The organism is Mycetocola reblochoni REB411 (assembly GCF_900163835.1).
GTDB classification, from domain to species: domain Bacteria; phylum Actinomycetota; class Actinomycetes; order Actinomycetales; family Microbacteriaceae; genus Mycetocola_B; species Mycetocola_B reblochoni.
The window spans coordinates 1-51,481 of the sequence record NZ_FUKR01000050.1 but is presented as its reverse complement, the minus strand read 5'-3'; the positions used below and the strand labels follow the sequence as shown (position 1 = coordinate 51,481).

The following is a 51,481-nucleotide window of genomic DNA, read 5'->3' as shown; positions in this document are numbered from 1 at the left end:
ACTCCCCTCCGAACTGGTCCCGCTGTCGTGGCTCGTCGGCGTCTGGGAGGGCACGGGCGTGGTCGACTACGCGATCGGCGACGACCGCGTCGGAACCGAGTTCGGCCAGCGGGTCACCTTCGCGCACGACGGGGGCGCGGTGCTCAGCTACCGCTCGGAGGTCTGGACGCTCGGAGAGGGCTCGGCCCCGCTCAGCAGTGAGATGGGCTACTGGCGGCTCGCCCGTCCGCGCGACGACTCGGACGCGGGCCCGGGGCTGCTCCCCCCGACGGCCGAGACCGAGCTGACCACGGCCGAGAGCGTCGAGGCGCTGCGCAACGACGACGGGGCCTTCGACATCGAGGTCAGCCTCGTTCACCCTCAGGGCGTCGCCGAGCTGTATCTCGGGCAGGTCAACGGCCCGCGAATCGATCTGGCCACGGACGCCGTCCTCCGCAGCGAGGGCGCCAAGGAGTACACGGCGGCGACCCGCCTGTACGGGCTGGTCGACGGCCACCTGCTCTGGGCGTGGGACATGGCGGCGCTCGGGCAGGAGCTGAAGAACCACGCCTCCGCCCGGCTCGCGAAGAGCGCATGAGCCGCTCGCCCTTCCTCGACAGGCAGGGCGCCGTCGCCTCGGACACGGCTACGGGGGCTCCGTTGCACTACGGCTCTCCACTGGCGGAGCAGCGCGCGCTCGAGGACGGCAGGGCGGTCGTCGACCGCTCCGACCTCGTCGTGGCGTCGATCGCCGGCGCCGACCGGCTGAGCTGGGTGAACTCGCTCAGCACGCAGCTGCTCACGGGGCTCGAACCGGAGGCGTCGACGGAGACGCTGTTCCTCGGGCCGACCGGGCGCATCGAGCACGCCGCACGGCTCGTCGACGACGGCGAGCGGCTCTGGCTCATCCTCGACGCCGGCGACGCGGAGGGGCTGCTCGCCTGGCTGCGCTCCATGGTGTTCATGCTCAGGGTCGAGGTCGAGGAGCGCCGTGACCTCGCCGTCATCGGCGCGTTCGACGGCCCGGCCGCGGCGGGGATCCGTCCCGTCGGCGGCTCGGGGACCGAGGTGCGCTGGCGTGACCCCTGGACCACCGTCGCCGTCGGAGGCCACCAGTACCACCAGGGGGAGCACCCCGCCGCCGAGTACGCGGCCGAGCTCGTCGTCGTCGACGCCGCCGAGCACGCGCGGCTGGCCGCCGACTCCCCGGTCGCCGGCCTGCTCGCCTGGGATGCGCTGCGGATCGCCGCCTGGCGCCCCGAGCACGGCCGCGACACGGACGAACGCAGTGTCCCGCACGAGCTGGACTGGCTGCGCAGCGCCGTTCACCTCACCAAGGGCTGCTATCGCGGCCAGGAGACGGTCGCCAAGGTCCACAACCTCGGGCATCCGCCGCGACGGCTGGTCTTCCTCGACCTGGACGGCTCCGACGGGGTGCTGCCCGCCCCCGGCTCCGACGTCGTCGTCGTCGACGAGGCGGGCGTCCGCAGCGTCATCGGCGCCGTCACCAGCTCGGCGCTGCACCACGACGCGGGGCCGGTCGCGCTCGCCGTGATCAAGCGGTCCGCGCCGGAGGGGGCCCCGCTCGTCGTCGCCGCCGAGGGCCTCGATCTCGCGGCCGCCCAGCGGGTCGTCGTGCCCGCAACCGCCGGTGCCACGGCGGACGTCCCCCGGCTGCCGAGGCTGGGTCGCCGCCGCTAAGCTGGGGGCATGTCAGAGCCCTACACCCTCATCCTGTTGCGTCACGGCAACAGCGACTGGAACCAGAAGAACCTGTTCACCGGATGGGTCGACGTCCGGCTCAGCGAGCAGGGCGTCGGCGAGGCCGCCAACGCCGGGACGCTCCTCGCCGAGTCGGGGCTCACCCCCGACATCCTCTACACCTCCCTGCTCAGCCGTGCCATCCAGACCGCGGACATCGCGCTCGACACGGCCGACCGGCTGTGGATCCCCGTCAAGCGGTCCTGGCGGCTCAACGAGCGCCACTACGGCGCCCTCCAGGGCAAGGACAAGGCCCAGACGCTGGCCGAGTACGGCCCCGAGCAGTTCCAGACCTGGCGCCGTTCCTTCGACGTCCCCCCGCCCCCCATCGCCCCCGACGACCAGTACGCGCAGACCGACGACCCGCGCTACGCCGACATCGACGGCGAGCTGCCCGCCACCGAGGCACTGAAGAACGTCATCGACAGGCTCCTGCCCTACTGGGAGTCCGAGATCGTCCCCGACCTCCGCTCCGGCAAGACGGTCCTCGTCACCGCCCACGGCAACTCGCTGCGCGCCCTGGTGAAGCACCTCGACGGTATCTCCGACGACGAGATCGCCGGGCTGAACATCCCGACCGGCATCCCGCTGGTGTACCGCCTCGACGAGAACCTCTCGCCGATCGCCCCCGCCGAGTACCTCGACCCGGAGGCCGCGGCCGCCGGTGCCGCCGCCGTCGCCGCGCAGGGCAAGAAGTAGCCTCACCCGCACCGGCAGTGACACGCCTCGGGCCGGGAGCTGATGCTCCCGGCCCGAGGCGTGTTTTTCGCGTCGGCCGGCGCCAGGGGCGCCGTCACCTCGCTCAGTCCGTGCTGCTGTCCTGTGCCCAGTCGCCCGTGGCCAGGTACTGCACCTTCTTGGCGATCGAGACCGCGTGGTCGGCGAAGCGCTCGTGGTAGCGCGAGGCGAGCGTCGCGTCCACCGTCGCGGCGGGCTCGCCCTTCCAGGTCTCACCGAGCACCTTGTCGAACACGCTGACGTGCAGCTCGTCGATCTTGTCGTCCTCGTTGCGGATCTGCTCGGCCAGCTCCACGTCCTGGGTGCGCAGCAGCTCGGTGAGCATGACCGCGATCTCAACGTCGAGCCGGCCCATCTCGGCGAAGGTGGAGCGCAGGCCCTTCGGCACGGCCTTCTCGGGGAAGCGGTAGCGGGCCAGCTGCGCGATGTGCTCGGCGATGTCGCCCATGCGCTCGAGGGACGCGCTGATCCGCAGCGCGCTGACGACGATGCGCAGGTCCCTGGCCACCGGCTGTTGGCGGGCGAGGATGTCGATCGCCCGCTCGTCCAGCGAGACGGCGAGCTCGTCGATCCGTCGGTCGTTGTCGATGACCTGCTCGGCCAGGCTCACGTTCGACTCGGTGAACGCGCGCGTCGCGGCCGTGATGGACGTCGCGACCAGATCGGCGATCTCGACCAGCTGGTCCTGAACCTCGCGCAGTTCCTGCTGGAATACTTCGCGCATGTCTTCGTCTCCGTTTCGTCTGTGCGGGCATCGCGGTGCCTCCCGGCGGTGCCAGGCCTGTTCAGCTTGACCGTGCCGGGTGAACATTCGGGGTCGCCCCGGTGAACGAGGGCCAAAATGCCCCGGTCACCCCCGGCGGCCGTCCGCCCGCAGTGTCTTCAGGTTCTAATGTATGACCTATGGACTCCGGTTGGATCATGCTGCTGGCGCTTGCCCTCGGGGCTGCCATCGGCAGCGGCGCAACCGTTCTCGTCGTCGTGGCCGAGCGGAGGGCGGCGCGCGCCGCCGCCGTCGTCACCCCGCACATCCCCGACGGGGTGGACCAGGTCCTCGACGCCATGGGCAGCGCGGCGGTCGTCGTCGACCCCTCGGGGAACGTGCTTCGGGCCTCGGATGAGGCGAAGGCCCTCGAGCTGGTCACGGACGGGCGTCTCACGCACAGGGCGCTCGACGACCTCGCCATCGAGGTGCGCCAGAGCGGTGAGCCGGTCGGCCGCGACTACCAGCTCAGCTGGGGGCGGTTCGGCGACACCACCCGCCCGATGTACGTCAGGGCTGCACCGCTCGGCACGCGCTTCATCGTGCTCATCGCCGAGGACCGTTCCGAGGCGGAGCGCCTCGAGGAGGTCAGGCGGGACTTCATCGCCAACATCTCCCACGAGCTGAAGACCCCGATCGGCGCGGTCAGCCTGCTCGCCGAGGCGCTCGAGCCGGCGGCGGACGAGCCGGACAGGGTCCGCCGCTTCGCCACGCGGCTGAGCACGGAGGCGGCCCGGCTCGCGCAGATCACCTCCGACATCATCAGCCTGTCCCGGCTGCAGGCCTCCGACGTGCTGAATGCGCCGAGCGAGGTGAGCATCAACCAGGTCGTCAGCAGGGCGATCGAGCAGAACCGCGTGACGGCCGAGGGCCGGGGGATCGACCTGGTGCTCGCCAGGGCGAAGCACGCCAAGGTGATGGGCGACGCGCAGACACTCGAGGTCGCCGTCCACAACCTCATCGCGAACGCGATCGCGTACTCGCCCGAGGGCACGCGCGTGGGTGTGGGCATCGACGTCGACGACGGCGTCGTGTCCATCGCGGTGACCGACCAGGGCATCGGCATCGCCCCGGAGGACCAGGACCGCGTCTTCGAGCGCTTCTTCCGTGTCGACCCGGCCAGGGCCCGCGCGACGGGTGGAACGGGCCTGGGGCTGTCGATCGTCAAGCATGCGGCACAGAACCACGGTGGGCAGGTGAGGCTGTGGTCGCAGCCTGGCCGCGGCTCCACCTTCACCATCCAGCTGCCGCAGGCAGCCACAGACGCCGGGTCCGCTGCGGACCGGACGAACGAAGGAGCGACATGACGCGCATTCTGCTGGTCGAGGACGAGGCGGCCCTCAGCGAGCCCCTGAGCTTCCTGCTCGAGCGCGAGGGGTACTCGGTCGAGGTCGTCGAGGACGGCCAGGCGGCCGTCACGGCGTTCCGCTCGGGCAGCGTCGACCTCATCCTGCTCGACCTCATGCTCCCGGGGATGTCCGGCACCGAGGTGTGCCGCACGATCAGGGCCGAGTCGACCGTGCCGATCATCATGCTGACGGCGAAGGACTCGGAGGTCGACATCGTTGTCGGGCTGGAGCTCGGTGCCGACGACTACGTAACCAAGCCCTACTCCAGCCGCGAGCTGCTCGCCCGGGTGCGGGCGGTGCTCCGGCGGCGCGCGGTCGAGGAGGAGGACGACAACGACGCGGTCGTGTCCGCCTCGGCCGTCACGATGGACATCGAGCGCCACACGGTGTCGGTGCGCGGCTCGGAGGTGACCATGCCGCTGAAGGAGTTCGAGCTGCTCGAGCTGCTGCTCCGCAACGCCGGGCGCGTCCTCACCCGGGGCCAGCTGATCGACCGGGTCTGGGGGAGCGACTACTTCGGCGACACCAAGACGCTCGACGTACACATCAAGCGCATCCGCTCACGCATCGAGCAGGACCCGTCGAAGCCGACGATGCTCGTCACCGTCCGGGGGCTCGGCTACCGCTTCGAGCAGTAGCGACACCGACGCGGGAGGGCCCCGGATGACATCATCCGGGGCCCTCCCGCGTCGGTGAGTGGGTCGTGCCTAGTGGCCCGAGTCCTCGTCGTCGTGCGCGTCCTCGGCGGCGGGGGTGGTCTCCTCCGCGCCGGCGGTCGGGGTCGGGGCGATCGTGGAGTACTCGTGCAGCGCACCATCGAGGACGGGGACCGTGGCCTCGTCGCTCGCCCCGGCGATGCTGAACGTGATCGTCGTGTTCGAGCCAGGCGCCGCGTGCAGACCGGGCAGCTCGATGGCGTCGTTCTGCTCCGTGCCGAAGGACTCCATCGCACCGGGGTCGAGGGTCGCGGTGACCGGGTCGAGGCTCGAGGAGTAGTCGATGGAGACCGTGCTGGCCTCCGCACCGTTGTTCACGCCGGTGAAGACCAGGCTCGCCTCCTCGCCGTTGCTGAGCACGATGATGTTGCGGAGCACGACGTCGTCGAGGTGGGCGCTGACGCCGTCGCTCGGGTCGTAGACCTTCTGCGTTGCCTGCGGGGCGGCCAGGTTGCAGGCCGAAAGACCCGCGACGACGGCGGCTGCGATGGCGACCGATGCCAGGGCGCGCGACTTCACTTGATTGCCTCCAAGAGGGTGTGGGATGCGCCGGGCGTGCACCGGGCGCTCAGACCTCCGTACAGCTTAGCGGCACCGCGGCGTCGGTCCGGCCCGGAGCCGCGCGAACCAGCCCCGGTGGAGTGTGGTCGCCGCCCCGAGCGCCGGTAGTCTGTCCTCTGTGGCACTAAGACTGTACGATTCCCGCGCCCAGCGCCTCGAGGACTTCACCCCGCTGATCCCCGGTGAGGCACGCGTGTACGTCTGTGGACCCACCGTCCAGTCGTCGCCCCACATCGGACACCTGCGCTCCGCGCTCGTCTACGACCAGCTGCGCCGCTGGCTCGGGGAGAGCGGGCTGCGGGTCGTGCTCGTGCGCAACGTCACCGACATCGACGACAAGGTGCTCGTCAACGCCGTGCCCCCCGAGCCGTGGTGGGCGCTCGCGTACCGGACCGAGCTCGAGTTCACCTCCGCCTACAACAGGCTCGGGATCCTGCCGCCCAGCTACGAGCCGCGGGCGACCGCGAGCATCCCGCAGATGCAGGAGCTCATCGTCCGGCTGATCGATCGGGGGCACGCCTACGTGGCCGAGGACGGCTCAGGCGATGTGTACTTCGAGGTCCGCAGCTGGCCGCAGTACGGCGCGCTGACGCATCAGAGCGTCGAGCAGATGGCCGACGCGGCGGACGGCGAGCCCCGTGCGAAGCGTGACCCGGCCGACTTCGCGCTCTGGAAGGGCCGCAAGCAGGGGGAGCCCGACTCTGCCGTGTGGGAGTCGCCCTGGGGCGAGGGCCGGCCCGGGTGGCACATCGAGTGCTCGGCAATGTCGCTGCGCTACCTCGGTGAGAGCTTCGACATCCACGGCGGCGGACTCGACCTGCGCTTCCCCCACCACGAGAACGAGCTCGCGCAGTCGACGGCGGCCGGGCTCGAGTTCGCCCGGCTGTGGATGCACAACGGTCTCGTCACGGTCGACGGCCAGAAGATGTCCAAGTCGCTCGGCAACTCGGTGTTCGCCGCCGACATGCTCGCCGCGGCGAGGCCGATCGTCGTCAGGTACCTGCTCGGGCAGGCGCACTACCGGTCCACCATCGACGTGCACGACGGCTCGCTGGACGAGGCCGCCGCGGCCGTCGAGCGCATCGAGAGCTTCCTGGACAGGGCCGCGCGCCGGCTCGACGGCACCCGCTTCGCCGCGGAGGCCGAGGAAGTCGCACTGCCCGACGCCTTCGTCGCGGCGATGGACGACGACCTCGCCGTCCCGCAGGCGCTCGGCGTGCTGCACGAGACGATCAGGGCCGGCAACGCGGCCGTGGACGCCGACGACCCGTCGGCCGTCGCCGTCGCGCTCGGCGCCGTGCGCAGGATGACCGGCGTGCTCGGCATCGACCCCGCCGCGGACACCTGGAGCGAGGCCGGGGCGGATCCCGCCCGTGCCGCCCTGGAGACGCTCGTCGAGTCGCTGCTCGCCGCGAGGGTGACGGCCAGGGCCGACCGCGACTTCACCACCGCAGACCGCATCCGCAACGACCTCGCCGCGGCGGGCGTTCGCATTGAAGACACCCCCTCAGGGGCGCATTGGAGTATCGATGGCCAGTAAGCACAACCGCCCCGGAGCGGTCAGGAAGAACAAGAAGACGCAGACCAAGGGCACCGGCGGCAACGGCCGCCAGGCGCTCGAGGGCAAGGGCCCGACGCCCAAGGCCGAGGACAGGACCTACCACGTCGCCGGCAAGCGCAAGCTCGCGCAGGAGCGGCTCGCCGCCGCCCGCGGTCGCCGGCCCGACGGCGCGCAGGGCCCTGGCGCGGGCAAGGGCCAGGGCTCCGGCCAGCGCCCCGCCCCCGCGCGCCGCATCAAGCAGGCGGACGACAGCGAGATCGTGACCGGCCGCAACTCCGTCCTCGAGGCGTTGCGCTCCCGCATCCCCGCCACCACGCTCTACGTGGCGACGCGCATCGAGATGGACGACAGGGTCAAGGAGATCCTCACACTGGCCAATCGCAGGGGTCTGGCCGTACTCGAGGTGACCAGGCCGGAGCTCGACCGGCTCGCCGGCATCGACTCCGTGCACCAGGGCGTCGCCATCAAGGTGCCGCCGTACGAGTACGCGCACCCGGAGGACCTCATCGAGCGTGCCGCCAAGGCCCAGGGCATCCCGCTCGTCGTGGCGCTCGACGGGATCACCGACCCGCGCAACCTCGGCGCGATCATCCGCTCCGCCGCCGCCTTCGGGGCGAACGGCGTCCTGCTGCCGCAGCGGCGCTCGGTCGGCCTCACCGCCTCGGCGTGGAAGACATCGGCCGGGGCCGCGGCGCGCGTGCCCGTGGCGATGGCGCCCAACCTCACCCGCTCGCTGCAGTCCTTCAAGGAGCAGGGGTACTTCGTCATCGGCCTCGACGGCGGAGGGGACACGCCGCTGCCCGGCCTCGCGCTCGCCGACCGACCGCTCGTCATCGTCGTCGGCAACGAGGGCAAGGGGCTGTCCCGGCTGGTGACGGAGACCTGCGACGCGATCGTGTCGATCCCGATCAGCGCCGCGACCGAGTCGCTCAACGCGGGGATCGCCACGAGCGTCGCCCTGTACGAGGTGGCCAAGCTGCGCGCAGAGGCCTGATCCGACGCGGCGGCCGCGTGCGGGCGAGACCTCGCCGGCACGCGGCCGACCCTGTCAGACCCTGTCGCGCCAGTCGGCCTCGTCCGGCAGCTCGATTCCGGTCGTGAACGAGCCGGTCGGCGGGTCGATCACCGTCGCCTCGTCGCGGCGGTGGCGGAGCTCGGAGTTGATGTAGGAGGTCAGCGCCTCCGCCAGCGGCACGTCCTTCCCGATCTCCTGGGCCAGGAACCAGCGGTGGTCGAGCAGCTGGTGGAAGACCTCGGCCGGCTCGAGCTTGCCGCGGAGCTCCCGGGGGATCGACCGCACGACCGGCTCGAACACGCGGGTGACCCATTCGTGCGCGGCGGCCTCCTCGTCCAGGTCGGGGCTCACCGTGGCCTTGTAGGAGTCGAGGTCGTTGAGCAGTCGTCTGGCCTGGTTCTCCTGCGCGTCCAGACCGGTGAGGCGCATGAGGCGCCGGGTGTGGTGCCCGGCATCGACGACCTTCGGCTGGATCTTGACGGTCGACCCCTCGTCGGTGGTCTTGATCGCCAGCTCCTCGATGTCGAAGCCGAGCTCGTTGAGGCGGTCGACCCGCTCGGTGATGCGCCAGCGCTCGGAAGAGGCGAAGGACTCGGAGCCGGTCAGCTCTGTCCACAGCGAGCGGTACGCCGCGACGATGCCGTTCGAGGTCTCGACGGGGTCGAGGTCCTCGGCGGCCCGGCCGCCGGCCTGCAGGTCCATCAGCTCGCCCGCGATGTTGACGCGTGCGACCTCGAGGTCGTTCTCCCTCTGGCCCCTGGACAGCCCGCCGTCGTAGAGCTTGCCGGTCTCGGCGTCGACGAGGTAGGCGGCGAACGCCCCCGCGTCGCGACGGAACAGCGTGTTCGACAGGGACACGTCGCCCCAGAAGAAACCGGCGATGTGCAGCCGGACCAGCAGCAGCGCGAGCGCGTCGACGAGCCGCGTCGCGGTGTCGGGCCGGAGCTGCTGGGAGAACAGCGCGCGGTAGGGGAGCGAGAACTTCAGATGCCGGGTGACGAGGACGCTGCGCAGCTCGTCGCCGTCCTCGTCGACGCGGTTGGTGATCACCGCGACCGGGTCGACGCAGGGGATGTCCATGCGCTGCAGCGTGCGCAGCATTTCGTACTCGCCGATCGCCATCTCGTCGGTGGTCTCCTTGATGGCGACCACGTAGCCGGACAGGTTGGCGAACCGGACGAGGTGGCGGGAGATGCCCTTCGGCAGCAGGGCGATGGTCTCCGTCGGCCAGTCCTCCAGCGGCAGCTGCCAGGGCAGGTCGAGCAGTGCGGGGTCCACCGTCGCCGCGGTGATGTTCATGGTGGCGCTCATCGGGGTCCTTCTCGTGCGGGTCGGATCGCAGACGCCCCCGGCCGGGCTCCGGTCGTGCCGGTGACCCGTCCGGGGGCGTCTGCGGGCGCGGGGGCCTCGGTCAGTCGACGACGACCGCGGCGTTCAGCCGCTCGCCGGTGGCGATGTCGAAGGCGTGGATGTGGTCGGTCTTGGCGACGAGCTTGACCGTCTCACCCGCGTTGGGGTGGCGGCGGCCGTCGACGCGGGCGACGAGGTCCGTGCGCAGGCCGTTGATCTCGGCGTGGCCGTACAGGTAGCCGTCGGCCCCGAGCTCCTCGACCAGGTCGACGACGACGTCGAGGCCCTCGCCGCCGGCCGGGGCCACGTCGATGTCCTCCGGGCGGACGCCGACCGTGATCTGCGGGCCGGTCGCCGAGGCGAGAACGTCCGCGGGGATCGGCAGCACCGCGTTGCCGAAGGCGATGCCGCCCTCGACGATGTCCGCCTGGAAGAGGTTCATCGCGGGGGAGCCGATGAAGCCGGCGACGAAGACGTTCTGCGGCGCCTCGTACAGGTCGCGCGGCGTGCCGACCTGCTGCAGGATGCCGTCTTTGAGGACCGCGATGCGGTCGCCCATGGTCAGCGCCTCGGTCTGGTCGTGGGTGACGTAGACGGTGGTGACGCCGAGGCGGCGCTGCAGCGATGCGATCTGGGTGCGGGTCTGCACACGGAGCTTGGCGTCGAGGTTGGACAGCGGCTCGTCCATGAGGAACACCTGCGGCTGGCGGACGATGGCGCGGCCCATGGCCACGCGCTGACGCTGACCGCCGGAGAGCGCCTTCGGCTTGCGGCTGAGGTAGTCCTCGAGGTCGAGCAGCTTGGCGGCCTCCTCGACACGTGCGGCCCGCTCCTCCTTGGAGACGCCGGCGATCTTGAGCGCGAAGCCCATGTTCTCGGCGACGGTCATGTGCGGGTAGAGGGCGTAATTCTGGAACACCATCGCGATGTCGCGGTCCTTCGGCGGAACGTCGGTGACGTCGCGGTCGCCGATGAGGATGCTGCCGTCGTTGACCTCCTCGAGGCCGGCGAGCATGCGAAGGGCGGTGGACTTGCCGCTTCCGGAGGGGCCGACGAGGACGAGGAACTCGCCGTCCTTGACCTCGAGGTTGAGCTTGTCGACGGCGGGCTTGGTGCCGCCGGGGTAGAAGCGCGTTGCATTGTCGTAGCTGACCGAGGCCATGGTGTTCTCCTTCACCGGCAGGTACGTGCCGGACGATCCGTTGTGATGGATGACGCTTGGTGTGCGAACCACACCGTCCGCCGTGAGCGGGAGCCCGCTCACGGTTCAGTATGGCACGGCGGGGGAGCCGTGGCGACCGTCCGGGCGGGCGCGGTCGCCGCCGTCGCCGCCCTCGGCCAGGAGCGCGCGACGGCCCGCTCGTCGTCGGCGACGGTGGGCGGATGCCACGGCTCACCGTGCCCCTCGTGGCGCGCTCCCAGCGAGCCTGGATAGCATGGGTCTCGGACGTCCGCCCGCCCCCGTGGACGTCATCCCGTCCGTCCCCGCGTCCGTCGTGACGATCGACGGATGTTCATCTTTTAACGTGACAAGCGAGGATCAATGAGCGACGAGCGGTCCGGCCAGCGCCCCACCAAGAACGAGCGGCGAACCGCCGCGCGGCAGAAGGCACAGGAGCTGCGTGAAAAGCAGAAGCGCCGCGACAAGCGCAACCGGCTGCTGCTGCAGGGCGGCATCGGCGTGGGGGTCATCGCCGTCATCGCCGTCATCGTCCTGGTGTTCACCTCGTTCAGTCGTCCGGCCGTCGCCAGCCCGGCCAACATGGCCAGTGATGGTGTCGTCGTCGGGGCGGGCCTGAAGGTCATTCCGACTCCGTCGCTGCCGGAGGGGGCGGAGCCGATCGCCACCCAGCCGGACGAGCAGAAGCCCAACGTGCGCATCTTCCTCGACTACCTGTGCCCGTACTGCGGCCAGTTCGAGCAGGCCAACGCCGAGATGCTCACGGGGCTGCTCGAGTCCGACGCGATCACGGTCGAGTACCACCCGCTCGCGCTGCTGAACAACCAGTCGCTCGGCACCAAGTACTCCCAGCGCGCGGCGAACGCGGCGGCATGCGTGGTCAATTTCGCGCCCGACAGCTTCTTCGACTTCAACACCTTGATGTTCCAGAACCAGCCCGCCGAGGGGACCGAGGGCCTCGACGATGAGCAGATCAAGGAGCTCGTGTCGCAGGCCGGGGCCGAACCGACCAGCCAGATCAACACCTGCATCGATGAGCAGACCTACGCGTCGTGGGTGAAGGCCGCCTCCGACCGGGCCATCGACGGCGGCATCCAGAACGCCTCGATCACCTCGCTCACGGGCACGCCAACGATCCTGGTGAACGGCGCGCAGTACACGGGGTCGCCGACCGACCCGGATGAGCTGCGTCAGTTCATCGTGACGACGGCGGCGGACGACTACGCGACCTCGTCGCCCAGCCCGAGCGCGGAGCCGGACGAGGGCGGCGAGTAGGAGCAGGTCCGGGGTCCGACGTCCGTTCAGCGGTCGTGACGGATCAGGGCTAAACCCACTCGACCGTTTCGGCGGTGAAGCGGAGCGGGGCCTGTGGTGTGCTGCGACCCCGTGCGGGCACCGGCAGGATCTCGTTCTGCAGGACGTGGTCGGCGCGGTCCTGGCTGGAGAAGCCGGGGAAGTTCTTTTGCAGTTCCGCCTGTGTCCACGCCTGGGAGAATAGTGGCGAGGCCGCGTCTGCGCGGTACAGCGCGACCACGGTTGCGGGGTCGCAGGTCGTGACCTCGGTGCCGACCCAGACCAGGTCGGTGTATCGCGCGACGGACTCGGCGAGGGCGGCCGCGAACGCGTCGAGTTTGAGGCTGTCGTCCTCAGCGGTCGTGCCGTGATCGTAGTCGTTCCACCACGGGGGTCGAGGCGCCTGTAGCAAGCCGTGTAGGTCATCACCTCAGCCGTAGCTGCGTCAGCGGTGCCGTACTCCCAGTCGCCCGCTTCTCGTAGACCGCGGGCTTCCAAACTGTGCGCCTGATGGTTTGTGCTTCTTCGCGAGGGGTTTCGTTGTTGAGCATGAACCAGCAGCCACCGATGTTCTAACGAGTACCTCTTCGAGGGTTCGCATCTCGATGACCTCGGATGCTCTCGCGAACGACGGGTCCCATGGCTACAGTAACGACGAAAGCCCCGATCGGAACGTGTTAAGAACGCGTTCTGATCGGGGCTTTAGCTGAGCCGGCTACGGGACTTGAACCCGTAACCTTCCGTTAGATCAGCGGGCTGACGGTGGATCTGGTCGAGACGAGGGGAGCCAAAATGGCCCGGTTTTACAGCGATCGCCGTGCGTCCCTGTTCCGTTGCGACTGTGACAACTCGGTGGACTCATCGGGTCATCGTGTCTGAATCGTGTCGGCGCTGTCCTCGTCTCCCTCCTCTCTCCTGCGGCGTTCCGCATACTCGGCGACTGCGATCGCGGCTATCTCTCCAAAGCGTTCCCAGCTCATGTGCTTACTCCAATCTGTCGACGAGGCGCGCCAGGGCCCCGTCATGGGGGGATGGTAGGCCAGGCAGGCGATAGCCTGTTGTGACACGCAGCTTTCACAAAGGGACCCCCATGCGCAAAATTGCCTCGACAGCAGCGTTAGTGCTTGTCGCATTCTCCTTGACTGGATGCGCACAGACGTCCACAGTCGCCGAGGACAGCCAGCCGAACGAGGGTGTGAACGTGCGTGCCTGCGACGGCTTTGCCAAGGCGTTCAATGCTTGGCGGGACACTGATCGCCAGTTCGCAGGTGCTACACCAGACGAACGCCTATCTTCGCGAGAAGCAGTATTTGGGCTTCTCGACGAGGCGTCACTGGAAGCATCTGGAGACGTCAAGGAGCGTATGAACGCTGTGCTTGACGCGTGGCCGGCTGATACGACGGACCTCGTTTTGGTTGCCTCAGACGCTCGAGATGAAGTCAACACGCCGCTGAAGCGAGTTGCTACGGCTTGTAGTGCGGCAGGCGCAAGCGTCGAGCTGACCCCGTTCAGTAAGTAGACGTTGATGCGTGTTGAGGTGACGGTCGCCCCGTCGGGCATCCGCGAGATCACCGTCGAGGCCGACAACTACGAGGCCGCGAAGGAACTCGCCGAAGCACAGATACCAGACGGGTGGCGCCCGCTGCAATGGATGGTCGAGCGCGACTGAACGTCAGCCGTCACCGGTAGCGTCACGGATCGTGGCGCAGCACTGGACCCCCATGAGCTTGCTGACGGAGTTCCCTCCCGGTCAGTGGCTCGTCGCCGACCGTGACCGGCGCATCGCGATCATCCGCACCGTGACCGTGCGGGACCGGAAGCTGTACCGTGCCGTGACCTACGCCGCCGAGTCCGAGGGGCGGTCCCTCATCGGCTACTTCCCAGACCTACGCATGGCCGCCGAGGTCACCTGGTCGACGTGGACGCGGCACCAACGACAAAACGCGGGGCACCCACCGAAGTGAGTGCCCCGCGAGGTCTAGCCATCTGCAAGCATCCAGAAAACGTAATCGGAGTCTTTGCTGACCGACCCGCCCGGTGCAAATCCCGCCTTCTCGAAAAGCCCCTTACTCGGGTCGTTGCTCTGGTGGATTCGCGCTACGAGCTCGTCTGCGTGGTTGTCGTCACGAAGCTTGTTGAAGAGCTCTACAGTCTTCTCGAGAGACTGGGCCCCGAGGCCCGTTCCCTGAAACTCACGATGGGTCGCTATCAAGAGGATCGCCAAAGTTCGTTCCTCACGCGAGAAGAACAGTTCCGAAACGTGGGCAAGCCTTCCATCGACATGCCCTAGCCGAATCAAGTCATTCGTGTCGCGTCCATGCGGGCGGATGTTCCGAATGGCTGACTGAACTTCTAGCGCCCACGGCTTCGGATGGTAATTGCCGCGGTACTTGTCGTGCAGCTTCTTCGGAGGAGTAGTACAGACGAACTGCTGTAGCTCGTGTGAGTGATGCGGCTTAGCCAAGCTCCAAGCTGCTTCTTGCTTAACGGGCCCCACGGTTAGCGCGGAAGGCTTTCATCAACCGCCGTTCTTCAGGGGTGATGCTCCTTCGTCCGGCTACGGCCCGGTACTTTGCGGCGTAGGCGTTACGCTCGCTGTCGGTGAGGCCGTCGTTGCCGACGTCCTCAAGAGTGCTTGCCCTAACGAGAGCGTTGAACTCACTGGTGGTAGCCATGGGCCGATTATGGCACATTTGACCAACTTGCACCTGTTTGGCGGAATGTGTACTCGCTGAGCGGAACCCTTACACAAAATGCCAACAGACGCACGTTGACGGCACCGCGGGGTGCTCGCCGAAGCGGGCGCCCCGCGAAGACGCCGCTACTCGCCGCGCGGCGCAGAGCCGAACGGGGTCCAACGTCGCAGCCAAGCGTCGACGCCGGGGATCGCCATGACCCGCGACACGACGGACGCCGTGGTCGTGATGAACGCGGCCGCGCCGAGCAGCCACAGCCGCAGGCCCTCAGGCACCTGATCGCCGTAGCCCTCGAGCACGGCCGTGATGACCTCGGGGAGGATGACGACCAGGCCCAGCAGTGCCGGGACGCCGACGGCCAGCGCTGTGCGCCAGGCACGCTGCGCGGGGAACCAGATCGTGTCGGAGGTGGTGGTGTGCTTTGCCATGATGTGTCCTTCGTGGTTGTGGGTCACCGACGGAGGTCGTCGGGCCAGGGCGGTGGGGGTGGCGGGTTGCCGTTCGAGATGTGCAGGCGCAGCTGCTCGATGTAGTCGTCTCGGGCGCGCTCACGCTTGAGCAGGCCGCCGATCTGCTGCGCCTGCGTGTTGGACTGTTCCTGCAGTTGCTCGATGAGGTTGTTCTCGCGGCGGCCGCTGTTGTTTGCGAGCGCGGCGCCGATGGTCGCCAACGCTCCGATCACTGCGACGGCTGCGGTTGCGAACCATCCGTAGGCTTCACTGGGCATCGTCCCTCCGTGCTGTTCGTGCGGAGAGCGCGGCGATGATCGCGGCGGGCCCGAGGTAGGTCAGGGCGGACAGCCACTCGCGGGAGCCGGGGCTGACGAGGAGCGAGAGGCCCCAGCCGAGTGCGTAGGCGGCACCCCATGCGGCCATGATGCCGACGAGTAGCCCCCAGGCGAGGGCGTCGTTCGGGGAGAAGGCGCGCAGCGCGCAGACGATGCCGATGCATAGCCAGATGCCGCCCCACACCTCGATCGAGAGCGCAGTGGCGAGGAGCTGCAGCCCGCCTGGTAGTTTCTCCGGGACGTCGCCGGCGATGGGCAGGTAGCCGAGCCCGCGGGTGAGGCAGTACACGGCGCCGGCGAGGAGGCCGGCTCCGCGGAGCCCGTTCAGGCGCGGCCGGCTGTTCATGCGTAGATCCGGTTCGCTGCGTTGATGCGCTTCTGCAGCGCCGTGACGGACTGCTTGCCCCACTTCCCGTCGACGGTCACGCGGAGGCGCTTCTGCCAGGCGCGGATCGTCTGCGGGCCGAACCGGCCATCCTGGGCGACGCCGAGGGACTTCTGCAGCGCCTTGATGGACTGCGAGCCCCAGGCACCGTCGACCTTCACCGCGAGGGTGCGTGCGAGGACCTTCTGAACAGCCGTGATGGTCTGCTTGCCCCACAGCCCGTCGACGACGACGCGGGACGCGGCGGCGCCGGCAGCCGACCCGGTGACGTGCTTGTACGTGCCGCGGTACTTCGTGAGGTTCCGCGGGTTGACCTTGCGCCCGCCGACAACGAGCTCGAAGTGAAGGTGCGGGCCGGTGGACGCGCCAGGCTGGCTGGTGTGCGCGATGATCGCGCCCTTCGGGGCCGAGCGAGGGGCGGACGGCACCGACGCCGGCGTGACGCCGTGATACCGGGTCTTGAACGGGCCGTGGTCGTACTCGAGCCAGTTGCCCCAGAGTGGGTGCGATCGGCCGGATGCGGACAGCTTGCCGTCTGCGGCGAGAGGCACGGGTGTGCCGAGGCCGACGCCGAAGTCCATGCCTTCGTGGTTGTTCCAGAAGCCGCCGTTGAGGCTGAGCCATCGGCGCCCGAACTCGGACGTGACCCGGGACAGGGAGAAGGGGAAAGCGGGGGTAGACATGATGCTCCTTTCGGGGGCATGAGAAAGGCCCCGCACAGTGGCGGGGCCGGTCAGGTGACGGGGTCAGGCGCGGATGTAGGTGCTGCCGAGCGAGACCTCCCAGCCGCGGGGGATCGTGGACCCGCCCGCGACCGCCGTGAGTAGTCCGCGCCCGCCCGGGTAGATCGCACCGGTAGTGACAGGGCCGGTGCCGATCGTGCTCATTGCGGCGGCACGCCACGGACGCCACCCGTCGGGGATGTTGAACATGTCCTCGTTCACGATGTTGCCGTGGGACGGAACGCTGATCGCGGCACCGGTGCGGGTGATCCAGAACGCCGCCTGGACGATGCCCATGTCGGCGTAGAGGGTTCCCTCGACAGACCATCCGGACACGGCGGCGGACGACGGCAGGGAGAACGTGGTCCGCAGCGACGCCCGGTAGGCGTCCATCATCTTCTTGAACCCTGCCGTGGTCGCGGCGCCGGCATTCGAGAGCCGGTTCGCGAACGCGAGCTCGTTGATACCGCCCATGATCGGGTTCGCCGGGCCGAGGTGCGTGCTGCCCACGTTGGTCTGTCCGGATGCGACGTTCACGTCTCGCAGGCGAACCTCCCAGATGCCGTTGAGCTCCTGGACGAGTGCCGGGGCGACCGGTGTCCCGGTGGTGGCGACGCCGGTCTTCACGGCGAGTTGCACGATGGGGGACAGGGCGCGGTTCAGTCGAAGCACGACGGTGTCGATGCGCTTGTTCCCGGTCGATGGTGCTGCGGCGATCGCGAGCGTCTCGGTGGCGTCTGAGATGCAGGCGTGCCCTCGGACGTAGGCGAGCCCGGCGGCGACTTGCACGGTCATGCCTGAGGCGTTCGCTGTGACGGTGAACCCGTTCGCGGGTCCGTTGTCGGTGATCGTCTCGAAGTAGCGCGACCACTGTTCCTCGGTGACGAGCTGGCCGGCCTTGGGGTATGCGGTGATGGTCATGCGGTGGGCTCCTGTCTGGGGGGCTCGATGGCGAGCGGCGCCGCTGGTTCTGGCGGTGCCGTGATCTCGGTGATGGCGGTGCGGCAGACGCCGCAGATGATGGAGTCGCCGTAGTCAGCCGGGATGATGAGGTCCAGGCCGGCGTTGCTGCAGGTCGCGGAGGTGCACCTGACGATGACGGCAGGGACGCGAAGCGTCTCCCCGTCGCGGTCGATCTCGATGAACATGTCAGCCTCTCTCCATTGCGATCCAGCGGACGCCCGTGTTGGTGGAACCCGAGCGCCTCAGCACGATCTGGAAGGACGTTGCGGACTCGTTCGACACGGACACCAGTACGTACTGCGGCACTCCCGTCGCGGGGCCCGCGACAGTCGACGGCGTGGTCGAGAATCGCCCCGCGGGGTACGCCACTGTGACGGTTGTCGGCGTGCCGGGGGCGACAAGCACGGTGCCCGCTGCCATCGCGAGCCGTGAGGACTCCGCAGCTTCCAGCGTCGATACGCGCACTTCGAGGTTGTTGAGTCGGGTCCCGGCGTTGGCCGTGGCAGACGCGGTGCGTTCCACAGCTGACGTCCGGGACTCAAGGTCCGCGAGCCGCGCCGCGACGACCTCGGCCTCGTCGTAGCCGACACTGTCGCCGACCGTCGCCGTGACGAGAACGCCCTCCGCCGCGATCATGAAGTTCACCTCAGTGATCTCGGCGACCATCTCCACGCCGGCGACGTCGACCGCGACAAGCGAACCGAGCCACCAGTCGATGCCGGCGCGTGCAGCAGCACCATCGGCCGGCACGACCTTCACCGATGTGACCGTGTCGCCGCCGTCGGCGAGCTCTTCGTCGCCCGCCTGCGCCATCTCCGTTGCGGTCTCTGACCCGCGCGCGTCGATGACTCTCACGCGGCGCCGCCCCCAACGCGTCGCAGCGGCCTCCGACGTCGCCGTGGTGCGGCGGATGACCGTGCGGCGCACCGTCGTCTCGTCCTCTGGCCCCAAGACCAGGACTTCCGTCGCGGCAGGCGCGGCCGAGGTGGCGGACGTGGAGTCCAGGTCGCCGTTGTACACCGACATGCGCACGTGCGCTGCCGCGTCAACGGGTGTATCAACGGCGAACACGAGCTGTCCGTCATCGTTCTGGAACACGTCGAACACGAGACCGGAGACCCGCCCGACGCCCTGTAGGAGCTCGAGGAGGCTCTGCCATTCCCCGGTGCCTTCGACCGTGCCGCCGCGCCCCTGGTCCAGGGTCAACGTCAGCCCGGTGAGGCGGCGTGCGGTGGGCGCGGTCGGGCCAATGTTGTCCGACACGAACGCGCGCATCAGCGTCTCCGCTGCACCCTTGCGGTAGTCCTTCGTCTTCGACTGCATGCCCGGGGCGGCGTTCGACGGGTCCGGGTAAGCGACGTCGTCCTCAAGGATGTGCATGTCCGTGCACCCGGTGAAGGTCCACGTGCCGCCGGGGTCGTCGGTGGACTCGTCCAGTGCTCGGGTTTCGACAGGGCCGGACACCGCCCGCCCTCCGGGGAGGACGGTGCGGATGCCGGCGCCGTCCTCCGCGAGCAGCTGGGCGGACCGGTTCAAGACCTCGTTGCCGTCGTCGTCGAGGACGCGCGCCGGCAGCACCGCTGTCCACACGCCGGTGGTGTTCTTCCGCGGGCTGATCGTTACCGAGTCAGCGCCGGCGAGGAGGCCGACCCGGTTGCGGTTGCGGTCGCGGATCTCCACGGCCGGGACCTCGTACGTCGGCGCGGTGGGCACCTCGTCACGGATACGCGCGACACTCGCTGACCGGCCCGGCTCGCCAAGCCATGAGCTCTGCCACATCGGCGAGGACGAGAAGTCACCCGCGAAGAACGGGGTAGCCTCCGACCCCTCCTCAAGCTGCACGGCGGCGATCTCGACTCGCCGAGGCCCGGCCTCGCTCGTGGGGTCAGCTTCCAAGTACGCGGCCATGGCCGACGAGGTGCCGATGCTGATCGTGACCACCAGTCGGGTCCACTCGCCTTGCGGCACGATGAACGGCGTCATCATCGTGTTCCCGCTGGCAGTGGTGGTGATGCGGATCTCGCACTCGATCGACGCGCGTACGTACAGCGAGAGCGTCACCGCCCCCACACCGGCCGGCAGCCATGCCGACAACGGCCCGCCGAACAGCGCGAGCCCGGTCATGTTGAACTGACCCATCGTCGCCAGCGAGGCGAAGCTCATCGTCCCGAACGGGCCGTTTCCGTCCTTCACCTGGCCGACGGTGCCTACCAGGACGGTGGGCTTCGGCTGGGGGACCGTCGAGTCGAACGACATCATCGGGTCCTTGTAGAAGTTCGTTCTCTGCATGAGTCCTTCCCTAGAACACGCTGCGATACGCCGGACGGAACCGGCCTGTAATGCGGGAGCCCGACGCCTGGCCCGTGACCGTGGCGCGCACCTGGCGGACACCCGCCGGCATCGATGGGAATCGTGGAGCCGGGCCGATCTTCGAGTACGCGTCCCCGCCGGACCCGTCCTGAACGGTGAACCCGCCCGCCTGCGACGCCCGGATGATGACAGCCTCAGCGCTCGTGAGCGCTCCGATGACGAACCGGTCGCCGCCCACCGTGATCTCGGCGCGAGTGAACGGGCCGACGGCCTCCCACTCGAGCGGCACCGCGACGTCGCCCGGGTTCGTCACGGTGAGCTCACCGGACGGTGCACCCGCAGTCAGCGGGATCGTCGCCAGGTTGGTGAGCAGCGGCACGCCCTCGAGCGGTGGCGTGATCGCGAAGTCACGCGTCTCCGTGTCCCGCCAGTACGGCTTCGGGGCCGTCGCGGTGAGGTCGAACACCGTCCACCGCTCGCCCGTCTCCGTGTACGTCTCCTCGAAACCGGAGGTCACGTAGAACGGAAGCTCGAGCACCCGCCCGGTCGCGTACGTGGCGCGCAGACGCGGATAAGGCAAGCCCGGTTGCGCATGCGTCGCAGCCTCGAGGCGGCGCTGCTTGTCAGCCATGTCGAAACGATCCACCGCGTCGATACCGACCGGCAGATTAAACGAACGCGCCTGCACCCGGAAGTTGCGCACGATCAGCCCACCGCCGGCGGAATCCCGCGCATTGACGTCGACGCCCGGCGCCCCGAACCCGACGACCCCCGTCATGAGACGGAAGTCGCCGGGATCGTTCACGCCGGACGCGAGAGGCACCACATCGCCGACAGGGGAGACGATGACGAACTCGATGCCGGCCACGCCCTACCTCCTCGTCCGCATGCGTGCCCGTGCCGCGTACGCGCGCCGTGTCAGCCGTGTGAGCTGCTGCTCATCGCTGATCGGCGCCGACGACGGAGCGGCGTGGTAGTTGACCTGCATCGTGTCTCCTTTGTTCGTGATGTTCGGCGCGGGCGACGACGTCAACGGTGAACCCATCCGACGGTTGACCTTCTCCATCAGGTCGATGTTCCGGGCTCGCATCGACGGCTTCCCCGAGATGTATGCCTCCCAGCCCGTCTCCGGTTCCGCCCAGAGGATGTTCTGACCGCCGGTAGCGATCTGAGACACCCGTGGGCCACCGTTCGCGAACGCCGTGATCATGCCGCCGTCTGCGAACGCCAGTCCCTTGCCGGAGTTCAGCGCCTTCGACATCGCCTTGATGAGCCGATCCGTTTCCTTGCCCATGCGGGCCTGGACAGCCTTCGCGTCCTTCTTCGCCTGGTCGGCAGCCCTCTGCGCGGTCTTCTGCTGCGCCTCGGCCTTCTTGATCAGCGAGGCGTAGTTCGCATCCGCAACGGTCTTCCCCGCCGCGTTCGACTGGGAGTTGATCGTCTTGTACGCCGAGTTGATGGCGTTGCGGTCCGCGGTCGACGCCTTCAGCAGGGCATCCGCGACGGGCTGCCCCTCCTCGACACCGAGCTCGGCAACCTCGGCGAGGAACCCCGGCTGGTAGCCCTTCTTCTGCAGTTTCTTCAACGTGTCGGCGAACTTCTTGATCGCCGCCGCGCTCTTCTGCATCCCGGACTTGATCGTCGATGCGGTCGGCTTCGTGGTCTTCTCGACCTCGCGCGTCTCGTAGTACGCGTTCCGGCCGGTGCCGACCTGGCGAGTCTCCTGCACCTTCTCGGTCTTCACCGCGCCGATCGTGCCGAGGTCGTAGAACCGGCGCACCGCTGACGCCACGGACGACGCCATCGACGCCGCCGCAGAGCGGAGATCCGCGAGCTTGTCCTTCGCCTTCGACAGTGCCGTCGTCGTTCGGGTCACGGCCTTCTCCGCCTTGTCCGACTGCTTCTCGAGCTTCAGGAACTGCTTCTCGGACGACAAGCCGGTGCGGCGCAGCGATGCCGCCGAGCGCTTGCCCGACGTCTCCGCGAGCCGGAACACCTCGTCAACGAGCGACAGCCCGTTGCCCTCGCGGCCGGCGGCACGGTTCTCCCCGCGCCGCTGCGCCTGGTTCCACGACGAGCGGATGCCAGACACCCCGGACAGGAGCCGCTTCTGGTCGTCGGTGAGCCCGCCCTTGGCGAACGCCGTCACGCCGCCCTGCCTGGCGCCGGTCAGCCCGCCGTTGGCGAACATCGCGACACCGCCAAGACGCGCGGCGGCTTCCTCGAGGATCTTCCGGTTCCGTGGCTCCTGACCTGGTCGGCCGGAGACGTACGCCTCCCAGCCCGTTTCCGGTTCAGCGAACTTGTGGATCGCACCCGGCCGGCCGGCGTAGATCCCGGTCGGGAAACCACCGTTCGCGAAGGCCTGCGCCTTGCCGCCGTCGAACAGATTCCCGTTCCGGGAACCCGGGCCCTGCAGGATCAGCGGCTTACCCGCGACAGGGTCCGTGTACGCCCGCTGAATCTCCTCGACTCGGGTGACGCGGATCGTCGCCGTGTAGCTGCGGTTCGCGACCTCGGCAATCTGGTTGCCCGCGGTCTGGGCTCCCGTCTGTGTGACCTCGATGCGCCCGTCAGGGAGCTCCTGCACCTTGAACCCGAGCGCCTCAAGTTCCGCCCGTGCGCCAGCCGACGGCGCGTCGATCTTCAGCGACTTGCCCTCGGGCAGGTTCAGGACATCGGCGCCAAGCCTCAGAACCTCAAGGCGAGCTGCGTCCACGGTCCCGTCACTCGAAACCGCGAACGCGACCTGCGAGGGGAGCAAACCGAGCTCCTGAGCAAGCGTCGCCAGCTTCTTGCGGACCTCCTCATCGCCCGTGAACGAGAGGATGAACGCCTTCTCCTCTGGCTGGCCAACCCACTGGTCAACGAGGCCCTGGATCTGCTCTTTCGAAAGCCCCGCCGCCTCGCCAGCGGATCGAATGGAGTCGACGTACCCCTGAACGGCGGACTCGGCGTCTGCCTTCGTCCATGCCTCGCCCGACTCATCTGCCGCGTTGACCATGGAGACAAGCGCGTTGTCGGCGTTGTCTCGCAGGTTTGCGAAGCTCTGGTAGAGCTGGTCTCCGGATTCCGTGGTGGTGTCGATCGCGCCGGCCGAATCGATCAAGGTTGAGGCGAGATTCTTGCCGTTCTTGTCCGTCTCGGACAGCGCCTCGGAGATGCTGCGCGCGCTCTGGTCAACTGCGCGCTGCGCTTCCGCAGCGGACATGGCACCACCGTTGAGGAGATCGAGCGCCTGCCGCATCGCGTTGATGCGCTCCGTCGCCGTGTTTGTGCTGTCCGAGGCGATCCCTACGGCGGTAGCCCAGTCCTCAGCAGCCCTGGCCGAGTCGGTCATCGCCGCCCGGGCAGCCCGGTGCTTCTCCGCATCAGCACGCATCTTGTCCTGCGACTCACCTAGCTGAGAGTCCACGGCGGAGAGGGCGTCGAGGAGTTTCTGCGCGGCCACCGCTTCTTCGGTCATCCCCTCGGTGAGGTAGACGCGACCGCCGGCCCCGGCCGAAACCTCCTTGGTCTGAGAGGCGATCTCCTTGAGGTTCGCAACGTACTCGTCGAAAGCTGGCCCTCCCTTGACGAGGGAGTCAGCGAGCACATCGGCGTCAGCCCCGAGGTCCTTCAGCACCTTCTCGACCTGCTCGCCGCTGATCGCGTCGAACTTCTCCTGCAGGTTGGTCGAGATCTGCTCAGCGGTGGACTCGGTAACCGCACCGGTTTCGGTGAGCGTGTCCTGCAGCGCGCGAATCTGCTCCTTCGACTTCTGAGCAGCCTCACCCGCCGACGTGAACGCGCCGACGACCAGGCCAGCCGCGATCGAGATGCCCGTCAACGCCAGACCGACGGGGTTCGAGAGGAACGCCCCCTTGAGCGCGTTCCCGAACCCCGTGACCTTCGTTCCAGCGACTGCGAAAGCTCCACCGGCCGCAGCAGCCTGACCGCTCATCGCGCCCAGAGCGGCTTGCACCTTCATCTGGTCGCGGAACGTCTGCAAGGCGGTGTTCGCAGTCTTCAGCCCCGCGCCGAGCATGCCGGAGTTGCGAGACAGCGCGAGGAACGCTGCCGCCCCCAACAGCACCGGCCCGGGGATCTTCGCGAGAACGTCAGCGACAGGCTTCGCGACCGAAGCAACAGCTTCGAGACCCGTCGCCACGATCGGCAGTGCAGCGTCGAGCGTGCCCGAGAGCGTCCCTGCAAGCTCGACCGCGGCCGGCAGCAGCGGCTCGAACGAGGAGAGCACATCACCGAGTGCCGAGCGCACCTCCGGCGACGCCAGAGCGATCGCAGCCAACGCGGTCGGGATCGGCGCCAAAGCGGGAACGAACTGCCTCAGCACCGGGATGCCCTTCAGGAAGCCGGTGTTCATCGCCAGCACAGCGCCAGCAACACCCGCGACAGCGGGCGCGTTGTCGCCGATCCCATCGAGGAACGACTCGATACGGCCCGGGTCGAACGACTTGACCGACACCTTCATCGCGTCGAGCTGCTTCGTGATACCCGCGAACGCGGTACCGCCGCGCTTCTCCACGACGGCCATGACCGCCGGGACCTGCTTCTCCACGGCACGGAACACGTCAGCGACCTGGTTTCCCCAGGCCACCGCCATGCCGCCGCCCTGCTTCGACACGAACGGTTCAGCGATCGCCGCACCGATGTCGCGCGTCGAGGCCTTGATGCGGTCGCGCATGCCGTCGTACGTGTTCTTCACGTTCGCGGCGGCACCGTCGAACTTCGTCTGCATCCCCGTCGTCAGAGCGGTGAGCGCCTCATCGGCGCCCAGCGTGCCCTTGGTGATGGACTCCCGGATCTCGGCGCCGGTCTTGCCCATCTGCGAGCCGATGATCGTCGCCGCGTCGATACCGCGACCACCGAGCATGTTCAGGTCCTCGGCGGTGATCTTGGCCGAAGACTGAATCTTGGCCATGATGTCGACGATTGCCGAGATGGTCTCGTTGTTGCCGCCGACCGCCGCGGTCGCGTCCTGCACCGCGCCGAGGATCGGGATGACGTTCTTCGCTTCCACGCCGAAGCCGATGAGCTGCTGCTGCGCCTGGATGAACGTGGCCTTCGAGAACGGGCTGTTCTTCGCGAACGCGTCGAGCTTGTCCATCTGCGCGTTCGCCTGCTTCGCGCCACCCATGAGGGTGTTCATCGCCGCACGCGAAGACTGCTGCAGCGCGTTGTACGCGGTACCCGTGGCGATGATCTTCGACGTCAGACCGACAGCGGTCGCCGCGGCCGCGCCGGTCGCGAGCGATGCACCCCGGAACGCCCCGGACACCGCCCTCCCCGCCGCATCCGCGGCACGCTGCGTGGCCGTGAACTTCTGGCCGGTGTGGTCCAGGCCACGCGCGACCGCGTCCTGCCCATCGAGTCGGATAGTGGCGACGAGCTCGCCAGCGTTGAACGCCATCGGCGGGCCTCCTCTACTGCTTGGTGAGGCCGTCGATCACCGCCCGCAACCGGGTCTCAGGGAGATCGAGAAGGCCGAGAATGCGGGTGATTGCCCACCGCCACGGGCGGTCGTTGCGGGCGAAGAGGTCGAGGTCGTCGATGCCGTAGACCTGGTGCAGGTCAAGCGCGGTCACCTCGGACCAGGTGCGAAACACCTCGACCCACACGTCACGGTCGGTGAGTGTGGGTCGAGGCGGTTCCGTGTTGTCGGCGGGTGCCGTCAGCCCTCGGAGGGCGTCGAGGTACCAGTCGGGATAGTCGTATCGGGGGTACCGTCCTGTGACGGGGTCAGGGACTCCAACGCCCCACTGAGCAATGTCCCCAGCGCTGCGGAAGCCTGAGAGAGGTCGTGCTCGTTCAGCAGGGCCTCTCGTGCTTTTGGGACCGTGACCCGGGGGTCGCCGGCGATGATGTCGCGGACGAGCTGCATGCCGCCGCCCTGCACGTTCCACATGACCGCGGCGTTGATGACGGTGTTCGACTCCTCCGCGCGGAGCTCCTGCAGGGCCTCCCACGCGGTCGGCCCCACGGCACGCCGGGCCATGGACTCGGCGTTGCGTCCGAGCTCCTCGATGCTGTCGGCCTCGCCGAACACCACACCGACGTACTCGGCGAGCAGCAGGGCGCCGTCGCGCACAGGCAGCGGCGGGACGGTGATGGTGACATGGTCGGGCTCGGCCTGGTCGCCGATCGTGAAGACGAGTGAGCGGCCACGCTCGAAAGCGGTGATGGACATGCGTGTTCCTCCTGAAACGGTGCGGATGAGTGGATGTGTGGTGCAGGACCGGGGCCATCCACGAACCCCGGCCCTGCAGTCAGCGGGTGCTACTCCCCGTCGGGGTCGATGGCGCCCTCGTTGGAGTCGCCACCGGGCGCCGTCGCGGGGTTCTGCACCTTCACCCGGTCGCCCTGGCCGGTGAGGGTGATCGAGTAGAACTCGATCTCGCCCTCGGGGCCCGTGTTCTGACGGGTGACCTCGACGGCCGCGGTGCCCTGGTACGCCAGCGACGCGACACGTGCGTGGTAGTACTGGAACCAGATGAGGTTCTCCGCACCGATACCGTCAGCGGCGGCGAGGAGCAGTTCGAGCTCGGGCTGCAGCGACCCGTCGTCCCCGATGATCGGGAGGACGTTGAACTGGGCCGTCCAGTCCTCACCGGTCTTGCGCTGGGCCGTGTTGCCCTTGTTCGCGTACGTGGTGACGTTCGCGAGCTTCGGCGGCGCCGCCGGCGCGAAGTCCTTGAAGTCGGGCACGTTGATGAACGAGGACGGCACGACACCGGTCGTGGCGTACTTCGCGATGTCGAGGATGTACTCGTGCGACGCGAGGGTGTCACCCGCGGTGGGCTTGATCTGATCGAAAGTGGTCATGCGGTTCGCTCCTTAACTGCGAAAGCCCCGCACGATGGCGGGGCTGGTGGGGTGTTCCGTTACGCGGGGTCGCGTACCGGTGGGAGTGGGCGCAGGCCCACGAACCCGAAGCTCGATACGAACTCGGGCCGGTCGTCGGTGTTGCCGAGGGGGCCCGCGGAGATCCTGCGGACGCTGGTGACCTGCACAGTGCCGAGCCGCAGATACAGGCGGCGGTGCAGCAGTGCGCGCAGCTGGTCCATGACAGCGAGGCCGGCGAACGGGTCTTCTCCGCACCGCCACCTGACCTGCAGTCGCGTCTCCGCGATCTGCGCATCGGTCGGGTCGGTGCTGCCGTAGTAGCTGATGCACATCGCGGTGCCCGTCTCTGGCATGGTCTGAAAGACGATGCCGAGCTCGTCATCGGCGTAGGGCGCGTCTGCCCGGTACGTGGCGATACCGGCCGCGCTGATGTGCTCGGCAAGGCCAGACATCAGCGCGGGCACGTAGCTATCCTCCGGTGGCACGGCGCACCTCCGTTGCAATGAGCTCCTGCAGCGTCCCGCGGTTCTCCTCGAGGGGACCCTCGAGGTACTTCGCCTGCCCCTCCGAGTGGTGAAAGTCGAGCCGTTCGTGCTGGATGACGGCGTAGGGAGTGTCGTACGACACCGTCGCTTCGAGATCGCTCACCGTGGCAGGCTGTACCGACGCTGAATCTTCCAGGTCTCCTCTGTCTACCGGCACCAGTGGGACGGACTGTCCGCGCAGGAACTCCGCCGCCTTCGTCAGCCCGGAAGCCGCACCCACCGCGGACAGCTTCGCGAACTCGTCCCCACGCCACCCTGAGGTCTGAGCCATTACTCCAACCTCCAAGCCAGGTACTCGCCGACCTGCGGATGCTGCATGTACTCCGTCGTGATGAGCTTCGCCGTGCGCTCTGCCGGCTTACCGGTGTGCACCGTCACGATCGACCCGGGGTCCGCGTGCGGGCCCGGCTCGAGGTACACCGTCGTGGAGGACACGACCTCACGGCCGTCCTTGTCTCGCACCAGGCGGGTCTTCTGCTCCACCTGTGACCGCTTCACCGGTACCGGGTCGGTGTAGATGGGGCCGCGTGGGCCTGTGCCGGTGAACGGCTTCACCGACGTGCCCCGGTGCGGCAGGAGGCGGCGGGGGATGCGGCGGGTCAATGGTCGACCCTGACGACAAGGCCAGCGACGCGCAGAGCCGTGACCGCGGCCGCGGGAGTGCGTCCGGTACTGCCGGACGCCCCCGTGCCACCGCCGAGCGACAGCGCCCCGAGAGACACCGCCCCGCCGGCAGCGGCCGCGCCGGAGATGTCACCGGCGTCGTCCCACCACTCAACGAAAGCGCACGTGGCGCGTGCGAGAGCGGAACGCACAGACGGGTCGGTGGGCTGCTCGTTCTCGTCGACCGCATACACGGCGCCGACGAGGAGGCTGTCGACCTCCCGGGATGCGCGCGCGAGCAGCGCATCGAGCAGGTCAGGGTCCGGTTCCGCTTCGCTGCCGAAGCTGTCCCAGTCATCCCGGGTGGCGTAGACGGGTTCGCTCATGGTCGCCTCCTGGCAGGCCAGGGGAGGGGCCGACGTGGTGTCGGCCCCTCCCAGGTGGTTACTCGGCGACGGGCGGCGTCTCACCCTCGGCGGGCTTGCCCTCGTCGGCCTTCGGGTCGGCCTTCTTGCGTGCCGGCTTCACCTCGACGGTGTAGCCCTGCCGCTCGAAGTACGACAGCGCGGCCTGCGGGATCTCGCCTTCAGCCTTACCGTCGGCGAACGTCACACCGGCCACAGAGCCGGTGAACCCGGCCACGGGCGCGGTCACGGTTGCCTTCGCCATGGTCACGCCACCTTGATGTTGCGGAACACGGCCGCGGCCTTCGTGGCCTTCAGCGCGACGGACACCGGGCCGAGCTCGACCTCGCCCTTCTTCACCGCACCAGCGGTGGAGAAGTCCGGCAGCCACGTCTGCGCGAGCTGCCCGCCCGCCGTGGACACACCGTGGAAGCCGTTGAGGCCGACACGGTAGGCGTACAGGTCCGTCAGACCCGTGACCTCTGCGCCGTCGACGGTGCGGGTGCCGAGCTTCACGATCGGGTCGTTCGATCCCGCCTTCGCGCCAGCGTCGGCGAACACGATGCCGCCGTACGTCTCGCGCTCGATCGGGCGACCGTTCGCACCGACCAGACCCTCGACGGGGTCCTTCGTGTACATGCCGGCACGGCGGGCAGCCGCACGAACCCGGGCGAGGGCCTTCGCGTTACCGACGATCACGGTCGGGGCGCCGTCGAGCAGCGACAGGAACTCGTCGATGACGTCGAGCGCCTTGTGCTCCGCACGAGCGTCGGTGTCGAAGTCGGACCAGTCCGTGACCTGGCCTGCACGGAACTCCGTGTCCGACCCGGTCAGGGCCTTGTCGAGACCGTCGAACCCGTTCGCGTCCACCGCGACGTCACCGTTGATGACGAGGTCGGCGAACTTCGCGTTCGTGGCCTTCACGAGCTGGCCGATGTTCAGCGAGATCGAGCCGGACGCGGCCGGGCCGATCTTCGCGAGCACACGGTCGACCTCGAACGCGCCACCGAGGACGCCGAGCTCGGTCGTGAAGTGCTTCGTCTGCACATTCTCAGGCGTGTACTCCTTGTTGAACTCACGAGTGTTCGCGTTGGCCTGCGTGACCAGGCGACGGTACCCGTAGGTGAGGGTGGCGCCGCCGCCGGCAGGGTTGACGGCGTCGTCGAAGATCAGCGAGTCGGCGATCGCACCGGACTTGCGGAACTCGTCGATGACCGACACATCGAGGTCGGTCTGAGCGTTGAGCTTGGACTCAGCGAGGGAGATAGGCATGGTGCCCCTTTCAGATTGTTAGCCGCCCAGCGCGCCGCGGACGGCGGCGTCGAGCGAGAGTGGTTGTGCTGCGGGTGTGCCGCCCTGGTGTGCTCCGCCGTTCCTCGACGGGATGACCGGGCCGGTCTTGAACGCGGCGTTGGCCTCCATCGCTTCGGTGATGAAGGCCTTCACGGCGTCCGGGTCGCTGGGATCTACCGCAGCGAGCTTGGATTCGAGAGCGCGGGAGTCGAGGATCGCGGCGGCGTTCGCGCCGAGGCCCTGCGATGCGAGGATGACGGCGTTCTGCCGGGCGAGGGTGTCGCGCTCGGCGGTGACGGCGTCGCGCGCGGTGGCGGCTTCGTCGCGCTCTTTCGTGAGTGTCTCGGCGGCGATGCGGCGCTGCTTGGCTTCGTCGCGGAGCTCCCGGATGTAGTCGTCGGCGTCGCCCTTCACCTTGACGGGCTCCGGCGTGGGCGCCGGGGCGGCCTGCTGCGGCGCCGGAGACGTCGGCTGCGGCTCGACGGGTGCAGGCGTCGACTCGACGGGGGGATCGCTTGGGGCGGGCGTGACTTCGGACATGTGAGCCTCCTGCTCTCGGTGGAACCCGACCGCCCTCGTGACAGCCGGGGAGAATGGGCCCGCCCCGCACGGAGAACGCATCTCGACATACGGGGCGGGCGGCTCGTTTCGTCCACGGCTGAGCTGGCCGACGGAAAGACGCATGACAGGGCGCCTCGGACGGATGGTCGGGGGTGACGCAGGGACGCCTCCGCGTTCGGAGAGGCCGCATCATGGGTCGCCCTTCACGCGTACTACGTGTTGACGTCGCCCCCGGGCATAGAAAAAGCCCCGGACCGTAAGGCCAGGGGCTTCAAATAGTGGAATGAAGGGACCCGGCTAAGGCTGCACGTTGGTACTGCCCGCCGGGTCCTGTTTCGTTCATGCCATGGGCGGGAACGAGGAACCCGGCTGAGGCTGTGCGTACAGCACTGCCCGCCGGGCTCGCCACCAGTTTAACTCCGGTGGACGTGAATAGGAACACCGTCCTTGCCGATGAAGATGAGCTCCGTCACCTTCGGGCCAGACCGAAGACGCCGGGTCGCCTCAGCCAATGCGTCAGCATCGGGAATCGGGCTGCGTGACATGTCGAGCACGAGACGAGAACTCTGACGACCAGCTCGACTGAATTGGTGGGCGATCGTGTTCTTCCCTGACCCAAGCGGGGCCTTGAACTCCCAGATCTCCCCATCCATCAGCACGTCCGGGTTCTTCACGCCCGGCTCGAACGACAACGGCCGGAACTCCACGTCATGCCCGTACCTGGCGAGAACATCCGCCGTGGCACGCTCATGGCCCTCGACGACAGCGCCGTCGGGCACGCGAACCGCGCCGGTCCTCGACGGCGCGGCGTTCGGCGCGGTCAGTCCCTGCCCATCTGAGAAGTGCAGCTGCTCCCGGTAGTTCCGCCGCGTCACACCCGTGCGCTTCACATGCTCCCGCACATCGGCCTGCGCCTCGAGCACCGCCGCGCGAGCCTCTGCCCGGGCGGCAGGCGTCGGCGCGGTGACCTCGTCACGCTTCGCCGACCGCACCTCCCGCTCGAGCGCACGCAGTTTGTCGCGCGCCTCAGCCTTCGCCGGATCAGCAGCACTGACCGGCGGTGCAGGCAGACCGGGCATGACGGGCAGCATCGTGTCCCGGCAGTTCGGGTGCTGCAGCCCTGCCGCACGCGCCTCCTCGAGGGTCGCATCCACGGCGACGGACACCATGCGATCCTCAAGGGCGTGCTGCACGAGGCGCACACCCGTGACACCGTCCGTCGACAGGGTCTTCCCCGCCCACGCCGAGCACCGTTCGCACGCATCCACCGCGACCGACGGGGTGACCAGGTTGATGCCCGACTGCTGCATCCGGTACACGCCAGCATCCGACCAGGCCCGGTTCACCGCTGTGCGGGTCGCCATCTCTGCGTAGGAGCCGATGCGCCACCGCCTGTCCGCCCTGTCGACGAACCCTGTGATGCCCTCCGACAGGAACTTCGACACGATCTGCGCCTGCGTCACCCGCAACGTGGACGTGCCGCCGAGAATGTCAGGGCTGATCGCGGCCACGATGCGCTGGTACTCATCCGACGGGTACCGCAGGATGCGCAGGTGCAGCGCTTCGAGCTTGTTCGCCAGATCCATGGTGAGCATGAGTCCGGCGTTCGCCGACGTGGTGGTGTACCCGACCGTGCGAGGCAGGTGCTTCGCGAGGTCGAGCCAGTCCGCCGCGGCCACAGTGCCCTGCGCTGTGGCGATGCTGATCACCGACGCAGCGAGCGTGCGGGCGTTCGTGCCGCCGAGCGCGGCACGGGCTTCCGCGTCGAGCTCCTTCATCACACGGGCCCGCTCCGTCAGGTCCGGGTACTGCTCCAAGCCCTTGCGGAGGCGACGGGCGAGCTCGGCCTGCAGCCGCGCCTCGATGCCCGTGTAGTGCGATGCCAGCGCGGCAGCGAGGTCTTCGATCAGCTGCGCCGGGTCAACATCCGGGTTGGGGAGGAACTGCGGCACGGTGGCCTCCTCCCAAACGTCAGAACGTCACACCGGCCGGGTCGACCATTCGTGAGGACTGCTTCACCGCCTCGATCGCTTCGACCTCCTGCGTGACCCGCGCCTCATCCCAGTCAGGATTCGCACGCGCCACGAGCGTCTGCGTGGACGCAGCCCCCGCCGCGGAGAGCAACTGCACCACACGCGCACCCTTCTCCGGGTCAATCTGCGACACCTCAGGGAACACGACCTGCGGCAAGTCGAACCGTCCGCCGCCCTTCCCCGGGAACAACAGCCCGTCGACCTCGAGCGCGGTCGCTGACTGCTCAGCGATCGCCGCCCGGTCGAACAGGGCCTTCTTGTCACGGGTCCGCTCCGACGCCTTGTTGCGGTCCTCGACCTCCGTCGCGGTGGCCTGCGACGACGAGTTGTACTCGCCCCACACCGAATGCGAGTAGCCCGCATGCCGCAGCAGCTCCTTGTACAGCCCGTACAGGGTGCGCTCGTGCTCCTCGACACGGATCTTGAACTGCACCACGTCGAGCTTGCCGGCACCGTTCGGGTCGCCGGGGGAGTTGATGCCGACCATGAACTCACGCGACTCGTCGAAGAACGCACCCTTACCGCGCCCGTTGGACTGCAGGTACGCGTCCGGGACGATGACCTTCCCGCCGGCGAGCTTCAGGTCACGCATCCACGACGACCACGTCTCGTCAATCGCATCGAACAGCTGCAGGGCGCCGGCGAAGTCAGACCGGCCCGCATGCGCAAGCTGGCCGCGCTTCCGCCACGCACGCGACGGCATGTTGATGTTGTACGACGCCGTCAACCGGTCGATGCCGGTGAGCATCCGAGAGTCTCCGTCGACGAGCAACGCCAGGTGCTCCGTCTCCGGGCGCTCCTGCAACGGCACACGCCGCCCCAGGTTGTCCGCCGTGCCGAGGTAGAGGGCGTGCTCGATGAACCCCGGCTGGTGGTCCTCCACATGCCGGTACACGCGCTGCCCATCCCGGTGCTCTGTCCACAGTGCGAGAGACGCGAGCTTCCCGGACCGGAACGTCGGGATGACAACGTCAGCGGCTGCACACTCCAACCAGGCGTGGTCCGCGATGTCCGTGTCCCACCGGGTGACGAGCGCGGTCGCACCGAAAACGGACTTGAGCTCACCCATGGTGTTGAACATGGCGTGTGCGTCGTCTGAGTTGCCGATGACGTCAAGCCTGGCCTGCGCCTTCTTGTCCTCCACGCTGAGGGTGACCTCGGGCGGTTCGGAGAAGATCAAGTCCGACGACAGCGTCGCCAGGTCAGACGGTGCCGGAATGTGCACACGAGTGCGGTGCTCGCCGGGCGGCACGGGGCGACCCCAGAACATGCGCGACACAGCACCGACGACACCGCCCGTGTGTAGTTCGCCCCGGTGCGTGTGCGTCGCCTGTCCCTGACGGCGGTAGATCGCCTGCAGGCGCTTCGTGTCGCCGAGGTACCAGGCTTCGTTCTCCGCGTACGTCGCATAGGCGTGGTCCCACGGCGACGGCGGCCAGGACGTGTTCTCACGAGGCAGCATGCGGCACCTCCTCGGCGTACGGCACAGTCTGAGACGGGCGGCGGTCGTGGGGGCACAGCATCATGGCCTTCGCGGACCACCAGGAACGTCCGCACTCGCACTCGAACCGGTCACTCATACGGCCCTCGCGGCGGCACGCAGTAGCCGCTTCAGTTCGCGGCGCTGCCGGCGGAAGTCCGCGGTCACCGTGCCGTCCGCGGCGGTGTCGATGCTGAGCTCGACCGTGCCGACGATGACGGGCTCGTCCTTGCCGGTGTCGATGAGCACACGCCACGGCTTGATGTTCAGTGCTGCGACCATCATGCGGCCTCCTTGTCGGTGTAGTTGATGTACGGGGCCCAGAGGTTCCGCGAGGACCGCACCGCATACCGCAGGGCATCCATGAAGTGGTCATCGCGCTTGATCACAGCGTCGACGCCCTTCTCAGCAGCCTTCGGGTCCCACTGGAACTCCGTGATCTCCTCGAGCACGCCCGCGCACCGGTCGGACACGATGAGGCGTCCCCGGTCCAGGAGCGCCCCGACGTCACCGATGCCGGCTGACACGTCGTTGTCTGCCGCCCACGTCGTCGTGCCGAGCTCGCGCATGCGGGTGCGTAGCGACGCGGCTGACGGGTCCAGGAACACGTACTCAGGGAGCGGGTTGCCCTCCGGGTGGTGCCTCTGGGGGAGCCAGTCGATGATGTTGCGGGCGAGGTAGTCATCCGAGACTGTGCGGCCGTGGTTGTCACGGGATGAGTACGACCACTCGTCCAGCAGCACCAGGCGGGGGATCTCCTCGGCAGTGAGGCCGAGCATCACTGCGGCGGTGGTGTTCGTGGTTCCGTAGTCGGTACCGACACTGAGGACACGTTCGATCGGTGGTAGATCGCCCCAGGGAACAACGTGCTTCTCTGCGTCCCACATCGAGTACACGGCGCCCTCAGCGTTCGTCCACAACCCGCGGATGAAGCGGTCGTAGAACACACCAGCGAACGCGGCCTTCTGCTCGGCAACGTACTCCGGCTCCAACGACGGGTTGTCGTCCATCGTGAAGTGAAAGTGGATGAGGCCCTTCTGCTCGGCCTTGAGAATCCACTTCTTCCGCAACCAGTGGTTCTGAGAACCGGGGTTCGTCGTCGCCATGACACGGGCGCCGGGGACACGGAGACGCGTGTACAGCATGTCCCAGAACCCCTCAGGCAGGATCGTGAGCTCGTCAACGTAGGCGAGGCCGATAGTCGATCCGCGGATCTTCGTCTCCGAGGTGCCGTCGTTCGCCCCGTACACGAGAACTTCACGGCCGAGGATCGTCGCCGTCTTCGCCCCCTGCGTGTAGGACACATGCTTGGCCAGGTCGCCGAAGATCGCAGGGTCAGTGAGGAGCTTGAACACGTTCGCGTACACCGTGTCGAGTGTTCGACCCACGATGACGATGTTGCCGCCACGGGGCGCACGAGGCACAGCCATGAGGAACGCCCACAGCGACGAGAACGTCTTCCCAGACGACACGGCCCCCGACCACAGTGCGACCTTCTTGTCGCGGCAGTGAACGATGGACCGCATCTGCGACAGCGACATTACGTCTGTGACCTGGCCGAACGCGTCACGCCCCATCAGGAGTGTCCGTGGTGCGGAGGATCGACTCGAACGCGGTCTCGAGCTTCTGCAGCGTCGACACCGGGCCGGACACGTCGGGGTCGCGCTCCACGATGCGGGACGCCTTGTCGAACGCGATACCAGCCGTCACGATAATCGAGCGTTTCACCTCGACCGGGGGAGACGCGAGGGTGTGCTCCTCGTACGTGTTGTCCTTCCCGCCGAAGTTGTACACCAGGTACGGGGAACCGATGCTGTCCAGCATGCCCTCAGCAGCGGTAGCCATCTTCCCCACCAGACGAAGACGAGCAGCAGCGAGATCCACCGTGTGAGCCTCAACCGCACGCTTCGTCCGCGACCGGTCGAACACGAGCCCCTCACGCTTCGCCCACCGGGACACGGCGGCGGGGGAGATCCCGATGCGCTTCGCGATCGCGTTGCAACCCAGCCCCTCGGCGTGAAGGCGACGCGCCTCCGCACGCATTTCGTCGGTGAATGTTGTTGCCACTGTTCACCTCCGGGCGGGGTCGGTGCCGGCGGTTACTGGGTGTCGGCGAGAGGAAGTGGGGTGCCGTGAGCTCTGGTGTGCGAGTCCCAGGCGTATGCGGTGTCGGGTACTGCGTGGTGACATTCGCTGCATGCGACGTATCCGGGGACGGGGGTGTCGTTGATGGTGAGGGCGTCAGGGTGGGGGATGGGTTCGCCGATGAGTTCGGTCGCTTCGTACTCGTCGGGCTTGGCGAGGCTGTAGTGCGTGGCGATCTTGGGAATGGTCATCGGGCTCTCCTGTCGGCGGCTGTGGGTAGCGTTGAGGCGTAGGCGAGTGTCTGCCTCGTCGGGTATCGGCGAGAAGCAAAAGGGGGAGCGTATGGCTCTTGAGCCTGAAGTGGTGAAGAAGGCAGTCAGTGGGCTTGGCTGCAGGGATTGCGGGGCGGCTATCTCGAAGGTGTCCGACAATCCGGAGCGTCTGGCTTTGCCAGTGCATCGGGTGGAGTGCCCGAGGTGTGGGGTGCGGAACGTTTCGCATGTTCCGGCGCCCGCATCGAATTCGCTGACGCTGATCTGATTCACTGCTGAAACGCCGAATGCCCCGGGACCGTTTCAGGTTCCGGGGCATTCAGAATTCGATACGTCTAGCGTACCACGGCAGAGTGACAATTGTGACCGTTTAACCGCCACTGGCCTGGGCTTTAACTCGACCCCGCCCGTGGTTCTGGCGTCCCGAGCGTTCGGCGTTGAGGACCTGATCGAGTCGTACCCGTGCCGCACGACCGGTGGCGACCTTCGTCACCTTGCCGGCCTTCACCCATCGGTGCACGATCGATGGCGTGACATTCGCCATCTTCGCAGCCTGCGCGACTGTGACCCACTGCGCTGTCATAGTGCCCTCCTGAGCCTGATGTCGTAGCCGCAGTCTTCGAGGATGCAGAGATCCTCGCTAGTGACGCGGCGTCTTGCCGCCATCTTGGTGAAGACGGCGACCTCGCGCGCGGTTGCGCCTGAGGCGACGACCATCCGGGCCGCATCGAGCTGGTCGGGTGTCGCCGCGAGTGCCCGCAAGGCGGCATCGTGGTCCTGATACGCGGCTTCGCGGGCGATGAAGCGGCGTTGCTCTGGTGTGATGCCTCGGAAGACTGCGGTTGCGAGGCCGCGGAGGTCTTTCGCCTTCATGGTGTTCCTTCCTCCCCGCCTAGAACAGGCCGGGTGTGGTGTCTTGTGGTTGTGCTGGTGTGAGGTCGAGGGTGGCGAGGGCGTGGCGGATGGCGGCTTGTTCGTCGGGTGCGATGCCGACTCGTTTGCCGCATGCCCAGTGCCACCCGTCTTGCCAGTGCTTGATCGACCCCATGACGGTCCACGGCACCCGTTCGTGTGGTGACGGACCTGCTGGGGCGTCAATAAGGGGGCGCACTTTCAGTACGCCCCCTCGGGTATCAACGAATGCTTGCGACATGTTCATGACGGCGGCACCACGGGTTCCCACGCGCCTGCCCGGCGACGACGCCAAATGGTTAGTGGTTCGTGTCCCAGCCGCGTCCGGCGTGCCTGTCTTGCGGATAGGGCTTCGAGGCTTGCAGAGAACGCGGTTAGGTGGTTCGGTCCTGGGTGCTTCTCGGAATCCGTGTACTCCCACTCACCCTCGTCGGGTGCAGCCCAGCCGTTGCCTTGGAGCCAGGCCAGAACGGCGTCCGTGAGTTTCATCCGCAACCCTGAGACATCGCGCCCCAGCACAACGTGCGGGACTGGATGATTCATGGAGTTGGACACGACGGCCCCGATCACGCGATCCAGGCTCTTCCGCTGGTCCTCGTCGGGTGCCTGCGCGTCCAGGCGGGCCTTCAACACGTCACGCTGCATCCATGCGAACACGGCACGGGCCAAATGCATGTCGAACCACCTCAGATGTTCCTCGCCGTTGCGTGGGTATTTCTCTCCGCACCGGCAGTAGCAGGCGTCTCGGCTAACAGATACGTGTATGAGCTTGTGCCGAGCGATCTCTTCGGCGAGCTTGTCCAGGTCCGGGTCAGTCATCGGGTCACCCCCTGCGCGTGCAGGGCCGAGTACGTGTCAGCGTCGAGCCAGCGGAGACCAAGCGCGCCCCGGTAGGGCACCGGGACGACGGGGCGAGCGTCACGGAGCACGAGGTGATGATGCTCGGGCTCGCCCCACTCGCTGCAACCGCCGCAGTCGTTGACGCTGTGCACGTCCACCAGGTCGACGACTCCGAGGATGACGCCACCCCGGATCGGTTCTCCGTCGAGCCATGCTGCGATGCCGCCGAGCTCGTCTGCATCTGCTGCGAGCAGGCGGGCCTCTTGCTCGTCCGTGATCTCCGCGGCTTTCCCCGCTGCGGCGTGGATAGCTACGGGGCCGCGGTATGTCCCGGCGATGTTCCGCACGCGGTTCTCGACGTCCTTGCCGCCGTGGATGATGGCCGACGCCCACGGCTGACGCACCGTGAGCACGCGCATCTGCCCGCTCATCGGGTCACCTCCGGGGCGTGCAGGACGATGAGGGAGCAACGACTTACGAGCAAGCGCGCGTGGACTTCGCTCGACTTGCTGTTCGCGTCTCTCCACCGGACGCCGAGGGGCTCAAGCACATGGGACTGCCACGCCACCCCCCAGACATCCAGCACCACGCTCCCTACCGGCAGCGCGCGTAGCTGTTCTGCGGTCCGCACGATGCGCGGTTCCGTCGCGGCTTCGAGAGCGTTGGCAGCCTCATTCATGAGGGGCTTTACGTCGGAGTACATGTCCCGAGGGCACCCGTACATACCGCGAGGCCAGGTCGGCTCAACCGCTCGCAGTTGGTCAATCAGCTTCTTGTAGTCAGTCATCGGGTCACCTCCGGGGTGTACAGGACCGTGGCGGGGAGGACCAGGCTCTCGCCGAACTCGTACACGTTCATCCCCCAAACGACCGCAACGACGCCCTGCCTGTCGACCACGACGCTCCCCTTGCGGAGCCCCAACAGCTCCGCCTTCGAGCGCACGACACGCCTTTCCTTCGCAGCTTCGAGGGCGTCGGCGAGGCGGGACAGCAGTCGCGGCGAGACCACGACCACGCCGTCCAGCGAGCGGAACTTCCCCCGTGCCTCTTCGATCAGCTTCTTGTTGTCAGTCATCGGTGTTCCCTTCGTTGGGTTTGTGGATTCCGGTAATGGCGATGGGCCGGGTTGGTGGGACGGTGGCGGCGAACGCACGAACAGCGCGTGCGAACCGTTCGAGCGAAACACCACCGGCGGCGCACGCGGCCGCAACCTGTTCGGCCCATGCCGGAGCCAAGCGCCGTTTGGGCTGACGTCGTCGTTTCCCGCGAACCTTCATGCGGGGGAAGAACTCAGGCGTACGGGGCCTAGTCATCGGTGTTCCCTTCGTTCAGTGCGGCAGGCATGAAAAACACGCCCGCGAGCTTTGCTTTGAGGTAATCCATGTCGGCGTCACTGATGAACTCAGCTACCGCGACGAACGTGTTTCCCTCCTGAATTCCGAGGTAGGGGTTATCCCGGCCCGGAACGTGGCGAGCCACTAGCTCAGCGTCATCACCAACGCCGACCCACCAGCCGCTCATGCTTCCTCCCCGAGTGACTTGCGCCGCTCCAATACCGCTTGCAGTTTCGGTTCCGGTACGGGCTTCATCGTTCCTGGGTCAACTCGGGCGTATCCGAGTAGTTCTCCGGTAACCCAGGCGGGCTCCTCGGTGCGGGAGTTGAAGAAATCCCAGACCGTGGTCTTACCTCGCGGCCGGTCGATGAGGATTTCACCGACTTCAATTCGCGCGGGGCACGGGTCGGACTTGCCAGTGACTTCGTAGTAGGCCACTCGCTGATTCGGCTTGTATCTCATGCTTCCTCCCCCAGAACCGCGCGGGCCAGGGCTGTAGACGAGTAGGTAACCAGTTCCATTTCGAAGAGCGATTCGACCCCCCTGCCCAGTTCGATGTCTGCCGCCAGGATCGCCAGTTGCGCGTCGATGGTGCGGTGCAAGGCCACGATCAGGTCCCCGTGAGCATCGGGGAGCCCATAGACCAAGGGCTCTCCCCGCTGGTCGAACAGGATCGACTCTGCGTAGTCCCCGTTCTGGTTCTGCCCGCCCCAGTGCTGGAAGTAGCCGATGCCTTGCCATCCGTTGCGGCTGGTCGCGTCTCGCAGTTCGGTCAGGTGCGCGTGTGCCCGCTCAAGCAGGGCCAACGTTTCGCTCATGCGTTTCTCCATCCTTCGATTCGGTGTTCATCGGCAATCTCGTAGCCGTTCATGATTCGCCGGTATTTGTCCACGTGCTCCGGTTGCACCTTCCAGCCCTCGATCAGCTCCTTGTCTGACCAGTCTCGGAACCGGTGACGTTCCTGCTCCCACTCGCACTCTCCGAAGTAATCCACGGCACCGCAGAAGATGGGGTCTCTGGCGCTCTGGCTTGCTCGGATCGCGGCCTGGCTTTCACCACACTGCAAGCAGTCCCGCTCGCTCATGACAGCCCCAGCGCCTTCCTAATGTCGGCTTTTGCGGCATCAAATCTCGGGTCATCGAGAATGTCCGAGTCCGCCTGGTACAGCGCGATGAGGTTGGCGATGCGCTGCTGCTCCACGAGAGCGAGGGTCGCGATAGCCTGTGCCTCACCCACGGACGCGAGCATCGTGGCATCAGTGATGCCCTCGTGCGCCTGCCAGTCGTGAACAGCCTCGAGAAGCCCGTCCACCTCTGCTTGGGGCGTGATGTTCTCGGTCATGACTCGACCGCCTTGATCGTCACGTCGAGGCGGTACCTCGCGACGAGGGAAGCGTCTGGCAGCCTGTACTGCTCAACGAACAGCCCGGCCTCGTCGCGCCCGTAGGCGAACTCCTCGGCGAGCTCGTTTGCGAGGCTCAGGTCCTCCTGCAGGTCGTCGAGGGTGAATGGCTTGTGGTCGATGTTCTCGGTCATGCTGGTTCTCCTTCGAGGTATGCGGCCACGGTGCTGTGGTCCGCGTCGGATGGTGCCCAGCCGCAGGCCAGGCACCGGTAGTTGGTCGGGAACCCCGGGATCGATGCCGGATAGGCGAGGACCGTGCGGCGTTCGCACGACAGGCACGGCATCGACACCTGGTACGGGTCGACCGCCCACGCCGCGTGCGGCCACCGGGCCAGAGCCCGCTCGACCGTCCACACTCCGTCATCGAGGAGCACACGGACCGTGTCGCCGGCACTGGCGCTGTTCAGCACCTCGGCGGCGTGGTCGGTGAGGTACGCACAGGCAGGCCCGACCTGGTCGTGCACCTCCACACCAGTCGCGCCGGCAGGGACACCAACAGACCAGCGGCCATACGTTCGTTCGTCGCCGTGCCACTCCGCCTGACCGATGATCGTGTTCACGATCTCGTTCACCGCGTCCACCGCAGACACATCCATCGGGGCCGGCGCGTCAGGTTTGGACGTCGACACACGTTCCCCGTACCGGACGGCCTTCGTCGGATCGATCACGGTGCGGAGGAACGTCACCAGGTCCGGTGCGACCTGCAGCACGCCCAGGTACCGGTTCCAGTCGTCTTGGCACACCATGACGCCGTGCGCGGCGGGCACCCGGAGGCACCCGTCGCACTCAGCCTTGCCGCCGAACACGCGATCGCGGAGGCACTGGTCGTAGTGCTGACCGGTGTAGACGCATCCCCTCACACAGGTGCGTTCGTTCATGCTGTGTCGCTCCAATCTCCGAAGAGGGACTGCTGGATCGGCTTCCCGAGCCGTTTGCGGATGAGAGGCAGGTGGTCGGCTTCGAGCTCGATCCCGACCGCGTTGAACCCCTCGACCAGGGCGGCCTCGAGAGTCGTCCCGGACCCGGCGAACGGGTCAAGCACCGTCCCGCCTGGCGGGGTGATGAGGCGCACGAGGTACCGCATCAGCGCCAGCGGCTTCACCGTGGCGTGCGCGACACCATCGACCACGGGACGCTCGTCCGCGCCGGCCTTCGCGACGTAGAAGAACCGGGACGCGCCGCCGATGTCGTCGTACTCGGCACCGGTCGCGGTCATGCCCCACCCGTCACCGTTCTTTCCGCTGCGGGGTTTGCCCTTCCGCGATGCGGTGACGCCGGTCTGCTTGTCGAGCTCGGCGGCTTGCGATTCGTCCAGGATCACGTTCGACGGGAACCGGCCCGCATCGTGCGGTGCGTACGGGGTGGTCTGGTTGAACTTCCCCAACGCCACCGACTCGTGTGCGTAGTCGAGCAGCTTGTCGCGCCCGTACTCGGTGCGGTCACCGTCACCCCGACCGATCCTGCTGGCGTCGATGTTCAGCGCCCCAGTCCCGTGCGCGAGGACGTTCGCGGCGACCGTCCCGGCGAGAGGCTTGCGGGCGACCACGACAGGCTCGAACGCAGGCTTGAGCGCCGTCCCCCAGCCGGCCCACTTCTCGCCGTTCTCGCTGAGCTTCAACTCGTGGCCGTTCAGCCCGGTGTCACGTCGACCAGCACCATCACGGTTGCCGAGCCGCCCCGAAGGCACGTAGGCGTCGCCCATAGCCGCGCGCCTGATCGCACCTGAGTTGGAACCGTGTCCACTCTCGTGGCCCGTGATCGCCTTGGCGACGTCCATCGACTTCGGGAACCCGGACCCGTACATCCACACGATGCTTTCGCGGATCTCGAACCCGGCATCTTCCACCGCAACGGCGAGGCGATGCCAGGTGCGTGTCGCGCCGAACGCGAGCAGGTGCCCGCCAGGCTTCAACACCCGGAGGGCTTGTGCCCACACCTCCGGGTCGTACGCGATGCCCGACGAATCCCACCCCTTGCCCATGAAGCCGAGCTCGTAGGGCGGGTCCGTGACGATCGCGTCGACCGAGGCATCCGGCATCTCAGCCATGACCGTGCGGCAGTCGCCGGCGTGCAACGTCAGCTGTTCCATGCGGCGACCACCTCCTCGAGCGTCGTCATTGTGTCGCTGCGTGGCCGCGGCGTCGGTTGTGGATGGTTCCGCGGGCATCGCACCGTGGAATAGCCCTGCGGGTTGTTCATGCAGACGCCGCATCGCACGGTGGGCATGTTCTCGGCGCGGAGCCGGGGCTGCGGTTCGGGCGCCCAGCCGACTGTCTGGGCGCCGACGAAACTTACCGACCTAGAAAGGTGTTTCATCGCCGAAGCTCCCGTTGTTCCATGCGTCCTGTGCTGCGCCCTGCGCCTGGCCGGGGCCGTGCTGCGCCCACGGCTCGCCCTGCGGGGCGTACGCGCCCCCGGACGACTGGTTGCCCGCCGGTGGGAAGTTCCCGCCGCCCTGGCCGTCCTGGCGGGGCGTGCGGGTGACCTGTGCGGTCGCGTAGCGGAGGCTCGGGCCGATCTCGTCGACCTCGAGCTCGATGACGGTGCGCTTCTCGCCCTCCTTCGTGTCGTAGGAGCGCTGACGCAGACGACCCTGCGCGATCACGCGGGCGCCCTTCGTCAGCGAGCTAGCGACGTTCTCCGCGAACTCCCGCCAGGCCGAGCAGCGCAAGAACAGCGGCTCGCCGTCCTTGTGCGTGCCGGCCTGCCGGTCGAAGACACGGGGCGTGGAAGCGATCGTGAAGTTCGCCACCGCAAGCCCTGACGACGTGTACCTGAGCTCCGGTGCATCTGTCAGGTTGCCAACGACTGTGATTACCGTTTCACCGGCCATGTGTGTGCTCCTTTCGAGCATGAAAAAAGACCCTCGCCGGCAGCCCGGTGGGGTCGTGAAATGGGTGTTGTTCTAGACGCGTGCTGCGAGGAGTCGCGCCTCCGCGACAGAACCTCGAGGCACACGGTGCGCCGGCAGCTTCATGCGTGCCCGCCTCGTCTTGACGTTGTCGAGGCTGAGCCCGAGCTCGTCAGCGATGATCCGGTCCGGGAGGCCTTGCCCGTGCAAGCGCACGAGGTGGGCGTCGATGATCGGTCCGTCGTCGGCGAGGCGTGCGACGTAGTCGGCGAGGAGCTCCGCGATGGTGGAACCCTTGCGCTCGGCACGGGCGGAGGCCCGCCAGAGCGTCTTCGGATCGACATGCACGGTGATCGGGATTACGGTCATGCTGCAGCTTCCTCAGCGCATCGGTCGCATGGCACCGGGTAGAACGGGTGCTGCTCGCACATGCCGACAGTCGAACGAGGCGGGATCGGTGTCGCCGGTTTCGGCGCTGCCGCTTCACGAGCTCGCGCGGCATCCCAACGGCGCCGCGCATCGCCACACGCACGGCACTTCTCGGTCGTCCCATGAGGATGTTTTCCACAGGTGGGGGAGAGGGCATCGCCCCCCTGTTGTTCTTTAGAGATGTTGTTCTTAGAGATGTTCTTCTTAGGGTGCGGATTTTCAGGCGACGGTTTTTCAGGGCGCGGTGAACCAGGCCCTGGGAATCCGTCACCGGTGGATTCGCCGGTGACGGATTTTCCGTCACCGGTGGGCGGGGCTTGAAGCACGTAATCAACACCGCCAAACTTGCCGCCTTCCGCGGTGACTTTCTCCTGCATCAGATACCCGTTAGCGGCGAGCTCTTGCAGCGCTTTCCGGATCGCGTCGCGGCCTTCGACTCCGCTATCCATCAGCGACCGAGTGTTCACAATCCAGCCCACGCGGTGGGTCATGATTTCGGCGAGCAGACCTCGTGCTCGCCGGCTCAGCCGTTTGTCCCTCAGCCAGGCATTCGGTATCTGCGTGTAGTGGTCTTCGAACTCAAGCCGGGCGCGGCGGACGGCCATCTGAATCCCCCTTCCTGCTGTTGCAGCTCAAGCACAGCGTCTGCAGGTTGTCGAGCTCGTCTGAACCGCCTCGGGACCACGCGACAACGTGGTCAACGGTGAGCTGCTCGTCATCTCCGCAGTAGCGGCACCGGTACGAGTCGCGGCGGAAGACGGTCATCCGCTCCTTGTGTGTGAACTTCTTGCGCTGCCGCCCGGGCACAGCGAGGTGCTCGACGGGCTCGGGCGGGAACGCTGCTTCGATTCGTTTAGCGATCATCGAAAGCACCCCGTCGTACGGGCGTTCACCGCCCCAGTGCTTGATCGCCTCCGTCTCGTCCATGAGCTGTTGAGCGATCCGGTCGACTGCTGCGATCGCCTCAGCTTCGGTCTGTCGCTCGTGTTCTCGACGCGCGTTGTACTGGTCTGCCATGTTGCGGTCCTTCCTCCTTCCGTGTTCCGTTGATGCGTGCCGCCGCCTCAAGCGAGCTGATCTCAACCCAGCCACCCTCGTCGTCGTACAAGCACCAGATGTGCCGGCCGTCCGCGGCGTAACGCCTCGCCGGCCATTGCGTCGGGTCCGCCCACCCCGGCACCCCATACCCCTGCAACACCGCGATGCCCGGGTTCTCGCCCTTCCACCCGTGACAGCCCGTCGTGCCCGACCCGCAGAGGCCCTGCAGGTTCGCCGGCGTCGTCCGGCCACCACGAGAACGCTCCTTGCGGTGGTCCCGGGTCATGCCCCAACGTCCGCACCGTTGGCACGTGTTCTTGTCGCGGTACGTGGCACGCTCGTACGCCGCCTTCTCCTGCGCCTTCGACAGCGTTGGGGCTTTCGGGGCGATCACTTCATCACCCCGGACGCGTTGTACAGCGACGCCACGACCCGGTTGATGTTCTGCATGCCGAACAGTCGAGCCTGCAGGGCCTTCTGTAGGGCCTCGGCGGCGTGCAACGTGGCCTTCGCATCGTCAAACGCACGCTTGAGGTCCATCGTCGCGAGGTCCGCCTCCTTCCGGCGCAACGCGACCGCGTCCTGCCGTGACCTCAGCATTTCCTTCGCGTGAGCCGCGATGAACTCCCGCTCGGTCGCGTAGCGGGCATCCCAGAGATCCCGCAGCACGGGCACCGACTGTTCAAGTCGGTGCCCGATCTCCGTGATGAGGTGCTCGAGCTCCTGCGGCGTGTGCGGCTGGAACTCGACGAGCTCACCCGTCTGCAGGTTCGTCACTTCCACTGGACGTCACCTCCTGCTTTCGGGCCGTCAACGCGGCGAACACGTGGTCGTTCATCCAGCCGTTCGATGTCGCGGCCGTGTAGATCTGCCCGAGCTCCTGCTGTGAGGTGGCGGCGCTGATGCGGTCTTGCCAATCCGCCGGCGGCTCCGGCGGCGCAGCCGGAGCCTGGACCGGAGGCGGCGCCGACGTCGCCCCTGCGCGCTGCGCTGACCCCGCATCATCGTCATCACCACCCGGAGCAACACCGGTCACAGCGCAGAGCGCGTAGCGGCGCGCATAGGTGATCGCGCCGCCCATGTCCTGAGGCCCGGTACGCGTCGGATCAGGCAACGGGTAGACGCCCGGGATGCTCTGCCCCGACTCGTGGAGCAGTTGATACTCGAGCATCCACCGGCCGTCGTCCGAGAACGTCGGGACGGTGACCCACGCCAGGCCCTCGGCGGCGAGCAACGGCAGGACCGCGGCAGTGACGTCAGACAGGTCGGCGTAGTCGTACTTGTACGACGCGCCGTTCTTCGATCGGACGTCGGCCGTCTGCCCCTTCGCGACGTTCGGGATCTTCATCTGGAACGCGGCCAACGCGGCCGCGAGCGTTTCGTGCTTGCCCATGGTCAGGCTCCCTTCACGGTCACGCGCAGCGTCGGCTGCGCGGCCTCGGTGGTCTTCATGTACTCGGCGGCGATCTCCGGGTGGTCCTTGCGGAATGCCGCCTGGTCGAACGTCTGCCGGGGCTTCGGCGTCGCGTAGCTGATCGACCCGAAGGGGGACTTCACCGCCACCTCGCGGTCGCCGGCGCGGTCCCGGATCGCAGCCTTCACCTCGTCGAGTGCCGCTTGCGCTTCGTCCGCTGCGGCTTGAGCGGCTGAGTACCGTCCGAGCAGGTCATCCCACTCTGACGGTGCGTCATCGTCGCGGGCGAGGTAGTCCTGGAACTGCAGTGCCGTCTCGATGAGAGCGTTGATGCGGTCTTCGGCGCGGGGAATCAGGAGTGTGCGGATTTCACCGGGGATGAAGTTCTCGTGCGGCTCCCACGCGAACACGGTCTCGGTCGCTGCGGTGACGAGCTGCGCCCAGTCGACCTGCGCAACGTAGTTCCTCGGGATCGCCGGGAGGGCGACCGCCCAGTCCTTCGTCGTGGTTTTGTACTCACCGTTGCGCCCTGCACCGAGTCCGTCCGGGGTCGCGAGCCACGGCTCTGCACCGTCGAACACTGCGACGCGGTCGTTCGGGTGAACGTCGTAGGCGAACTCCACGAACCCTGCGATGACAGGCTCGCGCTCTTTGCCCCACTCGGTGTACCGGTTTCCTCGGAAGGTGGAGCCGGCGCCGAGCTTCTCGGCCTTCACCGCCGCCCAGGTCGCGGGCCCGCCGCCGCTGAGTCTTGCGATGTCGGTCGCTGTGATCCCGGTGCGACGTTGAGCGTGCCACTCTGCCTCGTTGCTCCGGTCGAGAAGTGTGTAGCTCATTAGTCGGTGCCTCTCTCGAAATCGCCGCCTCCGAGCAGCAACGCTGCGAACGACGCGACGGTCATGCTGATGTACTGCTCCGCACCCACAGCGGAGCCACGCTTCTTGTGTGCGACGACACCGATCACGGCGTCATCGTTTCCTCGCTCCACCTCGGCTTCACGGACCCAAGCGGGGAGGTTGTCGCGGGCGGTGTCCTTGCACTCGATGACGACACGGCCGCCGCGTATCGTGCGAACACCGCCGATGTCGCCGCGGTCCTTCGACCCCGTCTTCGCGCGCCGCTCCACACGGTCGTCGTCGAGGAGTTCGGCGAGGGTCGCCGCGATGAGCGACTCGAACCGTGTGCCCGCCGCCTTCGCAGACGACCGCGACCGGGTCACGACCGGCCCCCACAGTCGGGGGAGAGCCAGGCGTCCCACGCCCACACGGCAGCGCACACCGTCGCGGTGAGCGCTCCGAGGAACTGGATACCGCCGAAGCCGAACACGCACGCCGACGCCGCGACGAGGATGCCACTGAACAGTGGCAGTGCGAGGACCGCCGGCGCCCGATAGTCGGATGCCGGCATCAGGTCCGGCAGCGGGTGACGGTCACGCGCCTCGACAGGCTCCGGCGCGCTCACGCTGCCACCGCCCAGACAGTCGCCGGCCGGTACCTGCCCGGGCCCTTCACGCCCGTGTCGACGATGCGGCCCGCCGAGTGCAACTCGGACACGCGCCGTGCGATGTTGTGCGGGTCGGCCAGCGCCGGCCACCCCATGCCCTCACGTGCCCTGTCGTAGGCGCTGGTGAGCTCGTGGGCAGTCATCGGCGTAGCGAGCAGCGTCAGAATCGCTTGCTTCAACGCGGACACCGCGTTCTCATCGAGCGCCGCCGCCGCATCATGCGAGGCCTGCGGGTCGTTCGTGTGTGCCCGCGGGTAATGTGTTGTTGTCATCAGTTCGTTTCCGTTTCTGTTGATGCGTGGGGCATCCCGGCCAGGGGATGCCTCACAGATTTGATTGCCGGTAATCTCGGCACGTGTCAGTCGACAACTGGATCTCCGTCGTTGCGGTCGTTGTCGCGCTCGGCGGAGTCCTGCTCGCCGCCCGCGCTAATCGCGCAGCGAAGAAGGCCAACGAGTTGGTAGCCGAGACGAACGCTCACGCCGCCGATGCCGTCCGTGAAGCCAAAGACGCGAACCGCATCGCGGAACACGCCAACGAGCTCAGCGAGCGAACTCACCTGGTCGTCGAGCGGGAGGCTGCCCAGCGAGCGGAGCAGCACATCGTTGAGTGGGGCATCCAATGGCATGAGCGCCTCTCGCAGTTCATCGTCGTGAACCACGGCACAGATGAAGCGCACCGAGTAGCGGTGGTGACCCGCAGCCCACACTTCCGCAAAACGAGTGAGTTCCCGTCGGTAAAGCCGGGCATTGAGAACGCTGTCGTTGTGCCTGTCCCCGAAGTCGCTCAGCGCCGGCATAAGGAACGAATGCCGCAGCGGGAAGCTGATGGGCGACTCGTCTTCGTTTCCACTCCCTACGCGGAGAGACTGTCGGTCCTCATCACCCACGAGACCGCGCTCAGGCAGAAGCGAGATCAGGTCTTTGAGCTCACTGCGAGCTAGTGAGTAGAGGTCATCGAGACGATCGATCACGACTCGCCGCCGATGTAGCGGGCGTAGATCTCGTCTGCACGCGACCCGCGGTTGCCCCGTGATACCGCGTCGAAGTGCCCTGCCGGGCGCATCCCGATGTAGGTTCCTGCCTTGATGTGACGAACCATGCTCGGTGACGCGTCTGTCGCGACGAGCGCCCACTCGCCGGGGCGGTTGCGGAGTTGGTCCGCGGTGTCCTTCCAGTCGTCCACGTGCTTCTTACGGCCGTGCGCGGGAGGTTCTTTGAACTCAAGCTGCGCCATGTCGTTCTCCGTTCGTTGATGCCTGCGGGCGTTACCTCTTCACCGCGTGCGCCTCTACGCACGACCGGTGAAGGTGTGGGCGCGCCGACCCGCAACCTGCGATGAGGAAGCCGGCGCCCCGTGAACCCGTACTGCTTGCGCCGCCACCACCGCGTATCTCACGGCCATGACGGCTGCCCACCACGTCGCCGCTGCATCTCGCTCACGGCCGGTCTGGGCGTTTTCCTTCCCGCGGTTGTCAGGCGCGGGGCATCCCCTTCTCCTCTTCGGTAGGGGGTAGTTCGCTGTGGAGTTGTCAAGGTGCTGGCCCGGTTTCGGGCGCGCCAATTACCGCCCCGCAACGGGCGTGGATTGGCGGAGAATGTGGGGCCGCGCTCAGAGGCGGCGTCGGGTCAAGCTGCGGTAGGGGTGTAGCGGTTGATGAAGTAGGACTGGCCCTTGCCGGTGACCTTCGGTGTCTTGTTCACGGTGACGTGACCATCGGAGTGCGTGATCGCGGTCTCCTTGATCTTGAACAGCTCCAACTCCATCGCCTTCTGCGTCGGCATGTTGTAGTCGGTGCCCTCACGCTTGATGAGGAACCCCTCGTCCCGGAGCTTCGCGAAGAGGCGGTTCTGACCGATCTCGATGCCGTTACCCCGCAGGATCTTCGCGAGCTCGCCGACAAGGATCGTGGCGTCCGATGTCGCGACGGAGTCCGCGAACAGTACCTTCGGGGCGTCGGCCTCCACTCGAGCTGCAAGCTGAGCCCGCTCAGCCTCTGACTCGAGCACCATTCGCGCCAGGTCTGACTTCGTGATCTCGGCGACGCGACCGTAGGTACCGGTCTTCCGGATCTGCGGGAGCACCTCCGAAGTGATCCACCGACGGAACGCAGCCGCTTCGGGTTTGTCCGAGCGGATCACGACTTCGTACATGCCAGCCTCAGACACGATGGTTGCGTTCTGGATGCGTCCAAGCCTGTCCGGGATGGGATGATTCTGAATCACCCCATCGTCGAGGCGGTCCGCGCGGTACTGACTCAACCCAAGAACGCGGGTGAGGTCGGCGAGGACGAACCACGGCTCGCCCTCGATAGCGACCACACGAACCTGGTGCTGGTCGAAGGTGAACGGTACGATGTTGTTGGACATTTGAATCTCCAAGTTCTTGTTGTCTTCGCCCGGTGTTCCAGCACCGGGCTTTTTCGTTGCGGGGGTCATCGGAGCGTGCGGTTCTGCTTGGTGGACTCGAGCCAGGCGTAGACATCTGTGTCGGCGTATCGCACGAGGTTGCTCATCTTGGAGTAGACGGGGCCGACGCCAGTTGTCCGCCAGTTACCGAGCGTGCTCACGGGGACTTCCAAATAGGCGGCAAGCGTCTTGGGAGAGGAGAAGGGCGGAAGCCGATCGTTCATGCTGCAACCTCAGCGGGATACGAGATGACTTCGATGCTCACGCCGAGGCCGATGGCGAGCTTGCGAAGGATGAGTGCAGACGGCTGCCGAGAGCCGTTCTCGAGTTTGGTCAGGTACCCGGGGTCGATGCCCGCTCGCTCTGAGAGGTCGCGGCTGCGGAGCCCGAGTGCTTCACGGAGGGCCCTGACGGTGGCTCCGTTGAGTCGTCGTGTCGTCATGGGTCCAGCGTAGGCAAGAATCCTGCCGAATCCAAAGCTTGTCAAGAAAAAAAACTTCGTATCCGCGCGGGCTAGCGGAAAATAGGGGTGTCGAGCTTGCCAGTTCTTGCCTAGAATCGGAACATGATCTCAGGACAGGCCTTCAAGCAAGCTCGCTACATTCGCGATCTCACTCAGCGGCAAGCGGCTGCGCTGATCGGCGTCTCAGAGCGGACAATCGGCAACTGGGAACGGGGACAATCGATCCCGCAGAAGTACTGGGATGTCATTCGCGAGGAACTCGATGTTCCTCACGAGCCGGGTACTGACCCGTCGCAGTTGGCCTCTCAGCAAATGCTTCAGCAGCTTCGCAACGACCGGCCCTCCTTTGAGTTCCGCGATCAGCTGCGCGGCGTTCCGGACGTTGCGCTTCTGGACGAGCTCTTGTGGCGGGCGCTTCGCGTTCGTGCGGCCGATGTCGGTGGCGGGCCTGAAGGTGAGAACGTTCACTTCCTGCACAGTCGCGACGCGTCGCCCGAGATCCCCAGCAGCGGCATCGCGGCGATGAAGGGGGAGAAGACAATGGACGAGCCCTGGGCGGAATGATCGGAGGTGTTGTGCGTGAGCTAGGGCGTGTCTCCTAATAGGGTCGCCCAGGTGAGGCAGGCGTGGAGGACGGCT

General features: G+C 67.3%; 75 protein-coding genes (1 of these 75 cut by a window edge). 13 read left to right on the top strand and 62 right to left on the bottom strand.

Going from position 1 to position 51,481, the window contains the following annotated elements; genetic code table 11:
- The 3 genes in view from FM119_RS08925 to FM119_RS08915 are tightly spaced (at most 9 nt apart) and all read left to right on the top strand, a layout consistent with a single transcriptional unit that may run on beyond the window.
- Window positions 1–577 carry the 3' portion of a heme-binding beta-barrel domain-containing protein gene (locus FM119_RS08925; RefSeq protein ID WP_087137324.1) on the top strand. It extends 23 nt beyond the left edge of the window, so 577 of the gene's 600 nt are visible here — the last part of the coding sequence; its start codon lies off the left edge, out of view; the stop codon is at window positions 575–577.
- Window positions 574–1,680, top strand: coding sequence for a CAF17-like 4Fe-4S cluster assembly/insertion protein YgfZ (ygfZ, locus tag FM119_RS08920; RefSeq protein ID WP_087137323.1), 1,107 nt, complete (start codon window positions 574–576; stop codon window positions 1,678–1,680). Before FM119_RS08925 ends, ygfZ begins: the two co-directional genes overlap by 4 nt.
- A 9-nt stretch (window positions 1,681–1,689) precedes the next feature.
- Window positions 1,690–2,439: a phosphoglyceromutase gene (locus FM119_RS08915; RefSeq protein WP_087137322.1), complete on the top strand. Its 750-nt coding sequence runs from the start codon at window positions 1,690–1,692 to the stop codon at window positions 2,437–2,439.
- 103 nt (window positions 2,440–2,542) lie between these two features.
- On the opposite strand, the gene phoU is transcribed toward FM119_RS08915, so the two are convergent.
- Window positions 2,543–3,202, bottom strand: coding sequence for a phosphate signaling complex protein PhoU (gene phoU / locus FM119_RS08910; protein ID WP_087137321.1), 660 nt, complete (start codon window positions 3,200–3,202; stop codon window positions 2,543–2,545).
- Between the two features lie 179 nt (window positions 3,203–3,381).
- Here phoU and FM119_RS08905 point away from each other — a divergent pair, with 179 nt between their 5' ends.
- A complete protein-coding gene (locus FM119_RS08905) occupies window positions 3,382–4,548 on the top strand; it encodes a sensor histidine kinase (protein WP_087137320.1) in 1,167 nt (388 codons plus the stop codon).
- Window positions 4,545–5,228, top strand: a complete 684-nt coding sequence (locus FM119_RS08900; RefSeq protein ID WP_087137319.1) for a response regulator transcription factor — start codon at window positions 4,545–4,547, stop codon at window positions 5,226–5,228. The genes FM119_RS08905 and FM119_RS08900 overlap by 4 nt, the downstream gene beginning before the upstream one ends.
- A 69-nt stretch (window positions 5,229–5,297) precedes the next feature.
- Here the strand turns inward: FM119_RS08900 and FM119_RS08895 are convergent, their stop codons facing one another.
- On the bottom strand, window positions 5,298–5,825 hold the full coding sequence (locus FM119_RS08895; RefSeq protein WP_087137318.1) for a hypothetical protein: 528 nt from the start codon (window positions 5,823–5,825) through the stop codon (window positions 5,298–5,300).
- Window positions 5,826–5,985: 160 nt separating this feature from the next.
- Here FM119_RS08895 and cysS point away from each other — a divergent pair, with 160 nt between their 5' ends.
- Window positions 5,986–7,407, top strand: coding sequence for a cysteine--tRNA ligase (gene cysS / locus FM119_RS08890; RefSeq protein WP_087137317.1), 1,422 nt, complete (start codon window positions 5,986–5,988; stop codon window positions 7,405–7,407).
- Window positions 7,397–8,422, top strand: coding sequence for a 23S rRNA (guanosine(2251)-2'-O)-methyltransferase RlmB (gene rlmB / locus FM119_RS08885; protein WP_087137316.1), 1,026 nt, complete (start codon window positions 7,397–7,399; stop codon window positions 8,420–8,422). Before cysS ends, rlmB begins: the two co-directional genes overlap by 11 nt.
- Window positions 8,423–8,476: 54 nt before the next feature.
- Here rlmB and FM119_RS08880 read toward each other — a convergent pair whose 3' ends face one another.
- Window positions 8,477–9,754, bottom strand: coding sequence for a DUF4032 domain-containing protein (locus tag FM119_RS08880; protein ID WP_087137315.1), 1,278 nt, complete (start codon window positions 9,752–9,754; stop codon window positions 8,477–8,479).
- 100 nt (window positions 9,755–9,854) lie between these two features.
- On the bottom strand, window positions 9,855–10,955 hold the full coding sequence (locus tag FM119_RS08875; protein WP_087137331.1) for an ABC transporter ATP-binding protein: 1,101 nt from the start codon (window positions 10,953–10,955) through the stop codon (window positions 9,855–9,857).
- A 381-nt stretch (window positions 10,956–11,336) separates the two neighbouring features.
- On the opposite strand from FM119_RS08875, the gene FM119_RS08870 reads away from it, so the two are divergent.
- Window positions 11,337–12,248 carry a DsbA family protein gene (locus FM119_RS08870; protein WP_087137314.1) on the top strand — a complete coding sequence of 304 codons (912 nt, stop codon included), beginning with the start codon at window positions 11,337–11,339 and terminating at the stop codon, window positions 12,246–12,248.
- A 49-nt stretch (window positions 12,249–12,297) separates the two neighbouring features.
- Here FM119_RS08870 and FM119_RS08865 read toward each other — a convergent pair whose 3' ends face one another.
- Window positions 12,298–12,678, bottom strand: coding sequence for a hypothetical protein (locus FM119_RS08865; protein WP_087137313.1), 381 nt, complete (start codon window positions 12,676–12,678; stop codon window positions 12,298–12,300).
- A gap of 678 nt (window positions 12,679–13,356) precedes the next feature.
- Between FM119_RS08865 and FM119_RS13660 the strand changes: the two genes are divergently transcribed.
- From FM119_RS13660 to FM119_RS08860, 3 genes are read left to right on the top strand one after another with little or no spacing between them, the layout of a single operon-like run.
- On the top strand, window positions 13,357–13,785 hold the full coding sequence (locus FM119_RS13660; protein WP_143822672.1) for a hypothetical protein: 429 nt from the start codon (window positions 13,357–13,359) through the stop codon (window positions 13,783–13,785).
- A gap of 6 nt (window positions 13,786–13,791) precedes the next feature.
- A complete protein-coding gene (locus FM119_RS13910) occupies window positions 13,792–13,935 on the top strand; it encodes a hypothetical protein (RefSeq protein ID WP_179205278.1) in 144 nt (47 codons plus the stop codon).
- A 52-nt stretch (window positions 13,936–13,987) separates the two neighbouring features.
- Window positions 13,988–14,230, top strand: a complete 243-nt coding sequence (locus FM119_RS08860) for a hypothetical protein (RefSeq protein ID WP_087137312.1) — start codon at window positions 13,988–13,990, stop codon at window positions 14,228–14,230.
- A 14-nt stretch (window positions 14,231–14,244) separates the two neighbouring features.
- On the opposite strand, the gene FM119_RS08855 is transcribed toward FM119_RS08860, so the two are convergent.
- From FM119_RS08855 to FM119_RS08630, 53 genes are all read right to left on the bottom strand, one after another.
- Window positions 14,245–14,730 (bottom strand): GNAT family N-acetyltransferase, encoded by a 486-nt coding sequence (locus FM119_RS08855; protein WP_179205277.1) that lies wholly within the window; start codon window positions 14,728–14,730, stop codon window positions 14,245–14,247.
- A gap of 19 nt (window positions 14,731–14,749) precedes the next feature.
- Window positions 14,750–14,941: a hypothetical protein gene (locus tag FM119_RS13655; RefSeq protein WP_143822671.1), complete on the bottom strand. Its 192-nt coding sequence runs from the start codon at window positions 14,939–14,941 to the stop codon at window positions 14,750–14,752.
- Between the two features lie 146 nt (window positions 14,942–15,087).
- Complete coding sequence (locus FM119_RS08850; protein ID WP_087137310.1) at window positions 15,088–15,390, bottom strand: hypothetical protein; 303 nt, start codon at window positions 15,388–15,390, stop codon at window positions 15,088–15,090.
- A 23-nt stretch (window positions 15,391–15,413) separates the two neighbouring features.
- Window positions 15,414–15,689 (bottom strand): hypothetical protein, encoded by a 276-nt coding sequence (locus tag FM119_RS08845; RefSeq protein WP_087137309.1) that lies wholly within the window; start codon window positions 15,687–15,689, stop codon window positions 15,414–15,416.
- Entirely contained in the window at window positions 15,679–16,095 is a 417-nt protein-coding gene (locus FM119_RS08840) for a hypothetical protein (RefSeq protein ID WP_087137308.1), read from the bottom strand. Before FM119_RS08840 ends, FM119_RS08845 begins: the two co-directional genes overlap by 11 nt.
- The gene (locus tag FM119_RS08835; protein WP_087137307.1) at window positions 16,092–16,817 is read right to left on the bottom strand and encodes a peptidoglycan DD-metalloendopeptidase family protein; all 726 of its coding nucleotides are present in this window, start codon (window positions 16,815–16,817) and stop codon (window positions 16,092–16,094) included. The genes FM119_RS08840 and FM119_RS08835 overlap by 4 nt, the downstream gene beginning before the upstream one ends.
- A gap of 63 nt (window positions 16,818–16,880) precedes the next feature.
- Complete coding sequence (locus FM119_RS08830; RefSeq protein ID WP_087137306.1) at window positions 16,881–17,777, bottom strand: hypothetical protein; 897 nt, start codon at window positions 17,775–17,777, stop codon at window positions 16,881–16,883.
- Window positions 17,774–18,004: a hypothetical protein gene (locus FM119_RS08825; protein WP_087137305.1), complete on the bottom strand. Its 231-nt coding sequence runs from the start codon at window positions 18,002–18,004 to the stop codon at window positions 17,774–17,776. Before FM119_RS08825 ends, FM119_RS08830 begins: the two co-directional genes overlap by 4 nt.
- Window position 18,005: 1 nt before the next feature.
- Window positions 18,006–20,108 (bottom strand): Gp37-like protein, encoded by a 2,103-nt coding sequence (locus FM119_RS08820; protein ID WP_087137304.1) that lies wholly within the window; start codon window positions 20,106–20,108, stop codon window positions 18,006–18,008.
- A gap of 10 nt (window positions 20,109–20,118) precedes the next feature.
- Window positions 20,119–20,997 carry a phage tail family protein gene (locus FM119_RS08815; RefSeq protein WP_087137303.1) on the bottom strand — a complete coding sequence of 293 codons (879 nt, stop codon included), beginning with the start codon at window positions 20,995–20,997 and terminating at the stop codon, window positions 20,119–20,121.
- A 3-nt stretch (window positions 20,998–21,000) separates the two neighbouring features.
- On the bottom strand, window positions 21,001–25,539 hold the full coding sequence (locus tag FM119_RS08810; protein WP_087137302.1) for a tape measure protein: 4,539 nt from the start codon (window positions 25,537–25,539) through the stop codon (window positions 21,001–21,003).
- A 13-nt stretch (window positions 25,540–25,552) separates the two neighbouring features.
- Window positions 25,553–25,714: a hypothetical protein gene (locus FM119_RS08805; protein ID WP_218778753.1), complete on the bottom strand. Its 162-nt coding sequence runs from the start codon at window positions 25,712–25,714 to the stop codon at window positions 25,553–25,555.
- 86 nt (window positions 25,715–25,800) lie between these two features.
- On the bottom strand, window positions 25,801–26,316 hold the full coding sequence (locus tag FM119_RS08800; protein ID WP_087137300.1) for a hypothetical protein: 516 nt from the start codon (window positions 26,314–26,316) through the stop codon (window positions 25,801–25,803).
- Between the two features lie 89 nt (window positions 26,317–26,405).
- On the bottom strand, window positions 26,406–26,951 hold the full coding sequence (locus tag FM119_RS08795) for a phage tail tube protein (protein ID WP_087137299.1): 546 nt from the start codon (window positions 26,949–26,951) through the stop codon (window positions 26,406–26,408).
- A 59-nt stretch (window positions 26,952–27,010) separates the two neighbouring features.
- Entirely contained in the window at window positions 27,011–27,457 is a 447-nt protein-coding gene (locus tag FM119_RS08790) for a phage tail terminator protein (protein ID WP_143822670.1), read from the bottom strand.
- Window positions 27,441–27,620, bottom strand: coding sequence for a hypothetical protein (locus FM119_RS14230; RefSeq protein ID WP_245827401.1), 180 nt, complete (start codon window positions 27,618–27,620; stop codon window positions 27,441–27,443). The genes FM119_RS08790 and FM119_RS14230 overlap by 17 nt, the downstream gene beginning before the upstream one ends.
- 167 nt (window positions 27,621–27,787) lie before the next feature.
- Entirely contained in the window at window positions 27,788–28,015 is a 228-nt protein-coding gene (locus FM119_RS08780; RefSeq protein WP_087137296.1) for a hypothetical protein, read from the bottom strand.
- A 101-nt stretch (window positions 28,016–28,116) separates the two neighbouring features.
- Window positions 28,117–28,506: a hypothetical protein gene (locus FM119_RS08775; RefSeq protein WP_087137295.1), complete on the bottom strand. Its 390-nt coding sequence runs from the start codon at window positions 28,504–28,506 to the stop codon at window positions 28,117–28,119.
- A 58-nt stretch (window positions 28,507–28,564) separates the two neighbouring features.
- Entirely contained in the window at window positions 28,565–28,789 is a 225-nt protein-coding gene (locus FM119_RS08770; protein WP_087137294.1) for a hypothetical protein, read from the bottom strand.
- Window positions 28,790–28,791: 2 nt separating this feature from the next.
- Window positions 28,792–29,796, bottom strand: coding sequence for a major capsid protein (locus tag FM119_RS08765; RefSeq protein WP_087137293.1), 1,005 nt, complete (start codon window positions 29,794–29,796; stop codon window positions 28,792–28,794).
- Window positions 29,797–29,814: 18 nt separating this feature from the next.
- Complete coding sequence (locus FM119_RS08760) at window positions 29,815–30,357, bottom strand: hypothetical protein (RefSeq protein WP_087137292.1); 543 nt, start codon at window positions 30,355–30,357, stop codon at window positions 29,815–29,817.
- Window positions 30,358–30,791: 434 nt separating this feature from the next.
- Entirely contained in the window at window positions 30,792–32,330 is a 1,539-nt protein-coding gene (locus FM119_RS08755) for a phage minor capsid protein (protein WP_087137291.1), read from the bottom strand.
- Window positions 32,331–32,349: 19 nt separating this feature from the next.
- Entirely contained in the window at window positions 32,350–33,873 is a 1,524-nt protein-coding gene (locus FM119_RS08750) for a hypothetical protein (RefSeq protein ID WP_087137290.1), read from the bottom strand.
- Window positions 33,874–33,987: 114 nt separating this feature from the next.
- Window positions 33,988–34,176, bottom strand: a complete 189-nt coding sequence (locus FM119_RS08745) for a hypothetical protein (RefSeq protein WP_143822669.1) — start codon at window positions 34,174–34,176, stop codon at window positions 33,988–33,990.
- Window positions 34,173–35,468: a PBSX family phage terminase large subunit gene (locus FM119_RS08740; RefSeq protein ID WP_087137288.1), complete on the bottom strand. Its 1,296-nt coding sequence runs from the start codon at window positions 35,466–35,468 to the stop codon at window positions 34,173–34,175. Before FM119_RS08740 ends, FM119_RS08745 begins: the two co-directional genes overlap by 4 nt.
- Window positions 35,458–35,958, bottom strand: coding sequence for a helix-turn-helix domain-containing protein (locus FM119_RS08735; protein WP_143822668.1), 501 nt, complete (start codon window positions 35,956–35,958; stop codon window positions 35,458–35,460). Before FM119_RS08735 ends, FM119_RS08740 begins: the two co-directional genes overlap by 11 nt.
- A gap of 32 nt (window positions 35,959–35,990) precedes the next feature.
- Window positions 35,991–36,227, bottom strand: a complete 237-nt coding sequence (locus FM119_RS08730; protein WP_087137286.1) for a hypothetical protein — start codon at window positions 36,225–36,227, stop codon at window positions 35,991–35,993.
- A gap of 391 nt (window positions 36,228–36,618) precedes the next feature.
- Entirely contained in the window at window positions 36,619–36,831 is a 213-nt protein-coding gene (locus FM119_RS13650) for a helix-turn-helix domain-containing protein (RefSeq protein ID WP_143822667.1), read from the bottom strand.
- Window positions 36,828–37,121: a hypothetical protein gene (locus FM119_RS08725; protein WP_087137285.1), complete on the bottom strand. Its 294-nt coding sequence runs from the start codon at window positions 37,119–37,121 to the stop codon at window positions 36,828–36,830. The genes FM119_RS13650 and FM119_RS08725 overlap by 4 nt, the downstream gene beginning before the upstream one ends.
- 19 nt (window positions 37,122–37,140) lie before the next feature.
- The gene (locus tag FM119_RS13905; protein WP_179205276.1) at window positions 37,141–37,296 is read right to left on the bottom strand and encodes a hypothetical protein; all 156 of its coding nucleotides are present in this window, start codon (window positions 37,294–37,296) and stop codon (window positions 37,141–37,143) included.
- 107 nt (window positions 37,297–37,403) lie between these two features.
- Window positions 37,404–37,979, bottom strand: a complete 576-nt coding sequence (locus tag FM119_RS13645) for a hypothetical protein (protein WP_143822666.1) — start codon at window positions 37,977–37,979, stop codon at window positions 37,404–37,406.
- Window positions 37,976–38,431: an ASCH domain-containing protein gene (locus FM119_RS08720; RefSeq protein WP_218778752.1), complete on the bottom strand. Its 456-nt coding sequence runs from the start codon at window positions 38,429–38,431 to the stop codon at window positions 37,976–37,978. The genes FM119_RS13645 and FM119_RS08720 overlap by 4 nt, the downstream gene beginning before the upstream one ends.
- Complete coding sequence (locus FM119_RS08715; RefSeq protein WP_087137283.1) at window positions 38,428–38,787, bottom strand: hypothetical protein; 360 nt, start codon at window positions 38,785–38,787, stop codon at window positions 38,428–38,430. The genes FM119_RS08720 and FM119_RS08715 overlap by 4 nt, the downstream gene beginning before the upstream one ends.
- Window positions 38,784–39,074 (bottom strand): hypothetical protein, encoded by a 291-nt coding sequence (locus FM119_RS08710; protein WP_087137282.1) that lies wholly within the window; start codon window positions 39,072–39,074, stop codon window positions 38,784–38,786. Before FM119_RS08710 ends, FM119_RS08715 begins: the two co-directional genes overlap by 4 nt.
- A 230-nt stretch (window positions 39,075–39,304) precedes the next feature.
- On the bottom strand, window positions 39,305–39,520 hold the full coding sequence (locus tag FM119_RS08705) for a hypothetical protein (protein ID WP_087137281.1): 216 nt from the start codon (window positions 39,518–39,520) through the stop codon (window positions 39,305–39,307).
- Window positions 39,517–39,795 carry a hypothetical protein gene (locus tag FM119_RS13640; protein WP_143822665.1) on the bottom strand — a complete coding sequence of 93 codons (279 nt, stop codon included), beginning with the start codon at window positions 39,793–39,795 and terminating at the stop codon, window positions 39,517–39,519. Before FM119_RS13640 ends, FM119_RS08705 begins: the two co-directional genes overlap by 4 nt.
- Window positions 39,792–40,151: a hypothetical protein gene (locus tag FM119_RS08700; RefSeq protein WP_087137280.1), complete on the bottom strand. Its 360-nt coding sequence runs from the start codon at window positions 40,149–40,151 to the stop codon at window positions 39,792–39,794. The genes FM119_RS13640 and FM119_RS08700 overlap by 4 nt, the downstream gene beginning before the upstream one ends.
- Window positions 40,148–40,417, bottom strand: a complete 270-nt coding sequence (locus FM119_RS08695) for a hypothetical protein (protein WP_087137279.1) — start codon at window positions 40,415–40,417, stop codon at window positions 40,148–40,150. The genes FM119_RS08700 and FM119_RS08695 overlap by 4 nt, the downstream gene beginning before the upstream one ends.
- Complete coding sequence (locus FM119_RS08690) at window positions 40,414–40,674, bottom strand: hypothetical protein (protein WP_087137278.1); 261 nt, start codon at window positions 40,672–40,674, stop codon at window positions 40,414–40,416. Before FM119_RS08690 ends, FM119_RS08695 begins: the two co-directional genes overlap by 4 nt.
- Window positions 40,671–40,868 (bottom strand): hypothetical protein, encoded by a 198-nt coding sequence (locus FM119_RS08685; protein ID WP_087137277.1) that lies wholly within the window; start codon window positions 40,866–40,868, stop codon window positions 40,671–40,673. Before FM119_RS08685 ends, FM119_RS08690 begins: the two co-directional genes overlap by 4 nt.
- Window positions 40,865–41,614: a hypothetical protein gene (locus tag FM119_RS08680; protein ID WP_143822664.1), complete on the bottom strand. Its 750-nt coding sequence runs from the start codon at window positions 41,612–41,614 to the stop codon at window positions 40,865–40,867. Before FM119_RS08680 ends, FM119_RS08685 begins: the two co-directional genes overlap by 4 nt.
- The gene (locus FM119_RS08675) at window positions 41,611–42,825 is read right to left on the bottom strand and encodes a DNA-methyltransferase (RefSeq protein ID WP_087137275.1); all 1,215 of its coding nucleotides are present in this window, start codon (window positions 42,823–42,825) and stop codon (window positions 41,611–41,613) included. Before FM119_RS08675 ends, FM119_RS08680 begins: the two co-directional genes overlap by 4 nt.
- Window positions 42,826–43,035: 210 nt before the next feature.
- Complete coding sequence (locus tag FM119_RS08670) at window positions 43,036–43,569, bottom strand: single-stranded DNA-binding protein (RefSeq protein WP_087137274.1); 534 nt, start codon at window positions 43,567–43,569, stop codon at window positions 43,036–43,038.
- Window positions 43,570–43,641: 72 nt separating this feature from the next.
- Window positions 43,642–43,956 carry a hypothetical protein gene (locus FM119_RS08665; protein ID WP_087137273.1) on the bottom strand — a complete coding sequence of 105 codons (315 nt, stop codon included), beginning with the start codon at window positions 43,954–43,956 and terminating at the stop codon, window positions 43,642–43,644.
- Complete coding sequence (locus tag FM119_RS13635; protein WP_143822663.1) at window positions 43,953–44,621, bottom strand: helix-turn-helix domain-containing protein; 669 nt, start codon at window positions 44,619–44,621, stop codon at window positions 43,953–43,955. Before FM119_RS13635 ends, FM119_RS08665 begins: the two co-directional genes overlap by 4 nt.
- Entirely contained in the window at window positions 44,596–45,033 is a 438-nt protein-coding gene (locus FM119_RS08660; RefSeq protein ID WP_218778750.1) for an HNH endonuclease, read from the bottom strand. The genes FM119_RS13635 and FM119_RS08660 overlap by 26 nt, the downstream gene beginning before the upstream one ends.
- Entirely contained in the window at window positions 44,981–45,448 is a 468-nt protein-coding gene (locus tag FM119_RS14410; RefSeq protein WP_143822662.1) for an HNH endonuclease, read from the bottom strand. The genes FM119_RS08660 and FM119_RS14410 overlap by 53 nt, the downstream gene beginning before the upstream one ends.
- Window positions 45,445–45,831, bottom strand: coding sequence for a hypothetical protein (locus FM119_RS08655; RefSeq protein WP_087137272.1), 387 nt, complete (start codon window positions 45,829–45,831; stop codon window positions 45,445–45,447). The genes FM119_RS14410 and FM119_RS08655 overlap by 4 nt, the downstream gene beginning before the upstream one ends.
- Window positions 45,809–46,447, bottom strand: a complete 639-nt coding sequence (locus FM119_RS08650) for an ERF family protein (protein ID WP_087137271.1) — start codon at window positions 46,445–46,447, stop codon at window positions 45,809–45,811. Before FM119_RS08650 ends, FM119_RS08655 begins: the two co-directional genes overlap by 23 nt.
- A gap of 2 nt (window positions 46,448–46,449) precedes the next feature.
- Complete coding sequence (locus FM119_RS08645) at window positions 46,450–47,304, bottom strand: YqaJ viral recombinase family protein (protein ID WP_087137270.1); 855 nt, start codon at window positions 47,302–47,304, stop codon at window positions 46,450–46,452.
- Entirely contained in the window at window positions 47,304–47,687 is a 384-nt protein-coding gene (locus FM119_RS08640; protein ID WP_087137269.1) for a hypothetical protein, read from the bottom strand. The genes FM119_RS08645 and FM119_RS08640 overlap by 1 nt, the downstream gene beginning before the upstream one ends.
- Window positions 47,684–47,929 carry a hypothetical protein gene (locus FM119_RS08635; RefSeq protein WP_087137268.1) on the bottom strand — a complete coding sequence of 82 codons (246 nt, stop codon included), beginning with the start codon at window positions 47,927–47,929 and terminating at the stop codon, window positions 47,684–47,686. The genes FM119_RS08640 and FM119_RS08635 overlap by 4 nt, the downstream gene beginning before the upstream one ends.
- Window positions 47,926–48,243, bottom strand: coding sequence for a hypothetical protein (locus FM119_RS08630; RefSeq protein WP_087137267.1), 318 nt, complete (start codon window positions 48,241–48,243; stop codon window positions 47,926–47,928). The genes FM119_RS08635 and FM119_RS08630 overlap by 4 nt, the downstream gene beginning before the upstream one ends.
- 83 nt (window positions 48,244–48,326) lie before the next feature.
- Here FM119_RS08630 and FM119_RS13625 point away from each other — a divergent pair, with 83 nt between their 5' ends.
- Window positions 48,327–48,914, top strand: coding sequence for a hypothetical protein (locus FM119_RS13625; RefSeq protein ID WP_143822661.1), 588 nt, complete (start codon window positions 48,327–48,329; stop codon window positions 48,912–48,914).
- Window positions 48,915–48,940: 26 nt separating this feature from the next.
- Here FM119_RS13625 and FM119_RS08620 read toward each other — a convergent pair whose 3' ends face one another.
- The 4 genes from FM119_RS08620 to FM119_RS08605 all read right to left on the bottom strand — a co-directional run bounded on the left by FM119_RS08620 (window position 48,941) and on the right by FM119_RS08605 (window position 50,821).
- Window positions 48,941–49,207, bottom strand: a complete 267-nt coding sequence (locus FM119_RS08620; RefSeq protein WP_087137265.1) for a hypothetical protein — start codon at window positions 49,205–49,207, stop codon at window positions 48,941–48,943.
- Window positions 49,208–49,599: 392 nt separating this feature from the next.
- Window positions 49,600–50,409: a phage antirepressor gene (locus FM119_RS08615; RefSeq protein WP_218778749.1), complete on the bottom strand. Its 810-nt coding sequence runs from the start codon at window positions 50,407–50,409 to the stop codon at window positions 49,600–49,602.
- Window positions 50,406–50,603, bottom strand: a complete 198-nt coding sequence (locus FM119_RS08610) for a helix-turn-helix transcriptional regulator (RefSeq protein WP_087137263.1) — start codon at window positions 50,601–50,603, stop codon at window positions 50,406–50,408. The genes FM119_RS08615 and FM119_RS08610 overlap by 4 nt, the downstream gene beginning before the upstream one ends.
- Complete coding sequence (locus tag FM119_RS08605; RefSeq protein ID WP_087137262.1) at window positions 50,600–50,821, bottom strand: helix-turn-helix domain-containing protein; 222 nt, start codon at window positions 50,819–50,821, stop codon at window positions 50,600–50,602. The genes FM119_RS08610 and FM119_RS08605 overlap by 4 nt, the downstream gene beginning before the upstream one ends.
- A gap of 123 nt (window positions 50,822–50,944) precedes the next feature.
- On the opposite strand from FM119_RS08605, the gene FM119_RS08600 reads away from it, so the two are divergent.
- Entirely contained in the window at window positions 50,945–51,406 is a 462-nt protein-coding gene (locus FM119_RS08600) for a helix-turn-helix transcriptional regulator (protein ID WP_087137261.1), read from the top strand.
- The last annotated feature ends 75 nt before the right edge of the window (window positions 51,407–51,481 follow it).

What these genes read in the sequence shown, in the direction of transcription:
- FM119_RS08745 (WP_143822669.1), bottom strand. Translation starts at nt 34,176, where the DNA reads ATGATGGTCGCAGCACTGAACATCAAGCCGTGGCGTGTGCTCATCGAC.
- FM119_RS08665 (WP_087137273.1), bottom strand. Translation starts at nt 43,956, where the DNA reads ATGACCGTAATCCCGATCACCGTGCATGTCGATCCGAAGACGCTCTGG.
- FM119_RS08905 (WP_087137320.1), top strand. Translation starts at nt 3,382, where the DNA reads ATGGACTCCGGTTGGATCATGCTGCTGGCGCTTGCCCTCGGGGCTGCC.
- phoU (WP_087137321.1), bottom strand. Translation starts at nt 3,202, where the DNA reads ATGCGCGAAGTATTCCAGCAGGAACTGCGCGAGGTTCAGGACCAGCTG.
- FM119_RS08810 (WP_087137302.1), bottom strand. Translation starts at nt 25,539, where the DNA reads ATGGCGTTCAACGCTGGCGAGCTCGTCGCCACTATCCGACTCGATGGG.
- FM119_RS08835 (WP_087137307.1), bottom strand. Translation starts at nt 16,817, where the DNA reads ATGTCTACCCCCGCTTTCCCCTTCTCCCTGTCCCGGGTCACGTCCGAG.
- FM119_RS13655 (WP_143822671.1), bottom strand. Translation starts at nt 14,941, where the DNA reads ATGGCTACCACCAGTGAGTTCAACGCTCTCGTTAGGGCAAGCACTCTT.
- rlmB (WP_087137316.1), top strand. Translation starts at nt 7,397, where the DNA reads ATGGCCAGTAAGCACAACCGCCCCGGAGCGGTCAGGAAGAACAAGAAG.
- FM119_RS13635 (WP_143822663.1), bottom strand. Translation starts at nt 44,621, where the DNA reads ATGGCCGTCCGCCGCGCCCGGCTTGAGTTCGAAGACCACTACACGCAG.
- FM119_RS08695 (WP_087137279.1), bottom strand. Translation starts at nt 40,417, where the DNA reads ATGAGCGAGCGGGACTGCTTGCAGTGTGGTGAAAGCCAGGCCGCGATC.
- FM119_RS08620 (WP_087137265.1), bottom strand. Translation starts at nt 49,207, where the DNA reads ATGGCGCAGCTTGAGTTCAAAGAACCTCCCGCGCACGGCCGTAAGAAG.
- FM119_RS08830 (WP_087137306.1), bottom strand. Translation starts at nt 17,777, where the DNA reads ATGACCATCACCGCATACCCCAAGGCCGGCCAGCTCGTCACCGAGGAA.
- FM119_RS08800 (WP_087137300.1), bottom strand. Translation starts at nt 26,316, where the DNA reads ATGTCCATCACCGCTTTCGAGCGTGGCCGCTCACTCGTCTTCACGATC.
- FM119_RS08720 (WP_218778752.1), bottom strand. Translation starts at nt 38,431, where the DNA reads ATGAGCGGGCAGATGCGCGTGCTCACGGTGCGTCAGCCGTGGGCGTCG.
- FM119_RS08685 (WP_087137277.1), bottom strand. Translation starts at nt 40,868, where the DNA reads ATGACCGAGAACATCGACCACAAGCCATTCACCCTCGACGACCTGCAG.
- FM119_RS08660 (WP_218778750.1), bottom strand. Translation starts at nt 45,033, where the DNA reads ATGGCAGACCAGTACAACGCGCGTCGAGAACACGAGCGACAGACCGAA.
- FM119_RS08760 (WP_087137292.1), bottom strand. Translation starts at nt 30,357, where the DNA reads ATGTCCGAAGTCACGCCCGCCCCAAGCGATCCCCCCGTCGAGTCGACG.
- FM119_RS08880 (WP_087137315.1), bottom strand. Translation starts at nt 9,754, where the DNA reads ATGAGCGCCACCATGAACATCACCGCGGCGACGGTGGACCCCGCACTG.
- FM119_RS08605 (WP_087137262.1), bottom strand. Translation starts at nt 50,821, where the DNA reads ATGACGACACGACGACTCAACGGAGCCACCGTCAGGGCCCTCCGTGAA.
- FM119_RS08610 (WP_087137263.1), bottom strand. Translation starts at nt 50,603, where the DNA reads ATGAACGATCGGCTTCCGCCCTTCTCCTCTCCCAAGACGCTTGCCGCC.
- FM119_RS08710 (WP_087137282.1), bottom strand. Translation starts at nt 39,074, where the DNA reads ATGACTGACAACAAGAAGCTGATCGAAGAGGCACGGGGGAAGTTCCGC.
- ygfZ (WP_087137323.1), top strand. Translation starts at nt 574, where the DNA reads ATGAGCCGCTCGCCCTTCCTCGACAGGCAGGGCGCCGTCGCCTCGGAC.
- FM119_RS13905 (WP_179205276.1), bottom strand. Translation starts at nt 37,296, where the DNA reads ATGGGGTCGATCAAGCACTGGCAAGACGGGTGGCACTGGGCATGCGGC.
- FM119_RS08670 (WP_087137274.1), bottom strand. Translation starts at nt 43,569, where the DNA reads ATGGCCGGTGAAACGGTAATCACAGTCGTTGGCAACCTGACAGATGCA.
- FM119_RS08700 (WP_087137280.1), bottom strand. Translation starts at nt 40,151, where the DNA reads ATGAGCGAAACGTTGGCCCTGCTTGAGCGGGCACACGCGCACCTGACC.
- FM119_RS08870 (WP_087137314.1), top strand. Translation starts at nt 11,337, where the DNA reads ATGAGCGACGAGCGGTCCGGCCAGCGCCCCACCAAGAACGAGCGGCGA.
- FM119_RS08860 (WP_087137312.1), top strand. Translation starts at nt 13,988, where the DNA reads ATGAGCTTGCTGACGGAGTTCCCTCCCGGTCAGTGGCTCGTCGCCGAC.
- FM119_RS13650 (WP_143822667.1), bottom strand. Translation starts at nt 36,831, where the DNA reads ATGACAGCGCAGTGGGTCACAGTCGCGCAGGCTGCGAAGATGGCGAAT.
- FM119_RS08845 (WP_087137309.1), bottom strand. Translation starts at nt 15,689, where the DNA reads ATGCCCAGTGAAGCCTACGGATGGTTCGCAACCGCAGCCGTCGCAGTG.
- FM119_RS08705 (WP_087137281.1), bottom strand. Translation starts at nt 39,520, where the DNA reads ATGAGCGGCTGGTGGGTCGGCGTTGGTGATGACGCTGAGCTAGTGGCT.
- FM119_RS08740 (WP_087137288.1), bottom strand. Translation starts at nt 35,468, where the DNA reads ATGGGGCGTGACGCGTTCGGCCAGGTCACAGACGTAATGTCGCTGTCG.
- FM119_RS08915 (WP_087137322.1), top strand. Translation starts at nt 1,690, where the DNA reads ATGTCAGAGCCCTACACCCTCATCCTGTTGCGTCACGGCAACAGCGAC.
- FM119_RS08795 (WP_087137299.1), bottom strand. Translation starts at nt 26,951, where the DNA reads ATGACCACTTTCGATCAGATCAAGCCCACCGCGGGTGACACCCTCGCG.
- FM119_RS08650 (WP_087137271.1), bottom strand. Translation starts at nt 46,447, where the DNA reads ATGGGCAAGCACGAAACGCTCGCGGCCGCGTTGGCCGCGTTCCAGATG.
- FM119_RS08690 (WP_087137278.1), bottom strand. Translation starts at nt 40,674, where the DNA reads ATGACCGAGAACATCACGCCCCAAGCAGAGGTGGACGGGCTTCTCGAG.
- FM119_RS08900 (WP_087137319.1), top strand. Translation starts at nt 4,545, where the DNA reads ATGACGCGCATTCTGCTGGTCGAGGACGAGGCGGCCCTCAGCGAGCCC.
- FM119_RS08770 (WP_087137294.1), bottom strand. Translation starts at nt 28,789, where the DNA reads ATGGCGAAGGCAACCGTGACCGCGCCCGTGGCCGGGTTCACCGGCTCT.
- FM119_RS13660 (WP_143822672.1), top strand. Translation starts at nt 13,357, where the DNA reads ATGCGCAAAATTGCCTCGACAGCAGCGTTAGTGCTTGTCGCATTCTCC.
- FM119_RS08875 (WP_087137331.1), bottom strand. Translation starts at nt 10,955, where the DNA reads ATGGCCTCGGTCAGCTACGACAATGCAACGCGCTTCTACCCCGGCGGC.
- FM119_RS08765 (WP_087137293.1), bottom strand. Translation starts at nt 29,796, where the DNA reads ATGCCTATCTCCCTCGCTGAGTCCAAGCTCAACGCTCAGACCGACCTC.
- FM119_RS08825 (WP_087137305.1), bottom strand. Translation starts at nt 18,004, where the DNA reads ATGTTCATCGAGATCGACCGCGACGGGGAGACGCTTCGCGTCCCTGCC.
- FM119_RS08725 (WP_087137285.1), bottom strand. Translation starts at nt 37,121, where the DNA reads ATGAAGGCGAAAGACCTCCGCGGCCTCGCAACCGCAGTCTTCCGAGGC.
- FM119_RS08600 (WP_087137261.1), top strand. Translation starts at nt 50,945, where the DNA reads ATGATCTCAGGACAGGCCTTCAAGCAAGCTCGCTACATTCGCGATCTC.
- FM119_RS13640 (WP_143822665.1), bottom strand. Translation starts at nt 39,795, where the DNA reads ATGAGATACAAGCCGAATCAGCGAGTGGCCTACTACGAAGTCACTGGC.
- FM119_RS08730 (WP_087137286.1), bottom strand. Translation starts at nt 36,227, where the DNA reads ATGACCATTCCCAAGATCGCCACGCACTACAGCCTCGCCAAGCCCGAC.
- FM119_RS08850 (WP_087137310.1), bottom strand. Translation starts at nt 15,390, where the DNA reads ATGGCAAAGCACACCACCACCTCCGACACGATCTGGTTCCCCGCGCAG.
- FM119_RS08715 (WP_087137283.1), bottom strand. Translation starts at nt 38,787, where the DNA reads ATGACTGACTACAAGAAGCTGATTGACCAACTGCGAGCGGTTGAGCCG.
- FM119_RS08775 (WP_087137295.1), bottom strand. Translation starts at nt 28,506, where the DNA reads ATGAGCGAACCCGTCTACGCCACCCGGGATGACTGGGACAGCTTCGGC.
- FM119_RS08645 (WP_087137270.1), bottom strand. Translation starts at nt 47,304, where the DNA reads ATGAGCTACACACTTCTCGACCGGAGCAACGAGGCAGAGTGGCACGCT.
- FM119_RS08630 (WP_087137267.1), bottom strand. Translation starts at nt 48,243, where the DNA reads ATGACAACAACACATTACCCGCGGGCACACACGAACGACCCGCAGGCC.
- FM119_RS08615 (WP_218778749.1), bottom strand. Translation starts at nt 50,409, where the DNA reads ATGACCCCCGCAACGAAAAAGCCCGGTGCTGGAACACCGGGCGAAGAC.
- FM119_RS13645 (WP_143822666.1), bottom strand. Translation starts at nt 37,979, where the DNA reads ATGACTGACCCGGACCTGGACAAGCTCGCCGAAGAGATCGCTCGGCAC.
- FM119_RS08840 (WP_087137308.1), bottom strand. Translation starts at nt 16,095, where the DNA reads ATGAACAGCCGGCCGCGCCTGAACGGGCTCCGCGGAGCCGGCCTCCTC.
- FM119_RS08750 (WP_087137290.1), bottom strand. Translation starts at nt 33,873, where the DNA reads ATGCTGCCTCGTGAGAACACGTCCTGGCCGCCGTCGCCGTGGGACCAC.
- FM119_RS08680 (WP_143822664.1), bottom strand. Translation starts at nt 41,614, where the DNA reads ATGAACGAACGCACCTGTGTGAGGGGATGCGTCTACACCGGTCAGCAC.
- FM119_RS13910 (WP_179205278.1), top strand. Translation starts at nt 13,792, where the DNA reads ATGCGTGTTGAGGTGACGGTCGCCCCGTCGGGCATCCGCGAGATCACC.
- FM119_RS08675 (WP_087137275.1), bottom strand. Translation starts at nt 42,825, where the DNA reads ATGGAACAGCTGACGTTGCACGCCGGCGACTGCCGCACGGTCATGGCT.
- FM119_RS08820 (WP_087137304.1), bottom strand. Translation starts at nt 20,108, where the DNA reads ATGCAGAGAACGAACTTCTACAAGGACCCGATGATGTCGTTCGACTCG.